This is a genomic window from Mesorhizobium sp. AA23 (assembly GCF_001672435.1).
Classification (GTDB): domain Bacteria; phylum Pseudomonadota; class Alphaproteobacteria; order Rhizobiales; family Rhizobiaceae; genus Mesorhizobium.
In genome coordinates this window covers 169,491-215,349 of the sequence record NZ_LYTP01000033.1, presented here as the reverse complement: position 1 = coordinate 215,349, position 45,859 = coordinate 169,491, and the positions used below count along the sequence as shown (strand labels likewise).

Below are 45,859 nucleotides of genomic sequence, written 5' to 3'. Positions count from 1 at the left end.
CCCGCCGAGTTCCTGAGCCACAAGCCAGCCGGACTGAAGCGCCATCGATATCCCCTCGGCGATAATCGGATGCGACTCGCCAGCGACATTGCCGACGCGGAAGATGTCTGCTTCGTAGCCTGCGCGAATGCCCGGCCGGATCGGACCGGCGGCGAGCCACGGACCATCGAGACGGGCATCCGCCAGCGCGTCCCGCGCGCCCCGGCATGTCGCCATGATGTGACGCTCAACGGCTTCGGCCGCCGGGACATGGCCGCCGCGTTCGCGGGCAAGGCTGCCGCGCAGCCGGGCAAGCACGTCGCGCCTAATGCAGCACGAGATCGATAGGCGGCCACGGTCGGCGAGCACCATGCCGCCGTAGCCGCCGGGAAAAGTGAGCAGCGGCATCAGATCGGGCGGCAGCGCCGACCCGGTGAAATGTGCCTTGAACCCGAGCAGGTCCGAGGAGCGGCTTTGCTTCCCGAGCTGGCTCGGCAGCGGCCCCGGCTCCCACGAACCGTGTGCAGCGACGATTACCGATGCCCGCAGGGTCATCCCCTCCTCGCCGGGACTGCCGCTTGTAGCCTGGATCCGCACCGCCTGGCGGTCGCCATCCCTTTCGATGGCGACGGCACGGCAGGGCTGGAACACTTCCACGCCAGCCGAGCGGGCCGCGTCGAGCAGCAGCGTGTCCAGTATGTCGCGGCCAAGCGCGCGGCCGAAGCCGTTTCTTGCCGCGGGTCCGGATCGCGCGCCCGGCATCGGCGCCTCGATGCTGGCATTGCCGGAAAAGAGGCCGACCCGGCGTATTTCCGGACCGGCCTCGCCGCGCCAAGCATCGCCGATACCCAGCCGGTCAAGGAGCGCGAGGTTGCTTGCCGAGATGTATTCGCCGCATACCTTGCGGCGCGGAAACGCGCTCTTCTCCACGATCGCGACAGCCCATCCGCGCCGGGCGAGCGCCAGCGCCGCCGACGTGCCCGCCGGGCCGGCGCCGATGATGATCGCATCGTGGGTGGATGCGCGCTTCACGGCTTATCCCTGGGCGCATCCCCGACCTGGATCGCCGAGGCCCCGACAAAGACATGCGAGAAAGGCCCTGCGCGCCGTTCCTCGAGCGGGTTGCCGCCGGCGGCAGCCCAAAGATCGGAAAGCTCGTGGCCGCGAAAGCCGGCGCGGACGCTTTCAACCGCATCATGTCGCGTGACGTCGTTGACGCCAATTGCCGGCAGAATCCGGGCCGCGACCAGTGCAAAGCCCGCCCGCAGCGGTTCCGTCGCCAGGATGAGCGGCGCCTTGGGCCGCAATAGCGAGAACAGGCGAAGCAGTGCAGCATCGTTGAAATGATGCAGGAACAGGTTGACCGTGATCGCGTCGAAGGCCCTGCCATCCGCCCTCTCCGCCCAATCGAAGACATCTGCGGTGATGGTTTCGATCGTCCATCCCAGCCCGGCGAAATCCGCCGCGAGCTTCGGCGTGGCGAGGCCGATGCGATCGAGCATCGTCAGCTCCACCTGGCGCCAATCGCGTGCCATGCGCCTCGCCACCTTGAGCATGAAGGTGCCGTCACCGGCGCCGATCTCCAGGATGCGGCCCGGCGGCCTCGCCAAAAATTTCCGCATGAGCGAGGCCATGATCGGCGCCTGGAACATCAGCGCGTTGATGCGGGCGAGATCGCGGCGCGAGCGGATTGCCCGCGCATCGTCGGCCGCGAGCCCGTCCAGGATTTCCGGAACGAGGCTGCGTTCAGCGAGCGCACTCATGAAACGGTCCTGAACAGCATGGTCTCGGCCGTCAGCCCGGGCCCGAACGACATGCCGCAGCCGAGCAGCCCGCCCGGCTTCTTCAGCATCTTCTCCATCACGAACATGACGGTTGGCGACGACATGTTGCCATATTGGCGAAGCACCTCGCGCGAGGGCTCGAGCGCGGCGGGCTCGAGTTCAAACGCCCTTTCGACGGCGTCGACAATGCTGCGGCCGCCGGGATGCACAGCCCAGAGGTCGATCGCTTCCGGCGCCCGGCCTGCGAGGATCGCGTCCCGGTTGCTGCGCAGGGCTTCCTGGACAGCGGTCGGCACCTTGCCGGAAAGAACCATGTCGAAACCTTGGTCACGGATATCCCAGGTCATCAGCTCGCGCTGCTCGTTCGCGACGGCGCAGCGGAAGGAGTCGAGCTCGATGCCGGGCGGCTCGGCGGTGACGATGCTCGCCGCGCAGCCGTCGCCCCAGAGGCAGAAGCAGAGCAGCTTTTCCAGTTCGGTGGTTTCCCTGATGTGCAGTGTGCAGATCTCGATGTTGACCAGCAGTACCCTTGCCCCCGGATCGGAGCGTACGATGTGGCGTGCAAGCTTGAGGCCGTTGACCGCAGCGTAGCAGCCCATGAAACCGATCATCGTGCGTTCGACGCCGTCCGCAAGGCCGCAGCGCTGAACCAGGTCGAGGTCGATGCCGGGCGCGGAGAAACCCGTGCAGGTGGTGACGATGAGGTGTGTGATGCGCGAAGCCTCGTTGCCGAGATGCAGCCCGTCGACGCCCTTTTGTGCCAGCGTGGGTGCGGTCTCTGCGAACATAGCCATTCTGGCGGCCGTCCCGGGAAATGCCCCCCGCTTGAAGATCCCGCCGAGATCGACCGACGGCCCTTCGGGGTCGAGAGCCGGGGCAAAGCAGGAGAAGCGGTGGTCAATGCCGGCAAGCCCGGCCATGCGTTCGAATAGTTTCCTGCGGTCGCTGCAGAGCATGGAGGCCGCGTAGCGCAGGTAGAACTGGTGGACTTCATGCTCCGGAACCGCCGTCGCGATCCGGTTGATGTAGGCGTTAGCGGACATGTACTGTCTCCCTGGGCCTCGGCGCGGTGCGCGCTGTTGCCGGAGGGGTTCCTTGCTCATGAGCGCGCTTTGGCAGGCGCCAAGCGCTGACCGTTGCCTGTTCGATAAACGTTTCGGAAAACCTGATTCTTCCCCTGGCGTATGATCCCGAAACTAAAAGATTTGAAGGGGATGATAGGCAAATCAAAGTGTTACAGCCTTTTCCGTGCCCTAGCAGCAGGCAAGGATTTCGGGTCGATCACTTGCTGCCCTGCACCGTTCCGGGCACGATCAAGGCTCCCTGATCGCGCTCTGAATATCTGAAGCCGATAAAGAACAAGGCGATGATGATGAGGCCGACCGCCAGCACGATGGCGAGGGTCCTTCCCGGGTTTTCGGCAGGGGGCCTATCTAGCATGGTGGTTCGCCTCGCATATCAACCTGGCGAGGGCGGGAAGGGTTCCCAGGCGGGTAGAACGCTCGCCCGGTCCGACATTGACGGTATCGGCAAGGAAGCGGGAAGCGCACCCCCGGGCGAAGAGCGACTACTGGCGATAGCTGCAAATTGCATCAATCGAATTGTGAGAAAATTAATCAGCGCTTTCTAATATTGTTGGTCACCCGGCAACGAATTCCGGTAACGGACCCATGACCAAGAACCTCGGCAACGCCAAGCCCAACGCCCCTGCGGGCGAGATAAGATCCTCGCCATTCGGCAGGATAGCGCCGGCGCTGTTCCCGCTGGCAGTCGTGGCGCTGGGCTACCTCGTGGGCAAGCAGTTCTTCGGTTTCTGATGCTGGGCAAATGTTCTGTGGAGGCGGGCCGGAGCCTCGCGCGGGCCTGTGGTCGTATTCGGCCGTTTGCGCCCCTCCCACTGCTTTGGTCCTAGGGCCTAGGTCGTTCTTGCCCTTGCATTAGTACAAGCGCATGTTCGAAGTAGCCGGCAGGCTCGCAAACTCCGGTCAGGCCCGGCCGCCGAACCCAAAACACCCCCCCAGGCTGCCGGGCCGCCGGCGCGCCTTGCAAGCAAGCCCTCCACACCACCGATCGGTCCGCAACCAGCGCTGCTGCCGCGGTGGACCTGCACGCGCTCACAATCGCTCCAAAGCGCTCGAGAGGCGTATCGTTGCGCGGATCGGGCGCCGCTTCGAAGTCGAATTCTACCTAGGGTGTCCTTCAAGCTTTCAGTGTCTGGATTTTATCCATTTTGAACGGCCCTTACCGGAAATCTGTATTTTCGACATCAAGTGTGCTCGTGCCTTGCAACTATTCTGCTGCTGAGGATAATAAGCGGTTGCTTGCGGCGACCCTTCGTGCGTTAAATCGTATTGCTGTTCGAGGATGCAATTCTTAGGGCGACGAGCTGGAGCTGCACATGGTGGCAGGCGAACCAGACAGTGTCCGCGTAAAATTCATCAACGGCCAATGGCTGGTGCGCGTCGTCGAAGGCGGCCGGCTGGCCCATCAGCTGTTCAACATCCACGCGGAAGCCGAAGCCTTCGCCGAGGAGGAACGCCACCGGCTGGGCCTGCCGGGCGAGCCGCCGGCCGCGGAGCCGGCCGAGCCAAAGCGGCGCGGCGGGCGCAGACGCTGAGCGCCCGATATCCTCAATTTCGTGTGGCTTGCCATCGCCTCACCGGCAACCAGTTTGCGCTCCGCGGAAAATGCGGGAACAATCGGCGGGACGGGGAAGTGCTGCCGATGTGCAATCTTTACAACATCACCACCAGCCAGGAAGCGATCCGCCAGTGGACGCGAGCGCTGCGCGACATTTCGGGCAATCTCGAACCTTCGGTCGACATCTATCCGAACCAGCCGGCGCCGGTGGTGCGCAATGCCGCCGACGGCAGCCGCGAGCTCGCCCGGCTGCGCTGGGGCATGCCGACGCCGCAAGAACGCGTGCGCGGCAATGCCGATCCCGGCACGACCAACATCCGCAACCCGCAATATGCCCACTGGCTGCCTTATCTCGGCGTCGAGAACCGCTGCCTGGTGCCGGTGACGAGCTTTGCCGAACCCTCGCCAAAGCCCGGCGACAAGGATCCTGAAACCGGCGTGCAGAAGAATTTCTGGTTCGCGCTCGGCGAGGACCGCCCGCTGTTCTTCTTCGCCGGGATGTGGACGCCCTGGCATGGCGTGCGCAAGGTGAAGGAAGGTCCGGGCGACCACGAGCTCTACGGCTTCCTGACGACCAGGCCGAACGCGTTGATCGCGCCGATCCACGAGAAGGCGATGCCGGTGATCCTGACCACCGAGGCGGAAACCGAGCTGTGGCTGACAGCGCCGTGGTCGGAGGCGAAGACGCTGCAGCGGCCGGCGCCGGACGACGCGCTGGTGATCGTGGACAAGCCGGCGACGCAGATCAAGTTTCCGGCGGAACCGCCGGCGCAGGGGTCGTTGTTTTAGCTCCTCGCCTTCTGCAGCACCCAGATATAACCCCTGGGCGGGTGATCCTGGTCGATGAACTGGGTCTTGACCTCAGTGTCCTTGCCGCCGCAGCGCTTGCAGCGGAAGCGGATGGTTTCGAGCGGCTTGTTCCAGCCGACCACCTTGGCCACGTCGTTCGCCTTGAAGCGGCCGGCGTGGTAGCAGTGGCGGCATTCGACTATGAGCAGCATGTTGGCCTTGACCGCCCGGCCGACGAAGCCGGCGGAAACGGATGCCGGATGTGAAGTGAGCTGTGGTGGCGGCTAGTTCACGCGCCAGAGGAAATAAGGCCAGTCCGGCGTGTCGAAGGGCAAGGGGGTCCAGCGCGGCGACTGCATCGCCCGGTCGCTGACCACTAGGCCACCCGGTGCCATCAACGCATCGATGAGCGCCGCCAGCCAGCCGGCCTGGGCGGTGTCGCGGGCGCGGTCCTCACTGCCGAAATCGGCATGGGCCAAGGCTGCGGGCGCGCAGCCGGACAAGGCGGACAGCGTTTCGCGGAAATCGCCCAGCACAAGGTCGGCGCCGGCCGGCGCCGCATCAGCCGGGGCGTGCAGGTCGCGGTCGAAGGCGATGATCCGGCGGTCCGGGAACAGCTTGCGCAGATGGCTGTAGGTGCGGCCCTTGCCCAGGCCGATCTCCAGCACCGGGCCGGGCAAGTCCCGGGTCTCCTCCGCCGCCCGCTCCAGCGCCCGGCGCTGGGTGGTGAGGCGGGCGATCATGCGGTCGAGGCGGCTGTCCATGGGCGCTCCGGGCAGGCTCGATGGTGTCGAGGGCCGCCACTGTAGCTTCGGCCAGGGACACCGTCGATCCCGAACGCGGTAAAACCAGGTCTCAGAAATAGCTCGCGTGTTGAGTGACAGCTGCTACCCCCTCGCCTTCTGCAGCACCCAGATATAACCCTTGGGCGGGTGATCCTGGTCGATGAACTGGGTCTTGACCTCAGTGTCCTTGCGGCCGCAGCGCTTGCAGCGGAAGCGGATGGTTTCGAGCGGCTTGTTCCAGCCGACCACCTTGGCCACGTCGTTCGCCTTGAAGCGGCCGGCGTGGTAGCAGTGGCGGCATTCGACTATGAGCAGCATGTTGGCCTTGGCCGCCCGGCCGACGCTGTCCATGGGTCCGGCCATTTCTCATGTCCGGTCTGAATAATCCTCAGGCAGCGGCAGCAGGCCGAGCCAGGCGGCGCGGAAATCGAGGTCCCTGCCCGCCACCGCGCCCATCATCTCATGCAGCCTCTCCACCAACCCGTTGAGCCGCCAGTACATTTCGCCGTTGGTCTTGAGATTGAGCTGCGCCGCCAGCACGGTCTGGCGCAGTTCCAACGCATCGCGAATGATCGCCTCCGCGTCCGACCGGAACAATCTGTCATAGCGGCTTCTCCGTCTGCCCAACGCGGCTCTCCGTGATCCTGAGCAACCGCCCCATCTGCTGACAAAATAGGAACCCGTTCCTCGCTGAGTCAATTCGTCGTTGACAATTTTGTTCCCTTTTTGTTCACATGCTAGTGGGAACCTGCGGAGCACCCGAGATGGATCACATCGTCAGGCTCGACAGCCGCGCGGAAGCGGCGCTTCAGGCAATCGCCGAGCGGTTCATCGCCCGCCACAAGGGCGACCCGGTGAAGGCGCTGAAGGAGATGATCGTGTTCAACGGCCATCTCCAGCAACGGCTCGACGCGCTCCAGGCTTCAAGGCTTCGTCAACGAGACGCGTCGGGACGGCGCGGCTGAGGCATGCTGCCCCGTCAGGCGGCCCGCAGTCCTTCCTTCGGACGCAGGTTCTGGTTCATGCGGAACAGGTTCTGCGGATCGTAGCGCTGCTTGATCTCGAGCAACCGGCGATAATTGCCGCCATAGGCCGCTTCGACACGGTCGATCTCATCCTCCGGCATGAAGTTCACATAGGCCGTTCCGGCAGCATGAGGCTTTGATGCTTCATAGATGTCTCGAGCCCATTCGATGCAGGCCTTGTCCATGGCCGGTTCGCGCCAGCGGGCGTGAACGTTCATGACGAAATGCGAGCTCCGCTGCGGAAACGCCGTCGCATCCGCCGGGACGCGGCCAGCGACGCCGCCGACATGGCCGAAGAATATCTCGCATTCGGGACCCGGAAGCCTGGATATCGCGGTCGTGGTGATCTCGATCGCGCTGTCGGAAAGCTCGGTGAAGTCATGGCTCTTCCAATAGTTGCGGGCGCCAGGCGCGAGCAGCGGATCGAAGGCCTGCTGCCAGCCCGTGAACGGATTGGGACCGACGACGTCGGCGATCGGCGTGCCGATGGCGCGGAGCTTTTGCGTCGCCTTTTCGCCAGCCTCGATATCGCCGCAATAGCACATGGCCAGCACCAGCACTTCCTTGCCGTGCCATTCGGCCGGCAGGAAGGGCAGCGGCGGCGCCTGCCGCATGACCACCCAGCAGGTCAGTTCGTCGGGAGCGGTTTCGAGCGCGGCGCGGTATTCCCGAAGCACCTTCCCGGCATCGGCGAAGGGATGGACCACAAGGCCCGACAGCACTTGCGGCCCGAACCGGTGAAGTTTGAACTCGAACCCCGTGACGACGCCGAAATTGCCGCCGCCGCCGCGCAGCGCCCAGAACAGGTCCGCGTTCTCGGTCTCGCTGGCGCGCAGCAGCTTGCCGTGCGCGGTCACCACGTCGGCCGAAACGAGATTGTCGATGGTCAGCCCGTATTTACGGGTGATCCAGCCGAAGCCGCCGCCCAGCGTCAGGCCGGCAATACCGGTGGTCGAGTTGATGCCGGTCGGCAGCGCCAGTCCGAAGGCCTGTGTTTCCCGGTCGACATCGACAAGCGTGGCGCCGGGTCCGACCCAGGCGCGCCGCGCCGCGACATCGACCCGCACAGACTTCATCATGGAGAGATCGATGACGAGGCCGCCCTCGCAGATGGCGCTGCCGGCAATGTTGTGACCGCCGCCGCGCACGGAGACGAGAAGTCCGTTCTCACGGGCGAAATTCACCGCGGCAACGACATCGGAGGCGCCGACGCAGCACGCGATCAGCCCGGGCCGCCGGTCGATCATGTCATTCCAGATGCTGCGCGCGCCGTCGTAGCCGGCGTCACCCTCCCGCAGCACCGTGCCGCGTATTTGCGTCGAAAGCGTTTCCAGGGCGGCGGCATCGACTGTGGTCTTGCCGCCCTCAAGGGCAGTGAAGCTCATGGCATTCATGAATTCCTCCCGTTCTTGTTGATGAGCCCCCTCCGCCCGAATTTTAGTGTGCGCTCATGTTCGGCATCCCGCAAGTTATCGCGGGCAGCGAGCCGGCCGTGCGGGCCTTGCTCAACAAACGATTGGCAAGAACGGCACGCGCGTTGCCAGCAATCTTGACGGGCAGGAATAACAGGCTCTCAATCAAGAGAGATTATCGCTGCGGATATAGGGGAACGCCGCATGAAACGCATGTTGTTTGCCTGTTCGATATCGTCTGTGCTGCTATTGTCAGCGAACCGGGCGTTTGCGTTCAATTTCGGTTTCGTCAGAGTGCCGGACTGGATGGATCCTTATATCGGCGTGCTCGTTGCCGTCACCCTCTTCTTCTGGCTCGGACTGGCGGCGACAAAGCCGAGCGGCGTGCCGTTCAAGCAGGTGCGGTATGTGAAGATTTCGCCCATAGCGAATTTCTTCTACCTCGGCATCGCCTTCTTCTTCACCATCATGATGATTATGCTGTTCGCCGGCATGGGCCTGAGGCGATACGCTGAGTGGACCGGCGCAGCGTAGAGAGAGAGAGCGAAACGGGACAGATCGAAGCTCTTTCGCGCCCCCTTCTGTCCTGCTGGAGATCTCCCCCTCAAGGGCCCTCAAGGGGGAGATTGGCAGCTTCGGCGCCGTGCTCCTATGCCTTCACCCGCTTCAGCGCCTGCGCCATGCAGTGAATGCCGCCGCCGGTCTTGGAGATCTCGCTCATGTCGACGGCCGCCACCTCGAAGCCGCGTGCCTTCAGCTTTTCGATCAGCGTCTTGCTCGAGGTCGGGGCGATCACCCTGTCCTTGCCTAGCGACATGAAGTTGCAGCCGAGCGCCATCGTATCCTGGAAGGGCACGTCGATGATCTCGTGGCCCTTGCCCTTCAGCCAGTCGACGATGCCGGGCTCGGTGCAGGCAAGGCAGACGGCGGTGAGCTTTTCGGCGATCGGCACCACCATCAGGTCTATGTGCACGTAGTATTCGTCGATGAAGGCGATGCGCGTCTCCCAGCCTTCCTTGTCGAACCAGGCCTGCACCTGGCGCGCTCCCTCCTCCTGCGTGCGGGCGCCGCCGCAGCCGATCAGCACCACGCCTTCCTCGATGACGTTGAAGTCGCCGCCCTCGAAGGTGCCGGCGGTCACCATGTCGTAGATCGGGATGCCGAGCTTCTCATAGGTGCGGATGGCGGCGTAGTTCTCGCCGCGCCGCCACCAGTTGGCCATTGCGGTGATGAACGCGCCGTAGGGCGTCATGACGCTGGAGTCGCGCGAATAGACCTGCATCGGCAGTTCCGGCGTCGGCTCGTGCCAGTGGATGGTGACGCCGAAATGCTCGTAAGCGGCGACGAGGTCCTTGTGCTGCGCCTGGGCGATCTGGATGTTGCAGGGCGCCTCGCGCAGATGCTTTCTGGACAGCGAACTGGTCGAAAGATGGCGAAGGAAATTGGGCGAGCCGAGCAGCACGTCGGTCAGAACGTCGGTCTCGTTGGCGAAGCCCCAGGCAGTAAGCGGCTTGGTGCCGCCATTGGGATTGCGGCGCTGCAGCGAGAACGGCTCGGCGACGATGCGGTCATGGACGGTCATGGTGTTCTCCTCGTGGGTCGGTCTGCCTGAGATGATTGGCTGCTCGGTATCCACGAGTCGCGCCCGCGCGCGGTGTGGACATATTCCGGCCAGCGGAAGTTTATCGGCGGCTCGTAGTCACAAAGCGGCGCGATCCAGTTCGAGCCGCCGGCGCCGCCGCCGGTTCGCCTGACGAATTCGTCCATGGCCGCATCGCGCGCTGCCTTGTCTTCCAGTAGGCGAAGCGCGGTGAGCGCGACGGTCTTGGAGGCGCAGGTGACCATCGGGTCGATGGTGGCCGCAATGCCGCCCAACGCATTCATCACCCAAGCGGGATAGGCGTGGCCGTTGGCCGAACGCAGCGCCGGGCGGGCGACGTAGAAGCGCGATGTCGGCGCGTGCCAGCTCATGTCGGTATAGTCGTCCGAGGTCGAGTTCACCTGCGAGGGCGGCAGGTCGCGCCGCAGGACCGCCTCGGCCTCCAGCGGCGTGATAAGGCGCTCCAGCTCGTCGATGAACGGATTCTCGGTCGCCTCGCCGCCAGCATTGACCTGGACCTCGCGGGCGATCGCCCGAGCCTCTTCGTTCCACTGTGGCGGACCGACGGTAGAGAGCGCTTCATAGGTCATGCGGGCCATGGCGTGGTTGGCCAGTCCCGGGCGCGACTTCGACACCCAGTGGCGTTCGTAGCGGCAGCCGCTCATCTTCGCCGCCGCTTCCGCGTTTCGGTCGAGCACGGCGGTCACCTGCTCGGCCATGGCGATGGTCGGCACGCGGATCATGTACTGGATCTCGGCAAGGCCGGCCGGCAGATTGTCGGCGGTCGCCTGGCCCGCGGTCAGGATCGCCTCGCTAATCGACCAGCCGCCCTGGTGCGTCAGCATGGAATCGCGCAGCGCCTTGGAAGCCATGTACATCATCATCAGCGCGTCGTTGGCACCTGGCGCCCTGACCGCGGAATGCGCCTGCGGGATCGGGGCGCCGTCGCTTGCGCGGCCCCAATTCTGAGGCTCGTCGCAAATGAAGCGGTAGATCATCGAATAGGCCGCGCCGCAATGCGTGTCCCAGCGCGCGGTGTTGCAGAGCGGCAGCATGTAGAAGGGATGAAAGGAGATCATGCCCGCAAGGCCGTCATAATAGCCCTTGGCGGCATGGATCGGCTTCGAGCCCCTCACCTTCTCTGCCGGCTCGCCAGTGAAGCGCAGCGTGCCTTGAATGCCATGCTGCTGCATCGCGGCCTTGGCGGCGAGCAGCCCGCCGAGGCTGCCAATGCCGAGGCCCGAGTGCGGATCGGTATGGCCACCCGCCTCGACGCTGAGCCCCGCCCGCGGTTGCTTGACCGTCGCGGCATCCTGGCAGTTGCCGGGCACGGCGTCGTATTCGGCATACATGCCGATCGTCGGTCCGTCGCCATTCGTCCAATGCGCGCAGAAGGCGGTCGGCATGCCGCCCGAGCCCTCTTCCACCGAAAAGCCTTCACGCTTCAGCCGGTCGACATACCAGGCTGCGGACTGGTACTCGCGCCAGGCGGTCTCGCCGAGGTCGAAGATGGTGCGCGTCCAGGCCGACAAGAGCGGCTGGATGCCGTCGATGCAGGCCAGTGCCGTTTCCTGCGCTGATGTCGTCACCGGTTTCTCCATGCCGCAAAGAAAGCAGTGAAGCGGCTCTTCAAAAAGTGATATGTTTTCCCGGCTCGTGCAAATTCGGTTCACCTGAGGCCTCTTGCGCATACCTTCCACGCAGGCGCTTCGCGCCCTCGACAGTTTTGCTCGTCACGGCAGCGTGTGGCGCGCGGCCGATGAACTCCACCTCACCCGCAGCGCCGTCTCGCATCAGCTGAGGCTGCTCGAACGCGACCTCGGCTTCGATCTCTTGCAGCGCATCGGCAAGGGCGTGGCGCTGACGCCGCGCGGCCAGCGCTACGCCGCCGATGTCAGGAAGGCGCTGACCGTGCTCGGCGACGCGGGGACGCAGAACAGCGGCGCCGGCGTCGGCGGCTCCTTCGGCATCTCCTGTCCGCCGGGCTTCGCCTCGATGTTCCTGTGCACCCATATCGGCGAGTTCCAGCAGATGTATCCGGACGTCGCGCTGTCGGTGCTGACGCCGCGGCGGCTCGACGACGTCAGCAATCCGGAGGCGGACGCCTTCATCGCCTTCGGCGTCGGCAACTGGCCGAACCGCGCGGTGGAGCTGCTTTGCGAGGTCTCCTTCACCCCGCTCTGCAGCCCGACGTTGCTCAACAAGGTGGGCGGCTTTTCCAAGCCCGCCGACGTGCTGCGCGCCAACCTGCTGCATCTCAGCGATACCGAGGACTGGGCGCGCTGGCTGGCGCTGTCGAAGGTGGAGAATCCCGACACCGAAGGCGGCATCTTCTTTTCCGACATGAACCTTGTCTTCTCGGCGGCAATCGCCGGCCAGGGCATCGCCATGGGAGACGAGCTGACCGGCCGCCGGGCGCTGAGCGAGGGCCGGCTGGTCAAGCCGTTCGAAGCGACGGTACCCTCGCCGCGCTCCTACTATCTGGTCTTCGAGCATGCCAAGGCGGGCCACCCGGTACTCAATGCCTTCAGCGACTGGCTGCGGGCGAAGCTTTTGGAAAGCAGGCTGGCGAAGTATTGAAGGCGGGGACGCCGGCACGCCTTAGGATGTCCCTCGGAGCGCCAACCGTCCGGTCGTCATCCCCGGGCTTGACCCGAGGATCCATTCCGTGGCGATCGCGAAAGGCACGCTTGATCAGAATTTTGCACCGTTGCAGCTCCCAGAGGTCACAGCATGGCAACCAGGGTCTGCGCGCGTCGCTTCGCTCCTTGCTCCGCCCTGAAATGACGACGGCATGAACGCTTTCGCCAATCGCGAAGGTTGGCGAGCCCGCCGAACGCCCAAGTTTGGGAGACGCTCCCGCCACCTGCCCATCCGTGAATCAAATTTGCCGAACAGACGAAAACTATTCGGTTGCGGTGAACGCGCGCCATGCCTACGATTTGAAACAAGCGTGAGGACGAAGGCAGGATGCAGCAACCCGGCCGGGCCGCAGAGATCAAGGCGAACGGGATAGGCAAGAGCTTCGGCTCGTTCCGGGCGCTGGACAATCTCACGCTCGATATCGGCCGCGGCGAGTTCCTGACGCTGCTTGGGCCATCCGGTTCCGGCAAGACCACCTTCCTGATGATCTTGGCCGGCTTCGTGCAGCCGAGCGAGGGCAAGCTTTTCAGCGACGGCACCGACATTACCGACCGGCCGGCCGAACAGCGCGCCGCCGGCATGGTATTCCAGGGCTATGCTTTGTTCCCGCATATGAGCGTGGAACAGAACATCGCCTTTCCGCTCAAGGTGCGCAAGAAGTCCGCTTCCGAGATCAAAAGCCGTGTCGGCGAGATGATCGAGCGCGTCGGTCTCAAAGGCCACGAGAAGAAATTGCCGGCGCAGCTTTCCGGCGGCCAGCAGCAGCGCGTGGCGCTCGCCCGCGCCCTGGTGTTCGAGCCGGGCGTGCTGCTTCTCGACGAGCCGTTCTCGGCGCTGGACAAGAGCCTGCGCGGCCAGATGCAGGCCGAGATGAAGCGGCTGCACCAGGAGACCGGCACCACCTTTGTCTTCGTCACTCACGACCAGAGCGAGGCGCTGGCGCTTTCCTCGCGCGTCGCCATCTTCAATCACGGCAAGCTCTTGCAGGTCGGCAGGCCGGACGAGGTCTACGACCGGCCGGCCAGCCGCTTCGTCGCCGAGTTCCTGGGCGAGATCAACATGCTGCCGGTGAAGGGCGTCAAGCCCGCCGATAATGGCGCCACCGGTGTCTGCGAGGACCGGGCGGTCAACATGCGCTGCAAAGCAGAAAAGGTCCGCGGCGACGCTATCCTGGCAATCCGGCCGGAACACATGTCGATCGCGCCGGAGGCAGCGGCCGGCGAAAACGGCATCGCCGCCACTGCTGTCGCTTCGACCTATCTGGGTGCGGCGACCAAGCTCGACCTGACCACGCGCCAGGGTGCGAAGGTCACCGTCTCGGTGCCGAACGAGGTGGCGGCGGCAGCGTTGAGCAAGGGCAATTCCGTCTGGCTGACCTGGCCGGCGGAAAAGGGCTTCCTCCTGCCGGACGGAGGACAATGAGCGCCGAAGCGGCGTGAATTCGCCGCGTCGGTTTCCGGATCAGATCAATTAAAACAAGGGGAACTGACATGAACGAGACCAAGAAACAGACCATCGACTCCCTCGCAGAGAGGGCAAAACGCGGCGAGATCTCGCGCCGGCAATTCGCGCAGCTTGCAGGCCTCGTGCTCGCCGGCACGCCGATGCTGCTGCGCTCGACCCATGCTCAAGCCGAGACCAAGGGGCTGGTCCTGGTGAATTGGGGCGGCGACGCCATCACCGCTTACGACGCCGCCTACGGCCAGGCCTTCACCAAGGATACCGGCATCCCGGTGAAGATGGACGGCTCGGGCCCGACCGAGGGCGCGATCGCCGCGCAGTTCAAGAGCGGCGCGCCGACCTGGGACCTGGTCGACGTCGATCCGTTCTCGGCCATTACGCTGGGCGGCCAGGGCATGCTCGAGCCGATCGACTACAAGATCGTCGATAAGAGCAAGATGCGGCCGGGCTTCGGCTGGGAATTTGCCGCGTCGACCTATTTCTTCTCCTACGTGATCGCCTACGACTCGCAGAAGTTCGGCTCCAATGCACCGACCGGCATGGCCGACTTTTTCGACGTGAAGAAATTCCCCGGCAAGCGCTCGCTCTACAAATGGGGTGTGTCGAGCTGGGAAGCCGCCCTGCTCGCCGACGGCGTGGCACCCGCCTCGCTCTATCCGCTCGACCTCAAGCGAGCGCATGACAAGATCGCCGCCTTCAAGGAAAACGTCGTCTCCTATTGGGGCGGCGGCGCCGAAAGCCAGAGCGTGCTGCTCAACGGCGAGGCTTCCATGGCGATCGTCTGGTCGACGCGCGCCTCGCTGATCGAGCAGGACTCGGGCGGCCAGATCAAGTTCATCTGGGACCAGGGCCTGATCTCGCCCGGCGCGCTCGCGGTTCTGAAGAACAACCCCGGCGGCAAGGAAGCTGCGATGAAGTTCATCGCCAGCACGCAGGATCCGCAGAAGGAACTGGTGATGTTCGAGAAGCTCGGCCAGGGCCCGGCCAACCCGGCGGCCGACGCGCTGATCCCGGCCGACAAGAAGCGCATCAACCCGGTCGATCCGGAAAACATGAAGAAGCAGATCCCGCTCGACATGGAGTGGTACGCCAAGAACTACGGCGCGGCGCTCGACGAATACACCAAGATCATCTCGGCTTGAGCGGGCGGAGATGCTGAACTGACATGAGGGGCACCCTCTCCGACAGGACGGGCGCGGCGCTGTTGATGGCGCCGCTGCTCCTGTTCCTGGTCCTTGCTTATGCCTGGCCTTTCCTCGGCGTGGTGAAGTGGAGCTTCACCTTGCCGACGCCGGGACTCGGCCAATATGGCGCGCTGGTCAGCGATCCGCTGGTGCAGTCGGTATTCGTCCGCACGTTGCGCATCGCGGCGATCGTCACCATCGTTTCCGTCACCGCCGCCTATGCGATCACGGTCGTCTGGGTGCGCGGCAGCCCGGTGCAGCGCGTGCTTGCGGAATTCTGCATCCTGGTGCCGTTCTGGATCTCGGTGCTGACGCGCGCCTTCGGCTGGGTGGCGCTGTTGTCCAACCGCGGGCTCATCAACACCTGGCTGCAATCGATCGGCTTCATCTCCGAGCCGCTGACGCTCGTGCGCAACGAGTTCGGCGTCATCGTCGGCATGTCGCATTTCCTCATCCCCTTCGCGGTGTTTCCGCTGGCTTCGGCCATGCGCAGCCTCGACGAGCGCGTGCTGCTCGCGGCGCGCGGGCTTGGCTCCAGCCGCATGCGCACCTTCTGGACGGTGTTCGTGCCGATGACGCGCTCGGGCATTATCGGCTCGGCGATGATCACTTTCGTCTTCTCGCTGGGCTTCTTCGTCACGCCGGCGATCCTCGGCGGCGGCCGCAGCGTGATGATCGCCGAACTCATCTATCTTCGCATCTTCCAGAGCCCGGACTGGGGGCTGGGCGCGGCAATAAGCGTCGTGCTGGTGGTGTTCGTCGGCGCGCTGATGGCGCTCTTGTTCCGCTACGTCAAACCGAAGCAATTGGTGTAGCAAGATGCCCACCTACCGCCCCGGTCCCGTCTCGCTCATCCTCGCCGTCCTGGTGGCGCTGTTTCTGCTTATGCCATTGCTCGCCGTCATCCCGGTGTCGCTGACGCCGAGCCGCATGTTGACCATGCCGACCGGCGAACTGTCGCTGCGCCACTACCGTTCGCTGATCGAGGATCCGCGCTGGCTGGAGTCCATCCTGCTCTCGATCCGCATCGGTGTGGTCAGCAGCGCGATTTCCACGGCGCTCGCGCTCACCTTCAGTCTCGGCGTGTGGATGTTCCAGCCGCGCTTCACCGCCGCCCTGGTCGGCTTCGTGCTTTTGCCGATGGTGGTGCCGCCGGTGGTTTCGGCGGTGACGCTGTATTTCCTGCTCACCTCGGTCTCCGGCATCTCATCCTTCTTCGGTTACGACACCTGGCTGGGTGTCGCGATGGCGCACGCGGTGATGACGGTGCCCTTCGCCACCGTTCTGATCCTGGTCTCGCTCAGCCAGCTCGATCGGCGCATCGACCTCGCGGCACGAGGCCTGGGCGCCAGCGTGTGGGAGCGCGCGACGCGCGTCATCATGCCCAACATCAAGTTCGGCATCGTCACCGCGGCGCTCCTCTCCTTCGTGCTCTCCTGGGAAGAGATCGGCGTGACGCTGTTCATCACCTCGGTGAACGCCATCACGCTGCCGCGCCTGATGTGGATGGGACTGCGCGACAACATCGATCCGGCGATCGCAGCCCTTTCGGTGATCCTGATCATCATCACCGTGCTGGTGCTCGCCGTGCGCAGCATGATTGCGCGCCGGCAAGCCGCACCGTAAATCCGCGGCTTTGTCCCCAAAACGAAAGAGGCCCGCCGGGAGCGGCGAGCCTCTGACGGTGCCAAAGTGGAAGTCTGGCCCGTGGTGATCCGGGGGTGTGGATCGCGTAAAGTCTAGCCACCCGAAGTCCGGCGCGCGATTTACAAATCCGTAAACTTCGCCCCACCTGAGCGAGCGGCGGAGGCAGAAAAGAGACGTAATATCATCGCCTTGCGAGCATCCGCGACCGCGCCGGCGCAGCATCCTTCAATCAAAAGTGATGGGAAGAGCGCGAGAAGTCGAGCCCGATCGGCGACGACGGCCAGCCCGTGACGACATGACGAAATCCGGCCGCTACCGGTTTCCCCGGCAGCAGCATTCTGGCCAGGATCGCGTCCCGGCGAATGAAGTGATCATAAAGTGCCGCCAGGGCAGGTATGCCGGCCGGCGCATTGCCATCCTGTTTGCATCGCGCCTTCAGAGGGCGCGCCGCGCAGGCGAAGCAGGCGAAGGCTGCTCGCCCTCGCCTGCGGTCGGAGCCGTTCAAGCGGCCTGCGGCGGCCGCATTCTTTCGACAAGAGCCTGCCGGGCCGGGCCGGCGAGCGGCCTGTCCATGGTCAGCAGCCCGTCGAGCAGAACGAGGAGCTCACGCGCCGCGGACGACTTGCAGGAATAATAGACCATCTGGCGGTCGCGGCGGGTGTCGACCAGGCCAAACCTGCGCAGTTTGGCCAGATGCTGGGAGAGTGCGGACTGGCTGAGTTCAACCTTGTCGGCGAGCGCGCCGACAGACAATTCGCCCTCGGCCAGGTAATTCATGATGAGCAAACGCTTCTCGTTGCCCATTACCGCAAGAAAGGCTGCCGCGCTTTCTGCGTTGGCGGTAAGTTTCTTGGTCACCATCGGTTTCCCCATGTTCATGCTCTTCCGAGGCCACGGGGGCAATGGCTTCGGAATTCCAGAGCATTTGATGGGCCTGCTCCGACACGCAGTCGGAACCTGCCCTGCTTCTTTGTTCGACCAAAACCCTCCGTAACCCGGTTGCCACCACGTCGGGATCTTGGTCTCGGACAGCCTGCGCCGCGTTGTTGCGCGACGCAAGTTGGCGCAGACTCGGAATAATTCCGCGCCGCTAATGAGTATCAGCGCTTCGTACTTTCAGCAAGATAGCGAAGCTGGCCCCATCTCCGGCATGCCGTCGAGCAGACAACGAGACGAAAACCTGACCGGCCGGGCGCCGCGAAAGACGCATGTTGTCGCCGTTTCCTTGAGGACTCACCCCGTTTCCGAACCCGTGCTAATGTTTAGCCGGGGAGCAAGGGGGACATGAGCTGGAGGAAGAAGCCCGTGTCCAACATGTCGCGAAACACATTCACGCCCGCCGAGACGGCGCTGTTGGGGCGTGTCTTCGAGAGCGGCCGCATCGATGGAGAAACCGAAGAGCAGAAGGAGGCGCGCGCCTCCCGCATCATCGCCAATTACATGGCCGGCATCACCGATGAGACGGAACTCATCGAACTGTCCCGCAAGCCGCTCGGAAGATAGCCGGCAGCCACGCCCGTTACCGGCGCGCTGCTCACATCCTGTTGAAATATCGGGATGAAACTTGCCGCGCGGTGGCGCGTTTATCATCCGCTCACAACGCATTAGGGGTTTCGCGATGATCCAGGGATGGTTTTCCAGGCCGGTCGAAGTCGCCGTCGGCGTGGCAGGCTCGATCCGACACATTTCCAACGCCCAGCAGGCTGTGGAGCTGCTGACGGGCCAATGGCGCGACGCCGGCAGCGCGCAGCATGGCGCGGCGCTGCGCGCCTGCCGCCGGGCAATGAGCGGCGACGTTCCGGCCGACAATGCCAGGGAAGTCTTCATCAGCGCAGCGCGCGAAGCGCATGTGCTGGTCGAATAGTGCCAAGGCGGCATCCTGTCTTCTGTAGAAGAGCGACACGACGCGCGAATTGACCGGACGCTTCCGCGCCGGCCGAAACCGCTGCCTGACGCGTTCATCCGCCTGTCGGCTCCGATCTCGCCGCGGACGACAGCGCGGCCAGTGACGTTGTCACATGTTTTTGCGCGGCGCGCCGGCGCAATGAATCCGCTACGTGAGCAACTCCGGCCGGCCCATCGCTAATCTCTAAAATTTTCCGGAACATTATCGGCAGTGTTTGGTTAATGCGCGGGTCCGCCGATCATCCGGGGCCCGCATCCCAACAGGCGCCTGCCGGCGCCGTTGCTTATCAAAAGACCAACATATGAACGGAGCATGTGATGAACGACGTCTGGTTTTCCGAGCCGGTCGTGATCGATTTCGAACCAAGCGGACATCGCAAGGTCTCAAGCTGCTTCGAGGCAGTCGAATGCCTCGACCTGCGCTGGCCAAGGCGGGCGCGCGACCGCGCCTGGCGGTCGGCAAGCCGCGTCTGCCGCGACGCGCTCGACGGCTTGAGAAGTCCTACCGAAGCCCGCAAAACCCTGCGCAAGGCAGCGAAGGCCGCCGGCCTGCTGGCCCGAAGCGTGTCGCGATCCCGTGCGGAAAAATCCGCCACCCGGATCGTCTCGAATTACCGCTAAGGACTTGCTCCCGGCGGCCCGTAAGCCAGAAACTTCGGAACATTGCAGCCGCCGACCTGTTACTTCTCCGTAGTCTCCTGACTACACGGGTTCCAGACCCAAGCCGAGCCCGTTCCGGCTTCCCATCGCCGGGGCGGGCTTGATTTTGTGCGGTATTGGTTGCGCGGCATCCCAGCGAGTGAGGGGCAGCGACCGACGCATACTTTTCAGCACGCCCTTGCGGACATCCTGACGGGGATACATGAAAACGCCGGCCGCTGGACTTTCGGGGCGCCTGTTGTTCAGGCCGTATCATTTCAACGAGCCGGCCGCCGGCGCTCAATGCGAAGCGAGAGGCATGGTGAACGGGCGGCTAATATCCACAGGATGCGGCCGATTTGGAAAGAAGATCAGCCAAACCCGCCGAGCACCTCCGGGAATTGTACGGCCATCGCGCCCTCTTCCGCTTGCCTTGCGTAGATCTGGTGCATTTTCGCCGCGTCGTAACGCGCGCGGCGGCGATGCACGTCGTTACCGAAGAGACCGCCGACGGCATCGAAGCGGCGGAGGAAGCGTTTCGTTATCCCGCGCTCGAACGGCAGCCGCTGCCGGAAGGGCTTATTCCAAGGCGTATCCTCTGCCAGATCGCGCCAGATCTTGAGGGCTTCAAGCTCGACTCCAATCTGGCTGCCCCAAGGCTTGCCGCCCGCGAAATGCCGTGCATAGGCCTGAGAAAACCGATAATCCCGGGCGCCGTTCGACATCAGATTCCAGTTCGGGTGCATCGTCTGCCATTTGCCCTCGAAGGCGACATTAAGCGCGTTCTGGTCGTTCATTTGTCGATGGATCGCGGTCCGGCGCGTCCGTTCCAGGAGGCCTTCCACGCGCACCGCATCCATGTCGAAGACCACCACGCCGGAATTGAAGTATGGCGCGCCCGGCTGCATCCTGAAGGTTCTGCGATACGACGGCCGGAAGTACATGTAGTCGTCGTGCGCCGCCAGCAGCGGCGCTTCGAGCTCCTGGCAGGCCAGGTCGTTGATGTCACGATTGAACAGGACATCACAATCGGTGTAGGCGATCCGACCATAACCGTCGAATTGCGGTAGCAGGTCCGCGAACAGGCGGACATAGGCGGCGATGCTGTAGGTACCGAAGCGGAAGCCAACGCGTTCCATGAAGTCGGACACGTCGAGCAACGCTACTCTGTCGCCAAGCAACCGCCTCGCGACTTGGATATCGCTCTCATCAGCCTTCACGTGGAGAATGAAGCCATCGATTGGCGCGGAAACATCCAGTATCCGGCGCGCTGCCAGGCATGCATAGGGAAAATACTTGCTATCCGCGGCCAAGAAGTAGCATGGGCGCTGCAAGCCTACCTCCGTAATATCGAGCTTCGTACCAAGGGCCTTTCAAGATCGACCGTGAATATCCGGCTGAGCCGCCGAATGTTTATCCCAGCCGCACTACACTGAGGCGATGCCTGCCACAAAATGCCTGCCGATGAAAGCCTCGATGGGACCGGTGAGCGCGCCGGCTTCCTTTTTGATCTTTTCGTCGTCCCATTCCCACCACCGGATTGCCAGCAACTTCGAAATTACATCCTCAGAGAAACGATATCTGATCAGTCGGGCCGGAGAGCCCCCAACGATCGCATAAGGCGCCACGTCCTTGGTGACCACGGCCCCGGTGCCGACCACTGCGCCGTCGCCGATCGTCACACCTGGCAATATTATGGCGCCGTGACCAATCCAAACATCATTGCCAATCGTGACGCCGCTCGGTCTGCCGCCATTTCGGACGGGATCTGATTGCTTCAGCATCCGGCTGTGGATCGGAAATGTCGTGGCGCGATCGGTCAAATGCTGGCCGGAGCACATGAAAAGCACGTCACCCGCGATCGAGCAGAAAGCCCCGACCGTCAGCGGGGCCTCCTTCGAGGGAAAAAAGACCTTCCGTCGTGACAAGCCATAAGTGTGGCGTCCCACGGTCACGTGTTCCGGCAGCTTCGACCGAGCGTTCCTCAACCAGGTGGACAATACGGACATTCTGAAGCCCCGCCTCCAGCACCATAGCGACATAGCCGCAGATGGGCCCAATCCACAAGCTCAGGAATTTCCCAAAGTCGGGCGAGTGGTCTTCAGTTTGAGACTAGATTGCCGAAGACTTTGATCGCCGCATTTTTCCTCTGTTGGTGTTGTGTTTGCGGTGGATTGGGGCCGCGAGTGTTGCTAGTGGAGCGAACCGCCCCTTCGACTTAACAGAATGACGACTTGACTGAATGAATGACGTCTTTGGTTATATCGCCTATGGCGATAACGAGCTTTATCACCTCGGTGCGCTACTCAGCGCACTCAAGCTTTTGCACCATAGCCCGAAAGCCAGGATTATCGTGGCAACTGACAAGCCGGCATTCTTCCGCGGATACCCGCTTGAGACTATCCTAGTGAGCGCCGAGAAGAAGAAGGAGCTATCCTTCGATTGGCGCTATCATTTCGGGATCAAGGCTGGGGGCCTTATCGAGCTTTTGAAGCGCGCTGACCGATTGCTTTTCATGGACACGGATATGTACCCGGTCGGAGACCTGTCCCGAGCCTTCGGGGCTATTAGGCCCGGCCATTCAATCATGCGTCTTTGCGAGGGGCCGCATGCGTGGTGCCCGCGGCTGGAGGGCAAAGGTGTTCGGGTCGGCGACCATGTTGTGACCGGCCATGAACCGATGTGGAATAGTGGCGTCCTTGGCGTGCACCGCGACAACCTTCCTGCCTTGCTCGATGCCTATCTTCCGATGCTCGCCGTTCATGAGATCGCCAAGATAGATGCTGCTGAGCAGTTCTGCATTGGCATCGCCTTATCCCAAGATGGCCGAACCGTCAGTCCGCATCGCCTGAAAATCAGGAACTACAACACGCGGGGCAAAAAGCTGTTCGCCGGGCAGCGTGTTCGTCAATTCTTCAGTCTCTACGGCGACGCTACAATTGCCCAGCAAATCGCAAAAGCCGCTCGATATCGTCTTTGGCGAACTCCCGTAGACCTATGGCACCAGCGACGCATGTGGTCCGCTTGATCTTGGTTCCCACGCAGGGTGCGATCAAGCACGTGCCCGCCGCCTCTGCCATCCGTGAGAACGACCAAGATGAAAAGTTGGAACTCGCCTTGTTGGCGAGTTGGAGCTTTTCAAAGCAATAGCAGCTAAGTGGTTGAAATTAATGGCGATCCCGGCAGGATTCGAACCTGCGACCATCGGCTTAGAAGGCCGGTGCTCTATCCAGCTGAGCTACGGGACCGCTGGCCGGCCGGAGCCGGCTGATGCGAGTACGCGGATCGATCTAAAAGGATGATCCGCTCCGATTTTGTTACGCAATTCCGGACGGAAAACCGCTGTGCACTTTTGCTCGGATTGCTCAATGGGTCCAGGGCGTCCTGCGGTCATAGCGGAAATTGTCCGAATAGGAAATCTGCCGGCGCTTCGGCTCCTTCGGCTCCTCGACACGATAGGCAATGCCCTGCTTCTCGGCATAGGCGACCGCCTCTTCTCTGGTATCGAAGGTGAGCCGCACCTGGCTCAGCATATCGCCGGACGAGGTGTAACCCATCAGCGGATCGATCTTCTTGCGCTGGGCTGGATCGAATTCCAGCACCCAGTGGCCGGTCTTGGCCTTGCCGGACTGCATCGCGGTTTTGGCTGGGCTGAAAATGCGCGCGGACATGGCCACCTCTTTGCCGCCCGAAGACCGGGCAATCATTTAGCGCGCGCCAAAAGGCCGAATGGAGCCTTAGGCCACGCGCCAGCCCGTCAATACTGTGCAACGGCGCCGGCGGCAAGGCCATACGCAGCCACGGCTTGGCCAGCGGAGGTCGGAACCTCGCGCCAGCCCGGACATTAACCGAAAAGAGAGGCGACCAGCACAGCCGCTCCGGCCAAAGGTCCAAGGTTGCGGGGACTTCGTTATGTCCGCCTCGCGTCGCCATGCCCTCAACAAGCCTGGACAGTCCGCCATGACCATGACAACCGAACATCCCGTCCTGCAGCTGGCCGTGCTTGTCGGCAGTCTGCGGGCCCAATCCTACAGCCGCAAGATCGCCAAGGCGCTGGCGGCCCGCGCACCGGATTCGCTGCGCTGCCGCTTCATCGAGATCGGCGAGCTGCCTTTGTATAATCAGGATCTCGAGGGCGAGACGCCGCCTGCCGCCTGGTCGGCGTTCCGCGCCGCCATCGGGGAATGCGACGCGGTGCTGTTCGTCACGCCGGAATACAACCGTTCGATCCCGGGCTGCCTGAAGAACGCCCTCGACGTCGGCTCACGCCCCTCTGGCAAGAGCGTCTTCAAAGGCCTGCCCGCCGGCGTCGTCAGCGTGAGCCCGGGCAAGATCGGCGCCTTCGGTTCCAACCAGGCGCTCAGGCAGAGCTTTGTCTTCCTCGACATGCCGGTGATGCAGCAGCCGGAGGCCTATATCGGAAATGTCGCCGAGCTGCTCGACGACAGCGGCGCGGTTAAGAACAGCGACACGGCCGCCCTCCTGAAAGATTTCATCGAGGCGCTGGAGACGTGGATCAGAACCGTGCGGCCGGGCGGCTCGTCCTTCGACGCCTTCATGAAGCAGCGTGAGAAGATCGCCGAGGATTATGTCAACGGCAATGCTACGTCGTTGAAGGCCATCGTGACGCATAGCGAGCCGGCCACCTTCTTTTCGCCGCGCGGCGACCATCTCGAAGGCGCCGATGCCGTTGCCGGCCGATACGAGCGCGACGCCGCCAGCTTCCACGAAGGCGGCAGCACCGACATCGAGGTGCTGCAGGCCTCCGCGAGCGGCGATCTCGCCTTCTGGACCGGGCTGCAGCATGCGAAGGCGCGCATGGGCAAGAACGGACAGCCGGCCGAGATGACCTTGCGGGTGACGGAAGTGTTCCGGCTGGAGGACGGCGCCTTCAAGCTTGTGCATCGCCACGCCGACCCCGCCAACGGATAATCTCCCTATCCGCGACACAATGCCGGGCTCTTTGCAACCACGGCCTATTCCCATTGCGTCGTCAGCGGCATATGTCGGATACATGGCCGTGGCACGTGAGAGCCATGACGACGACAAAGACAAGAATGGGCATGGAAGCGGAAATCTCGTCGGATTGGACCGGCGAGCCGGCGATCCTCGAAGGCGCGATCGTGATCGGCGCCGGCGCGGCCGGATTGGCGGCGGCCTACGCCCTGATCGAGGCCGGGATCGCCACCGAGATCCTCGAGCGCGAGGGGCGGCTGGCCGAGCCCTGGCACCACCGCCATGAGAACCTGCATCTCAACACGCATCGCGACCTCTCAACGCTGCCCGGCGTTTCATTTCCGCAAGGCACGCCCGCCTTTCCGCACCGCAGCGCGGTGATCCGCCTGTTCAACGACTTCGCCCAGACGCACCGGCTGCCGATCGCCTTCGGCGTCATCGTCGAGGAAATCGATTTCCGCGGCGATCACTGGCTGCTGAAGACCAGCACGGGACCGCGAGCGGCGCGCCACGTGGTGATCGCCACCGGGCGCGACCGACAACCCTTCATCCCGGCCTGGAAAGGCATGAAGGATTTTTCGGGCAAGATCGTCCATTCGGCGCATTTCGGCCGGGCGAGCGACTATGCCGGGAAAAAAGTGCTGGTGGTCGGCGCCGGCAATTCCGGCTTCGACGCGCTCAACCATCTTTCCGGCGTCGAGACCGGGCAGATGTGGCTCTCGGCGCGGAACGGGCCGTCACTGCTGCCCAAGCGCATCGGCAAGATCGCCGTGCATCGTTTCTCGCCCGTCATGGCGAGACTGCCTGCCCGGCTCGCCGATGCGGTGTTGGCGGCGACGCAGCGGCTGGTCTTCGGCGATCTCGGGAAATACGGCCTGCCCCCCGCCCCGTCGGGCGGCGCCAGCCGCCTCGGCTCGGACTATACGGCGATCGCCGCCGATGACGGCGCGGTCGACGCGATCAAGGCCGGCCGCATCGTCGTCGTGCCGCAGGTCAAGGAATTCAGGCACGACGGCGTCGTTCTCGAAAGCGGCCAGTCGATCGCGCCTGACATCGTCATTGCCGCCACCGGTTACCGCACCGGGCTGGAGGCGATGGTGGGCAGGCTCGGCGTGCTCGATGCCAAGAGGGTGCCGCTGTTCAACGGCCCGGCGAACGACCCGAAACTGCCCGGCCTCTGGTTCACCGGCATGCGGCCGAGCATTCGCGGCTGCTTCGCCAATGCGCGCATCCAGGGCGCGGCGATCGCCGGCAGGATTGCCAAGCAAAGGCGCTGAGGCGCCAGTCTGCGCGCGAGGCTTCCGTTTGGGCCGGCCGCGGAAGCTTTATATGCCGCGAGCGTCGGAGTACGGCGCGGCCTGGTAGGCACCTGATTTGGGATCGCGAATTGCCATTTGGCTCAAGCCGCTAGACGGGCGCCGCTCGCGGCTCGTCGGCGACACCAGCCGCCGCGCCGCAACGTGACAAGTCCTATTGCGAAACCGCGCAAAGCGCATATTGTCGAGCATGGTCGGGGATCGTACCCGGCGGTCGAAGGGGGCGATCGACGCGGTGCTGCGTTAGGCGGTTGGGTCAAGGACTCGATGCAGCAAGGGGCTATGAGTGTTACGGCCACAGGGCGCGGCCAGCGTGAGCAAGCCGACGGCGATATTGCCCGCGAGCAAACCGTCCTCTTTCGCCTCACCGACCGACTTTACCGCGCCCATGGGCTCGTCGAGATCTACGATGCGGCCCTGGATGCCATATGCGACGCCCTCGGTTCGTCGCGCGCCTCGATCCTGAGATTTGACAACCACGGCGTCATGAGCTTCGTCGCGTGGCGCTCACTGTCTGAAGAATACCGCAAGGCTGTCAACGGCCACACGCCGTGGACAACCGATCAGCGCGACGCCGAGCCCATCTTTGTCGAGGATATTCGTTTCAGCGGTGAATCTCAGCAACTCATCGACACGGTCCTCGGCGAAGGCATCGAAGCGCTGGCCTTTATCCCGCTTGCCAGCTCCCGCGAGCTCATCGGCAAGTTCATGGTCTACTACCCAGCCCCCCATAGCTTCACCGATCGTGAACGCGAACTTGCGTTGACCATTGCCCGCCAGCTCGGGTTTGCGATCGAACGGGGCCACGCGGAAACCACTGCGGCGCGGCTGAGCGCGCTTGTCGAATCCTCGGATGATGCGATCATCGCGACGGATCCCGACGGCATCGTCACGGACTGGAACCGTGGCGCCGAGCGGCTCTACGGCTACCCCCGCGCGGAAATTGTCGGTCGTTCGCTCATGTTGCTGATACCGCCCGATCGCCGGAACGAGGACAGGGAGATCCTGGCGCGCATTCGGGATGGAGAGCATGTCGAGCATTTCGAGACCGTTCGCCTGCGCAAGGACGGCAGTATCGTTCCCATCTCTTTGACCGTTTCCCCCATCGCGGACGCGTCGGGCGCAATTGTCGGTGCCTCCAAGATCGCCCGCGGCATCTCCGAGCGGCTGCGCGCGCAAGAGCAGCGGGAGATACTGCTCCGCGAGATGGACCACCGTGTGAAGAACCTCTTCGCCATCGCAAGCTCGATCGTCAAGCTGAGCGCTTCGGCCGCCGAAACGCCGGCGGCGCTCGCCTCGATCGTGTCTGACCGCCTCGGCGCCTTGGCGCGGGCGCATGCGCTGACGATGCTCACGTCTGGTGGCCGCTCTGCTCAGGTCTCCACGAGCCTGCATACATTGGTCAACGCGATCCTCGCGCCATACCGCCATGCGGCCGATGAGCATCCCCGCTTCGCGATCACCGGCATCGATATTCCCGTGCCCGCGGCAATGATCACGCCACTTTCCCTCCTGCTGCACGAATTCGCCACCAACGCCGCCAAACATGGCAGCCTCTCGGCGGCCGCCGGCTCAATAGAGATCGCTTGCGCCAATCGGGACGGCAAGGTGCTTATTCAATGGCGAGAGGTTGGAGGACCACCTCCCGTCGCAACCGAAGAAGAAGGTTTCGGGAGCCGCCTGGTCCGCGTCGCCGCGAGCCAGTTGGGCCGAGTCGAGCGAAACTGGGACCCGGCCGGCGTCACTATCGAGATCACGCTTGACGGTGAAAGATTTTCTGCCTGACGACCAGAAGGCCGAGCTGAGGTGGGGATCTCCTCGGCCGGGTCGACCAATCGAGCATGACAGTCGGGCTAGCTCATGTCCCTAGCGGCGTCTTCGATCAGCTTGACAACCAAATTGCGAAACCTCTCGCCGGACCTGTTCCCTATATTTCCAACATCCTCGGCGACCATACCGGGTGACGAAACCGACACCTCCCCACTGACGTGAACGTTGACGGTGAATACCCTTCCGGCGGTGTTTTTCACTTCCGGCTTTCGGTAGATTCGAAACCGAACAGAGGGCGTCAGCGCTTTGTCACGGCCCCGCGGAACGGTGTCTATGTCGATGGTCATCTCGCCCGACACCTCTGCCTTGGCCGCTACCAACGACGCAACAACGACATCGTCCAGCCAGGCCCTGGCTTGGGTGCCGAAATCCGGCACCGTGGCGTTCGCATCCTCCTTTTGCTGGCGAGGAGCTTTCTTGCCGCGCTCAAGGGCTTCTTTGAACTTAGCCACCTAATCGCCTCCGACTTGTCAGCCTATGAAGCGGCGCTCACATTGGTCACCGCCCTGCCAATCAATAAAACGCGCGCCATCCCAGTGCGTTGCAATGAACAGCCCTTCGGCGCGCGGTTGATCGGTCGACGGGCCGACGCGCGAAGGTTTGCTGGCAACGGAGCGTTCCTGGGCTCCGCCGTCAAAAGGCAACGTTGCGATGCTGCTGCATAGAGGCATCCGGGCCTACGCTTATTCAATTAAATCAATAGGTTATATAAAACCATCACATGGCACCGTCAGTAGGGCAAGACGGCGACGATCGGACGTCCAGGGTTCGGACCGAGGTTGTGCGCGCGTGGCCGCTTGCGCCCCCGCCCGGCAGCCAGGTGGTACCTCTTTATCAATGCTTCACCATAGGAACAGCGGTCCCGGAACCTTTCTGATTGCTGCGAACTTCTGGAATTCCATGAATCCCAAAATGAAGGACTTCGGCATGAAAGTCACTGCAGCAGGCATCGACCGCATCAAGATCGGCAACGCCGACGCGAGTGGCCAGGGCGCGCATTTCGTCGTTTGGCTTTATCTTCAGGTCGACGAAGGCGGCACACAAACCGGTCAGGAACTGGTGGTGTCAGTCCCGTACGACGCGCAGATGACCTTTGATGAAATCGCTACCCAGGCTTTCGAGAAGGCGCACGCCCTGCTTGTCGCCTGCTGCGAGATAGATAAGTCCATGTGGTGGAAACAGTTCAACCACAGCCTTGCGCCGCTGCCTGAGTGGACGCCCGGCGCGCAGTAGTCGGGCGCGACCGATGCCGGTGCTAAGCCTTGGCAGTGAATGCCTCAGCCGGCCAATTCGGAAAGTTCGTCGGCCGCTTCCTCAAGACCTTGCGCCGCCGCTCGCTCGAGCCAAAGGCGGCCGACTGCCGGGTAGTGCTCTCCGGCTAGGCCCTTCGAGAAATATCGGCCGAGCATCAGTTGGGCCTGCCCGTGCCCACGCTCGGCCGCGGCCGCAAACCATTTCTGCGCCGCCACGTGATCGACCGGCAGTCCCTCGCCGGAGCTCTGCAGCGCGCCGAGAGCAAACATTGCGCCGGCATGTCCGTCGGCAGCAGCCCGTCGGAACAGCTGTATTGCGGCTTCGGGAGAGCGTTTGCCTCCGCTGCCATTGAGCAGCATCTCAGCAAGTGCCACTTGCGCATCGAGCATGCCGCCTTCGGCCGCTTGGGCAAACCAGGCACGAGCCTGTTGCGCGTCGGCAGCCACGCCGCGCCCGTCCCTGAGAATGCGCGCATACATGTACTGAGCCTCAGCCACGCCTTCAGCCGCGCGCCTCAGCCATTGCGCGGCGCGAGTTTCATCCTGGTGCACGCCGACGCCTTTGGCGAAACACAGCCCGAGATTGAAGGCGGCGATAAGGTCGCCCGATAATGCGGCCGCCTCGAACCACCCCGCTACGCTCGTGATATCGTCCGGCTCGCCGGCTCCCTGAAGAACAAGATTGGCCAGATCGACTTGCGCTGCCCGGTTCCCGCTGCTTGCGGCGGTGCGCAGCCAATGCGCCCCCTCTTGCTCGTCCCTGGCGACACCGTTTCCCGTCAGGTAGAGAGAGGCCAGCGCGCGAGCGGCGGCCTGGTGACCCCCCTCGGCCGCACGACGATACCAAATTGCCGCCTCTGAAAAGTCCGGCGGCCGGCTCTTCACGTTACGATCGCCGAGAAGATTCGCCGCCTCGAAATTGCCCGCCAATGCCGCACGCCGTATCCAGGCCTCTCCGGTCACAGGATCCTGATCGCCGAGGCTCCCGTCGACAAGCGCCAGACCCAATCGGAATTGGGCCGCAGGAAGCCCTTTCTCCGCAGCTGACTGGTATAATCGCGCCGCACCCGCAATGTCGCCTGCGACGCCGCGGCCGTGTTCGGTCAGGATCGCGAGAAGATAGATTGCCGTCGGCAAGCCAGCGTCCGCCGCCCGCCGGACCTCATCGGCAATCCTGGACCGGTCTGCCGACAGACCCCGCCGTGCCAGCGCCAGGGCAAAACCAAGGCTTCCTTCGGCGCAGCCGGCCGCGGCCGACCGCTCGTACCACTTACAGGCAGCATCCGCGTCGCGCATCGGTTCGGGACCGCTGGTCAGGATGTAGCCGAGGAGTGCCTGGCCGGTGGCGGAGCCGGCCTCGGCCGCCTTCGTGGCAAGGTCGAGCGCTGACGCAAAGTCTGGCTCGCTCGTCGTGTCCTCCACGAACAGGCGTTCCGACTCGGAGCCCTTGTCAGCCTCGGCTGTCGCCATCCCGGTCACGTAAAGTGCGGCGAGAAGCGCCTGCGCATCAGCGCTCCCGTGATCCGCTGCTCGCCGCAGCCAGCGCGTCCCCTCTGCCCGGCTGGGCGGCACGCCGGAACCTTCGAGATAGCAACGCGCGACCCGATACTCGGCCTGGCCTATGCCCGCACGCGCAGCCGTGGCGAAGAGCGGAAAGGCCTCGGTGGGCTTGCCATTTTCAGCAAGCTGGGTCGCCCTGCGCAATGCTACGGATGGGCTAGCCAAACCAGTCAGGCGATCCAGAATTGTCATCGATGCCAGCCTCTGGCTGCTCCGGTTCCTCTTGAGCTGCAGACTACGGCTCGCGCATCGCTTCCTGACCGATCGGGAGCATCACCCCAAGCATGTATTTGAGCACCGTGCGCCGGCCGACCTGAACGTCGGCGGTCACCGGCATGCCGGGGGTGAGGGCAAACCCGGCGGGTACGTCATGCAGCGCGACCTGATCGATGGAAATGCGCGTCCGATAGAACGGTTCTGTGTTCGAGGGCAGCATTGCCAGCGAACTGTCTGGATCGCGGGCTTGCTCCTGAGCGGAGAAGGAATCCGGACTGAGCGTGCGCACGGTGCCGTGAGCGAGGCCGTATTGCGAATAGGGGAAGGTATCGAACTTGATGACGACAGGATCGCCGACATGGACGAAGCCACTGCTTCGGCCGACGACATTTGTCTCGATCTCGAGCGGCGCCTTGGCGGGCACCAGCGTGATCAGGCGCTCGCCCGACTGCAGGACCGAGCCGACCGACACCTTTGCCACGGACTGGACAATGGCATCTCCTTCGCTTTTCAGCTCGACCAGTTGCTTGCGCAGCTTTGCCTTGTTGAAGAGCTCGCGCGCGTCGGACATGCGAGAGCTCGCCTCCGACAAACCTTGCGAGACTTCCGCGCGCCAGCCTTGAATGTAGCCGGCGCGGTCGGCGGCTACCGCAGCCTGCTGGCGCCTGGCAGCTTCCGCCGTCTGCACGGCGTTGCCGAGCGCGCGCGACATTTCGGCCGAATTGTCCTCGGCCAGCAGGGTATTGAGGCGGCTCCCGACTTGCCTTTCTTCCAGCTGCTTGCGCATCTGTTCTATCGATGCCGCGACGGAGAGCCGCTGCCGGTAGCCAGCGGCATCAGATTGCGCGCGCGAGATCACGGAAGTGAGTTCATCGCTTTGCCGATCGAAATTCTCCAGCTTAGCCTCGTAGACCGCCTTGCGGCGCTCGAAGATCGAGGCCTGCAGGGTCCAGCTGGGGTCGAGGCCGTCATAGTTGAACTCCTTGCCGTCGGCCTCCGCCTTCAACCGTGCCACTTCAGCCTCAAGCGTAGAGACCTGCATGGCCAAGGCCTGCAGGTCTGCCGAGGCGAAGGTCGAATCGAGGCGCGCAAGCAATTGGCCGGCCTGCACATGCTGTCCTTCGCGCACTTCGATCGAGCGGACAATCGCCGTCTCCAGCGGCTGCACGATGATGTTGGGCGATTGTGAAACCACGAGCCCCCTCGTCGTCACGACCTGGTCGACCGGTATCAGTCCGGCCACGGTGATCAAGACGATCACGAGGCTCGAAATCATCCATACGATGCCGCGCGCCGACCGAGGAATCGGCGCATTGGAGACGGCAGTCGACGGCCATTGGAACTCGAGTATGGCCGGCGTCGTCGGATCGTTCGCTTTCGCTCGGCGCCAGCGAGCCTGGCGGACGGTGAGCGAGGTGCTACTCATGGCTTACCAGTCCTCGTGTCGAAGTCATGCTTGGCGAGACGACCATTTCAATCTCGATCCCGCTGCGGCACGACATCGTCAAACCAATCGCGGCGGTACGGCCGCCGGCCGACCGCCGCGATTGTCCAAATGTCGGTTCTGCTGCGACCACAGCTGGCGATAGAGCCCGCATCGTTCGAGCAGGACGGTGTGCGAAGCGACGTCGAGAACCTTGCCCTGCTCCATGACCAGGATCTGGTCGCAGTCGGTGAGCGAGGACAGCCGATGCGAGACGATGATCATGGTGCGCCCGCTGGCGATACGCATGAGATTGGCACTGACGACCGCTTCGCTTTCCGGGTCGAGAGCACTGGTGGCCTCGTCGAGAATGAGGATGGTCGGATCGTGGATGAGGGCGCGCGCGATCGCCAGCCGTTGCTTTTGCCCGCCCGACAGGTTGGGCGAACCTTCCTCGATGTAGGTATCGTATCCGTTCGGCATGCGTTCGATAAATTCTTCCGCGCCGGCGAGATGCGCGGCACGCATGGCATCGGACAGCGTCAAGCCTGCGCGGCCGGCGATGATGTTGTCGCGGATCGACCCGCGGAACAGGAAATTGTCCTGGAGGACCACGCCGAGCCCCTGGCGAAGATGACGCAGGTTGATTTCCTTGAGGTCGACGCCGTCCAGCTTCAGGAACCCGCTGTAATCCCGGTTGATCCCCTGCAGCAGCCGCGCGATGGTCGATTTTCCCGACCCGCTCCGCCCGACAATGCCGAACATGGTCCCAGCCGGAATGTGGAAGCTGACCCGGTCGAGGGCGGGCGTCTTGGTACCGATGTAGCTGAACGTCAGATCGCTGAACGTAACTTCGCCGAGGAGCCTTGGCCGCAGACCGAGGGAGTTCGAACTCGTCTCCAACGGCCGGTTAAGGACGGATGCCGCCTCGCCGATCGCCGCTCCCACCTCCTCGTAGTCTTCGATCAGCCGCACCAATCCGACCAGCGGTTGCGCGACGCGTTGGGAGATCATCATGAAGGCGAACAGACCGCCGACCATATAGCCGGAACTGTCGTTCATCGCGAGATAGGCGCCGATCAGCATGGTGCCGAGCACCATTACGCGTTCAATGGGCGTAACCAGGGTCTGCGGCCAGCTGGCGAACTGCCCGAAGGAGAGGCGCGCGCTTCCCGCCTCCGCCACCTGCTCGTCCCAAAGCGCCTTGCGTTGCGGCTCGAGACCAAGCGCCTTCACGGTCTTTATGCCGACAACGGTTTCGCCCAGCGCCGCCGACTTCCAGGTCTCGGCCTCGATCACCCGCTGGTACCTTCGGCGCAGCGGCTTCAGGAAGGCAAGGATGATCAGCATGATCACCACTGCGCACGCAACGACGATCCAGGCAAGCGTCACGTTGATATAGAACATCACCGGCAGCAGCACGCACAGGGTGATCAGGTCCAGGAACGTGCTGAGCAGTTTGCCTGTCAGAAACTCGCGGATTCGATAGACCTGCGCGAGGTGGTACATTGTCTCGCCGGCGGGGTGGCGCTCGAAATAGTCGAGCGGCAGACGCAAGAGGCGGCTGAAAACGTGCAGCTGCAGCTTGGTGTCGAGGCGGGCTCCGACGACGTTGATGATCAGTCGCCGCGCGTGGCCCAGGAGCGTCTCGTATGCGAAGACGACAGCGACTATGGCCGACAAGAGTAACAGCGTCGAGACACTGTTGAACTGCAATACCTTGTTGACCACCGTCATGACGATGAGCGGCGGCAAAATCGTCAGAACGCTGAGTGTGAAGGAGGCGATGGCCACGTCGCGAAGCGGCCGGCTTTCGTGCCGCACCAGTTCGGCGATCCAGCGAAGGGTGAAAGGCGCATCCGCGGCAACATAGGATCGCGCGTTTCGCAGCAGCACCGCCTCGCCCGTCCACACCTGCGACAGGCGCAACTCGTCGACAGCGGTGGATGGACCATCGTCGGGCGCTTCCGGACTTTTGAGGAAGACCACGTTGCGCTCGGCACTCGCCCCGGTGAGGAGACCGGCGCCGCCATCGCTGAACAAGAGAACGACTGGTCCGGTATCTTGAAAGCGCAACAGGTGTGACCAGCGAACACGCACTGCCCGGGACCACATGCCGCCGTTCTGCGCCCATTCCGACAGGTCGGTAGCGCTTGGAAACGGGCCTGCGCTCGCTGCCCTGAATTCGTTCGGATCGAGCTCGATACCGTGATAGCGGGCGACCCGGAGCATCGCCTTGAGGCGCGGCCCGACCTGGTCGAACTCGGCGGGGCCACCGGGGCTCTGCCCCGTTTCGCTGGTGCCGCCGGGCATGCCGGTCGGGTCGGCCGCGGTCCCGGCACGCAGCTCCACAGGCTGGACTTCAGCACTCCCAGGAACGTTCACCATGGACTCCCCTTCGGGTAGGCAGGCGGTGGTTCGACATTGCCCGGGGCGGACCATTTCCGCCGGAATCTCTGGGGGCGCTGATGATACTCCACGGCGGTCGGTCGCGCGAGCCCCTTAACCACTCGGAAAGGCCGAACGCGCGGGCCCTGCCCTTCGGCAAAGCCCGCGCGCCCGCTTCTCAGCTTTGGACCGGTTTCTATCGTCGTCTGTCCGGTCGCCATTCCTGCTCACTCATGCTCAGTCATGCGGCTTCAGAATATCCTTCAGCGCCTTCTTCACCGTGTCGTCGCTATTGGCGAAGCCGGCACCCTGCTTGTTCTGATCCGAGGTCAGGTCGGTGCTTGCACCCAACGGCTTGTTCTGGTTCTGACCAAATCCCCTGATCGTGTTGAGAACATTCAGGAGGTCGGTCGTCACCGAACCGGCGGCCTGGCTGACAAGCTGACGGAACGACGCATGGCTGACGGCATCACTGTCGGTCGAGCCGGATTGCAGGAACTGCGTCGTGTCCTTGAGCCCGAGCGAGTTGGCCGTGACCGCGGCGGTGCGATGGCCAGGCGAGCCATCGGCATCAGTGCCATCGTTGGAATGTCCCTTCCCAGGATTGCTGCTGTCGTTGTGGTCAGGATCATTGCCATGGCCGTTGTTGCCTTTGTCGCGATCACCGGTCTCGCCGCCGGGGCCGGTCGCTCCGGTCGGGCCCGTTGCGCCGCCCGGCCCGGTGGCACCCGTCGAGCCGGTTGCACCCGTTGCGCCGGTCGCTCCGGTCGCTCCGGTTGAGCCGGTGGCGCCGGTCGCACCCGTTGCTCCAGTCGCCCCAGTCGAGCCAGTTGCTCCGGTAGCTCCAGTCGAGCCGGTAGTTCCGGTCGCACCGGTCGAGCCGGTAGTTCCGGTCGCACCGGTCGAGCCCGTGGCACCCGTAGCGCCGGTCGCTCCAGTCGCGCCAGTTGCTCCGGTAGCTCCAGTCGCACCGGTGGCTCCGGTCGCACCGGTTGCTCCGGTCGAGCCCGTTGCTCCAGTCGCACCGGTGGCTCCGGTCGCACCTGTCGAGCCGGTTGCTCCGGTTGCACCCGTAGCGCCGGTCGAGCCGGTTGCTCCGGTCGAGCCCGTTGCTCCGGTCGCGCCGGTTGCACCGGTAGCGCCGGTCGCCCCAGTCGAGCCGGTGGCACCCGTGGCGCCGGTCGAGCCGGTCGCACCCGTGGCGCCGGTCGCACCTGTCGCACCCGTTGCTCCAGTCGCACCCGTTGCTCCGGTCGAGCCCGTGGCACCCGTAGCGCCGGTCGCACCTGTCGCACCCGTTGCTCCAGTCGCGCCGGTAGCACCCGTTGCTCCGGTCGAGCCGGTGGCTCCGGTCGCACCCGTCGAGCCCGTGGCACCTGTGGCTCCGGTCGCACCGGTAGCGCCGGTCGCTCCGGTCGCGCCAGTTGCTCCAGTTGAGCCGGTAGCGCCAGTGGCACCCGTGGCGCCGGTCGCACCTGTAGCTCCGGTAGCGCCGGTCGCCCCAGTCGAGCCGGTGGCACCCGTGGCGCCGGTCGAGCCGGTCGCACCCGTGGCGCCGGTCGCACCTGTCGCACCCGTTGCTCCAGTCGCACCCGTTGCTCCAGTCGCGCCGGTAGCACCCGTTGCTCCGGTCGAGCCGGTGGCTCCGGTCGCACCCGTCGAGCCCGTGGCACCTGTGGCTCCGGTCGCACCGGTAGCGCCGGTCGCTCCGGTCGCGCCAGTTGCTCCAGTTGAGCCGGTAGCGCCAGTGGCACCCGTGGCGCCGGTCGCACCTGTAGCTCCGGTAGCGCCGGTCGCCCCAGTCGAGCCGGTGGCACCCGTGGCGCCGGTCGCACCTGTCGCACCCGTTGCTCCAGTCGCACCGGTTGCTCCGGTCGAGCCCGTGGCACCCGTAGCGCCGGTCGCTCCAGTTGCTCCGGTAGCTCCAGTCGCACCCGTGGCTCCGGTCGCACCGGTTGCTCCGGTCGAGCCCGTTGCTCCAGTGGCTCCGGTCGCACCTGTCGAGCCGGTAGCTCCAGTCGCACCCGTGGCGCCGGTTGCACCAGTCGCACCCGTTGCTCCAGTCGCACCGGTTGCTCCGGTCGAGCCCGTGGCACCCGTAGCGCCAGTCGCTCCAGTCGCACCAGTTGCACCAGTTGCACCCGTGGCTCCGGTTGCTCCGGTCGAGCCAGTCGCTCCGGTAGCGCCTGTGGCACCCGTAGCGCCGGTCGCCCCAGTAGAGCCAGTAGCTCCGGTGGCTCCAGTGGCACCCGTGGCGCCGGTTGCACCGGTCGCACCAGTTGAGCCAGTCGAGCCGGTTGCACCCGTTGCTCCAGTCGCACCGGTCGCACCGGTCGAGCCGGTCGCACCCGTTGCTCCAGTTGAGCCGGTAGCTCCAGTCGCACCCGTGGCTCCGGTCGCACCGGTTGCGCCGGTCGAGCCCGTTGCTCCAGTCGCACCGGTTGCTCCGGTTGCACCCGTCGAGCCGGTAGCTCCGGTAGCTCCAGTCGCACCGGTGGCGCCGGTCGCACCTGTCGAGCCAGTAGCTCCGGTAGCTCCAGTCGCACCCGTGGCGCCGGTTGCTCCGGTCGAGCCCGTTGCTCCAGTCGCGCCGGTCGCACCGGTTGCGCCGGTCGAGCCCGTTGCTCCAGTCGCACCGGTGGCTCCGGTCGCACCTGTCGAGCCGGTAGCGCCTGTGGCACCCGTAGCGCCGGTCGCTCCAGTCGCGCCAGTTGCTCCAGTCGCACCGGTGGCTCCGGTCGCACCCGTCGAGCCGGTAGCTCCGGTAGCTCCAGTCGCACCCGTTGCTCCAGTGGCACCGGTAGTTCCAGTCGCACCTGTTGCTCCGGTCGAACCTGTCGAGCCAGTTGCTCCTGTTGCACCCGTCGCGCCGGTGGCGCCTGTAGCTCCGGTATCGCCGGTGGCGCCGGTCGCACCTGTTGCTCCGGTCGCACCTGTCGAGCCCGTTGCTCCGGTATCACCCGTAGCGCCAGTCGCACCTGTGGCGCCGGTTGCTCCAGTCGAGCCGGTATCGCCCGTGGCGCCAGTCGCACCCGTAGCGCCGGTCGAGCCGGTATCGCCCGTAGCACCAGTGGCGCCGGTTGCTCCAGTCGCCCCAGTGGCCCCGGTCGAACCCGTTGCTCCGGTATCACCCGTTGCTCCAGTCGAGCCGGTCGCACCCGTTGCACCCGTAGCGCCGGTCGCACCTGTTGCACCCGTCGAGCCCGTTGCTCCGGTATCGCCGGTCGCGCCTGTGGCGCCGGTTGCTCCGGTCGCACCCGTCGAGCCCGTTGCTCCGGTATCACCCGTAGCGCCGGTCGTACCGGTAGCGCCAGTCGCACCGGTTGCTCCGGTAGCGCCCGTGGCCCCGGTCGCACCTGTCGCACCCGTTGCTCCAGTCGAGCCGGTCGCACCCGTTGCACCCGTAGCGCCGGTCGCACCTGTGGCGCCGGTTGCTCCAGTCGCCCCGGTAGCTCCAGTAGCTCCAGTCGCGCCGGTTGCGCCTGTCGAGCCGGTCGCACCCGTTGCACCCGTAGCGCCGGTCGCACCTGTTGCACCCGTCGAGCCCGTTGCTCCGGTATCACCGGTGGCGCCGGTCGCACCTGTGGCGCCGTTTGCTCCGGTCGCACCCGTTGCTCCGGTATCGCCCGTGGCGCCGGTGGCACCTGTTGCTCCGGTTGCTCCCGTTGCTCCGGTATCGCCGGTAGCGCCAGTCGCACCTGTTGCTCCGGTCGCACCGGTCGAGCCGGTTGCTCCGGTGTCACCGGTGGCGCCGGTCGCACCGGTTGCTCCGGTTGCTCCCGTTGCTCCGGTATCGCCCGTGGCGCCGGTGGCACCTGTTGCCCCGGTATCGCCGGTGGCGCCAGTCGCACCTGTGGCGCCGGTTGCTCCGGTCGCACCGGTCGAGCCGGTTGCGCCCGTTGCTCCGGTATGGCCCGTGGCGCCAGTCGCACCTGTGGCGCCGGTTGCTCCGGTCGCACCCGTCGAGCCGGTTGCGCCCGTTGCTCCGGTATCGCCGGTGGCGCCGGTCGCACCTGTGGCGCCGGTTGCTCCGGTATCGCCGGTGGCGCCGGTTGCGCCGGTTGCTCCGGTCGCGCCCGTTGCGCCCGTTGCTCCGGTATCACCGGTGGCGCCGGTCGCACCTGTGGCGCCGGTTGCTCCGGTCGCACCGGTCGAGCCGGTTGCTCCGGTTGCTCCGGTATCGCCCGTGGCGCCGGTCGCGCCTGTGGCGCCCGTTGCTCCGGTATCGCCGGTGGCGCCAGTCGCACCCGTGGCTCCGGTCGCACCTGTGGCGCCGGTTGCTCCGGTTGCGCCCGTTGCTCCGGTATCGCCCGTGGCGCCGGTCGCACCTGTGGCGCCGGTTGCTCCGGTCGAGCCGGTTGCGCCCGTTGCTCCGGTATCGCCGGTGGCGCCAGTCGCACCCGTGGCTCCGGTCGCACCTGTGGCACCGGTTGCTCCGGTCGCGCCGGTCGAGCCGGTGGCGCCTGTAGCTCCGGTCGCGCCCGTCGAGCCCGTTGCTCCGGTATCGCCCGTTGCGCCTGTTGCTCCAGTCGAGCCTGTATCACCCGTGGCGCCGGTCGCACCAGTAGCGCCGGTCGCACCTGTGGCGCCGGTGGCACCTGTGGCGCCGGTTGCTCCAGTATCGCCGGTGGCGCCGGTCGCACCTGTGGCACCGGTTGCTCCAGTATCGCCGGTGGCGCCGGTCGCACCTGTGGCACCGGTTGCTCCGGTCGCACCCGTCGAGCCGGTTGCTCCGGTATCACCCGTGGCGCCAGTCGCACCTGTGGCGCCGGTTGCTCCGGTCGCACCTGTCGAGCCGGTCGCGCCTGTTGCTCCGGTATCGCCGGTAGCGCCTGTCGCTCCAGTTGCACCTGTCGAGCCGGTGGCGCCCGTTGCTCCGGTATCACCCGTGGCGCCAGTCGCGCCTGTGGCGCCTGTAGCTCCGGTCGCGCCCGTCGAGCCCGTTGCTCCGGTATCACCCGTGGCGCCAGTCGCACCTGTGGCGCCGGTTGCTCCGGTATCACCCGTGGCGCCAGTCGCGCCTGTAGCGCCGGTCGCACCGGTTGCCCCGGTATCGCCCGTGGCTCCGGTCGCACCTGTGGCGCCGGTTGCTCCGGTCGCGCCTGTCGAGCCCGTTGCTCCGGTAGCGCCCGTAGCGCCGGTCGTACCGGTAGCGCCAGTCGCACCGGTTGCTCCGGTAGCGCCCGTGGCCCCGGTCGCACCTGTCGCGCCGGTCGCACCTGCGGCACCTGTAGCTCCAGTCGGACCCGCGGGTCCGGTCGCGCCTTGACCTGTGGTGGCGATGAAGGCAGCGGTATCAAAGTGATTGCCATTATCGCCATTATTATTATCTACAGGCGTAAAACTATAACCTCCGGGAACTGGAGAAAGCGTACCGTAGAGTTTGAAAGTACTGTCGTAGACAAAATAAATATCAGTAGTGTTTGGGATCGTTATTGTTGTAGAAAAGTCTGTGATTAAACCGTTTTGGTTTGCAGACGGAAGCTGAAAACTACCAACAACTGTATCATCGGCAGTATTAAGCGACGGATTGGTCGGAGGAATCGCGTGAGTGTCCACTATATAGTATGTGTTAACAGCCGAAGAGCTGCCGCCAGCAGTTATGTCCCCGGTGAGTGTGAGATCGGCCGCTGCAAGCACCCCGATGTAACTTGCTACGCCAACTGGAGTCAGCGGCGGCAGGGGCGCCGACGCGCCCGCACGTGCGGGTAGTTCCCACGCACCGCCCAGGACTGCCGCACCGACAAGCGAACTGGACGCGCAGACATCCACGCCGACGGCCGCTTCCAAAGCGTCGACGAACGCATCGCCTGCGTTTCCTCGAGCCGTCTCGCAGCTCCATAGCCGCAGTTCGCCGTCCGCAGCGAGCGCCCTGCCGATCGCGGCGAATTCCTCAGCCGCCCCCTTCAACGTCCCGACCGACCATTCTCCTGAAGCGAAAACAACCCGACCAGGTGCGCCGTGCGCGATGATGTGGACCGCGTGCAGTTCTTCGTGCCCTCTCAGCGCCGCAGCCATCTGCGCCGCCGGCGCTTGACGGCCATCGACCAGGATGGCCTCGATCCCCGGCCGGACGTTGCTCAGAACAGTCTCGAGATCGGAGATCGAAGGATCCACAAAGAGAATTTCAGAGGCACGGGCCATGACTGGCTCCTGTTCGCGTCCAATTCATTTCAAAAGGGAAACCGCCCACCGGCTTAGTCGGCGAGCGGCGCGGAAATTGCGCTTGGCCGCGGTCATCTTCCGGACGGCCCGACGGCGCCGCTTGGGCGGCCAACGAGGGGGGCCTCCACGCGGAGGAAACCGGAGGCTTGGAAATTCCCGCCATCGTCAAATGTCCCGATCGCGAGAGAGCCGGCGGTGCTCGGAACCTTCACGGTTATTGCGACAGCGTGGCTTCGCTTGACGGCGGCGGGAAGAATGACCTGGCCGACGATCGCGTTCTTGGCGGCATCCAGAATGAAATAGGTTATATGCTCGGTCGCGTCGCCGATGGGCAAAACGCCCCTAACGGTCACGTCCATTGCAGTAGACGAAGTTGCGTAGGTCATCATGCACTCCCCGATTAGCGGCGGCTGGTGCCGCGGCTTCTCCTGCTTGACACTTGATTTTCAATCACCGCAGTACCGCCCCCGATCCGACGGGCTTGGCCGCAAACTCGCGCGAAAGCTCGCGCGCGAAGACGTGATGGGCTGCAGCCTTTGCTCCAGACGACTCCCGGTCCGATCGGCGGGCAGGAAGTCGCAGACGGCGCCGTTTTCCGACGGCACTCGGTTTGAACAGCTCTGTTGAGATTTGGTTTGGATGCGGGGCACGGGAGCAATCCGCCGCACCTTGCAGCAACAAATTTCCCGCCGGCGCATAGATGGGCACGGCCTGCGGCGCTCAGTTGCGGATAGGTTTGAAGTTTGTCGAAGCGGCGGGCTTCAAACTCCCTGGGAAACGCACGTGATATCACGTGATACACGATCCACTCCCGTCACAGCCGACGCCGATCTCTTGGCGAAAACTCGCGAGAGAGCTCCGGAGTGGAAAAACCTGTTCGACCCGAACAAAAAAGACAAACGCTCACTCGGCCGCGCGCTCACTAACGCACGTGCCTTAGTCGTCCGCGACTTTGGCCTTGCTACTCCGGAACCCTCTGGCTTGACTCCCCTACGACTTCCGCAGAATGCCAGCTACCCACGACCTGTGGGCCCCCCCTCACAGCAGCAAATTAGTAAATTTGAAAATTAGCGATCTGTAAACTATGGAAGCGACTAAACCGGCCTACCTCTAAAGTATTAGGTCAGGAAATATTACAGACCGCAACTCTAGAAAATATTTTGGAAATCCATAACTTAACCTCACCCGGCAACTTGCGTCAAACCCAGAAACGTGATCGGGATCGAGCTCCCGCTATCCCGTTTCGGCGTGGCGATGGGTCGACGCCAACCACCGCTTCGTCGATCTTGACGTCGCTCGGCAAATGGCGGTGAAGTGGGCGGAGATCGTCTGAGGACCTTAGCCGCTCCGGTGGCGGGACAAGTAGACAATAGGAGCTTCGAGACGGCTCCGCGAATTAATCCGCGGCACGAAGAATGGCATTGCTGAACGTCGCGCAACGTCAGAGCGAGAGATGGCAATTTCACGGATGACCACGGGCAAGCGACTTTGCCTGAACATGATCGTCAAGAACGAGATGGCGAACCTGCAGCGCTGTCTGGGGGCGGTTGTCGACCACATCGACTGCTGGGTCATCGGCGACACCGGGTCGACCGACGGGACCCAGGATTACATCAGGGCTTTCTTCGCCGATCGCGACCTGCCCGGGGAGTTGCATCAGTTCCCCTTCGAAAATTTCGAGCAGGCCCGCAACGCCGCGCTCGATCATGCATATGCTTCGTCGCTCGTCTATGATTATCTGCTTTTCGACGACGCCGACATGGAGTTGGTCGTCGAGGACGCGGGCTTCCGAGCGCAGCTCGACTGTCCCGGCTATCGGCTGCTCCAGCGATCCGGTTCCGACCTCGCCTATTGGAACACCCGCATCGTCAGGCGCGATGCCGGCGCCCGCTACCGTGGCGTGACGCATGAATATCTCGACGTTCCCGGCGACGTGAAGGAACTGCAGGGCGTTTGGTACAAGGACCACGCCACCGGATCGAACCGCGTCGACAAGTTCGAGCGCGACATCAAGCTCCTGCTGGAGGCGCTGGAGAAAGACCCGGAGAACCACCGATACTGGTTTTACCTGGCACAGTCCTACCGCGACGCCGGACGCACGGCCGAGGCGGCGGTGGCCTACGCCAAACGCGCGGCGATGGGCGGCTGGGACGAGGAAGCATGGAACGCCCGGCTGCAGGAGGCGCGCTGCCTAAGAAAGCTCGGGGACGACGCAGGCTTCATTCGCCAGGCGCTTGCTGCCTTCAATCAGCGCCCGCAACGTACCGAACCCCTCTACGACCTCGCGCGGTTCCATCGCGAGAAGGGGATGAATGACGCCAGCGTGCTGTTTTCGGAAGCCGGTCTGGCGATCAGGAAACCGGAGCAAGACATCCTGTTTCTCGAGGATTTCATCTACACGACGGGCCTTCGCGAGGAATACGCGATCGCGGCAAACTACGCCAGCGATCCATTGCGCAAGGACCGCGGGTTCGCAGTGTGCAATTGGCTGGCGCTGAGCCGCAGCATCGCCGACGGTTCCCGCGATCTGGCGCGCTCCAACCTGTTCTTCTACATCGAGCCCGCCAAGACGATGATGCCATCGTTCACTGCGCAACCGGTCGCCTTCGTGCCGCCCGAGGGCTATCGGCTCTCAAACCCGTCCGTGGCTCGCTGGGACAACCAGATCGTAGTGTTGCAGGGGGCCATCACCTTGGCGGCGGCGGAAGAGGACCTCCGGGCTCGAGCGCCGGATCGAGCGGCGGTGCACACACGCAATTTCTTGCTGCGCATCGACAGCGAATTCGGGATCGCGTCGGCCGACGAGATTTCACAGCCGACCGACTTGCCGCGACCTGCTTACGGCTGCGGCCTCGAGGCCATGCGTCCGTTTGCCTGGGAGGGGCAATTGTGGAGCAGCGCCTATATGCGCGCGTCGGCCGCAGAAGGCGAACCGGTCATCGCGCGCATCGACCATGGCGGGCCTGCACCATACCGGATGACTGACTGGCGAGTGCTCCGGCCGATCGGTGCGAAGATGAACGGCAACAACTGGCTCCCCCTCGTCAAGCCGGCTGGCATCGGCACCGACCGGGAGCGGCTGCAGTTCCTTTCTGTGGGTGATTCCATCCGCATTGTCGGCGATCAAGGGCAGACGATATCGGAAAAGCCGTCTTCCGTCGCTGCCGACGAGCTCAAGGGAGGCACCCAGGCGATTGCCTTCGAAGGCGGATGGCTGACACTCGCGCACGAGACGCGGGCAAGGCCGGACGGGGCTCAGCCATACTGCCAGCACCGCTTCGTCTGGTTGGACGAAACAGGTTGCTTGGCAAAGATCAGCCGGCCGTTCTTCTTCAATGAAAAGGGGGGTGAATTTGCCGCCGGCCTAGCCTGGCACCCAAAAGACGAGCGCCTGCTGATTTCGTACGGCGTCGCCGAGAGCGAAGCGTGGATCGCCGCCGTCGATGCCTCGGAGGTAAGCTCGCTGCTGGAGAGGACCGACTATTTGTTCGCAAGCGAGGCATATTGGAGCTCACTTGCGACGACGTCGGCGGACGGTGCGACCATACAAATTGTGGCGGCTCAGCAGCGCAAAGAACCCGGCGACCTCCATCAACAAACCCGGCCTGACAGCGGACTCCCGAAGGAGGCGAGCAGGATTGTCCTCTCCGGCAATGCGAAGGGCACAGAGGAGGTCCTGCTCGAGCTGGCGCCGTTCCTTCGCTTCGCAGACTCGCCGCATGAGCGTCGCGATCAATCCTGGGCGTTCGATAGCCGGATAGCCCCCTTCCTGGACAGGGGAGATGCCGCGCTGCCTCAGATCCACTGCTTTTACGAGGTGCTTTCCGACACTGCGAAGCATCTGACCTTGATTGCCGCCACCACGTCGATGCGCGCCGCAGGCCATCCCGTGAGGGTCTGGAGCTACTCGCCGAACAAGCTTCAATTCCTCGTGCCGCTCGGCGTCGAGGTACGCGCCGCGGATGACGTGATGCCGCGCAGCTTGTTCGAGCGAATGGTCGCCGGCTCCGAGATCCGCTATTTCAGCGACGCCTTTCGCTACGCCGTGCTTTACGAACATGGCGGGTTGTGGATGGATTGCGACGTGGTCATGCTGCGACCGTTTCCGTTCCGCGGCGATTACTTTTTCAATCTGCAATGGCGCGGCGGGCACCAAGGCCACTTCGTCTGCGGCAACGTCATCTATGCCGAAGCCTTCAGCCCCCATTTGAGAGCGCTCTACGAGATGTCAATCGAGCGGTTCTTCGGTGAGAGCGGCAAGGGATTTGGCGAAATCGGCCCGAAACTGCTCTCCGACTACATTGCTTCGGATCAAGGCGCCGAGCTGCGCGATTGGGTCTTCGGGCCGATGTTCTTTAACGCGATCGATTGGACCGAGATAGGCGAGTTCGAAAAGCCGCTCGCCGATTTGGCTGTCTATCTGAATGATGAGCGTGTCTTCGGAACACACCTGTGGACGGCACGAAATGAGGCTCGCTCGGGCGAGGAAGGAGCGCCGCTCATCTCCTTGCTGGTCGAGCCGCTGCGGAGCTTTCCCACACTCATCGATCTTGCTGATCGCTTCAACACCGACAAGAACCGCCATACCGGCAACCGGCATGCTTACGCACGCGTCTACGAGCGGCTGCTGTCCAGCCGGAGACTTTGCATGCGGAGGCTATTGGAGATCGGCCTTTGTCGCATCGCCGCGGAAGGCGACCAGTCCGAGACGCCCTCGGTCGCGCTCTGGCAATCCTATTTTCCTTACGCCGAGGTGATCGGTGTCGACCTGACGGATTTTTCTCAGTTCAACAATGAGAGGTTCAAGTCTTTCGTCTGCGATCAATCCAAGCTGGAGGATCTGCGCTCGGTCGCGGCGAAGCTGGAACCGGGCTCGCTTGACGTGATTATCGACGACGGCAGCCACGCCTCGTTCGACGAGCAACTGACGCTGCGCGAATTCTTCCCGCTGCTCGCAGAGGGTGGATGGTATTTCATCGAAGACCTCGACTGGCAGCCAACAAGCGAAAATGCCGTTGAAATCACACTCACCAAGCATCTCTTGCGAGAAATCCAACAGCACGGCACGGCCCGATCAATCGACCCGGTCGGTATCAGCGACCTTGCCGATCAGTTCGCCGAAATCCGGTTCTTCGACAGCCATTTCGAGCTTAGCCAGGCAAAATTGCTCGGAGGGCTAGTGGCGATCCGCAAGCGCGGAGGCGTCGGCCTTGTTCGATGAGCGTCACAGGGCGGTGCGGTCGGGTTCGGGCGAGTCCA

The 45,859-nt window shown here is 64.0% G+C and carries 42 protein-coding genes and 1 tRNA gene; 19 read left to right on the top strand and 24 right to left on the bottom strand.

The annotated features are described in order from the left end of the window. The 4 genes from A9K66_RS28910 to A9K66_RS30620 form a co-directional block, all read right to left on the bottom strand. Nucleotides 1-1,011, bottom strand: a 1,011-nt coding sequence (locus A9K66_RS28910) for an NAD(P)/FAD-dependent oxidoreductase (protein WP_067330716.1), incomplete at its 3' end; no start/stop codon positions are given. Then, nucleotides 1,008-1,742, bottom strand: coding sequence for a methyltransferase domain-containing protein (locus A9K66_RS28905; protein ID WP_067330713.1), 735 nt, complete (start codon nucleotides 1,740-1,742; stop codon nucleotides 1,008-1,010). The genes A9K66_RS28905 and A9K66_RS28910, both read right to left, overlap by 4 nt. Further along, nucleotides 1,739-2,806 (bottom strand): type III polyketide synthase, encoded by a 1,068-nt coding sequence (locus A9K66_RS28900; protein WP_067330710.1) that lies wholly within the window; start codon nucleotides 2,804-2,806, stop codon nucleotides 1,739-1,741. The genes A9K66_RS28905 and A9K66_RS28900 overlap by 4 nt, the downstream gene beginning before the upstream one ends. 238 nt (nucleotides 2,807-3,044) lie before the next feature. Beyond that, the gene (locus A9K66_RS30620) at nucleotides 3,045-3,203 is read right to left on the bottom strand and encodes a hypothetical protein (protein WP_156751168.1); all 159 of its coding nucleotides are present in this window, start codon (nucleotides 3,201-3,203) and stop codon (nucleotides 3,045-3,047) included. 230 nt (nucleotides 3,204-3,433) lie between these two features. Between A9K66_RS30620 and A9K66_RS30910 the strand changes: the two genes are divergently transcribed. The 3 genes from A9K66_RS30910 to A9K66_RS28890 all read left to right on the top strand — a co-directional run bounded on the left by A9K66_RS30910 (nucleotide 3,434) and on the right by A9K66_RS28890 (nucleotide 5,192). Then, nucleotides 3,434-3,580, top strand: coding sequence for a hypothetical protein (locus A9K66_RS30910; protein WP_082954140.1), 147 nt, complete (start codon nucleotides 3,434-3,436; stop codon nucleotides 3,578-3,580). 581 nt (nucleotides 3,581-4,161) lie between these two features. Then, entirely contained in the window at nucleotides 4,162-4,380 is a 219-nt protein-coding gene (locus tag A9K66_RS28895) for a hypothetical protein (protein WP_066999287.1), read from the top strand. A gap of 107 nt (nucleotides 4,381-4,487) precedes the next feature. Beyond that, nucleotides 4,488-5,192: an SOS response-associated peptidase gene (locus A9K66_RS28890; RefSeq protein ID WP_067330790.1), complete on the top strand. Its 705-nt coding sequence runs from the start codon at nucleotides 4,488-4,490 to the stop codon at nucleotides 5,190-5,192. Here A9K66_RS28890 and A9K66_RS28885 read toward each other — a convergent pair. The 4 genes from A9K66_RS28885 to A9K66_RS28870 all read right to left on the bottom strand — a co-directional run bounded on the left by A9K66_RS28885 (nucleotide 5,189) and on the right by A9K66_RS28870 (nucleotide 6,604). Beyond that, a complete protein-coding gene (locus A9K66_RS28885; protein ID WP_067330707.1) occupies nucleotides 5,189-5,404 on the bottom strand; it encodes a hypothetical protein in 216 nt (71 codons plus the stop codon). The genes A9K66_RS28890 and A9K66_RS28885 overlap by 4 nt on opposite strands. A gap of 72 nt (nucleotides 5,405-5,476) precedes the next feature. Then, nucleotides 5,477-5,956: a class I SAM-dependent methyltransferase gene (locus tag A9K66_RS28880; protein WP_067330704.1), complete on the bottom strand. Its 480-nt coding sequence runs from the start codon at nucleotides 5,954-5,956 to the stop codon at nucleotides 5,477-5,479. A 123-nt stretch (nucleotides 5,957-6,079) separates the two neighbouring features. Continuing rightward, entirely contained in the window at nucleotides 6,080-6,340 is a 261-nt protein-coding gene (locus tag A9K66_RS28875) for a hypothetical protein (protein WP_127334995.1), read from the bottom strand. 3 nt (nucleotides 6,341-6,343) lie between these two features. Further along, nucleotides 6,344-6,604, bottom strand: coding sequence for a hypothetical protein (locus A9K66_RS28870; RefSeq protein WP_127246657.1), 261 nt, complete (start codon nucleotides 6,602-6,604; stop codon nucleotides 6,344-6,346). Between the two features lie 137 nt (nucleotides 6,605-6,741). On the opposite strand from A9K66_RS28870, the gene A9K66_RS28865 reads away from it, so the two are divergent. After that, the gene (locus A9K66_RS28865) at nucleotides 6,742-6,942 is read left to right on the top strand and encodes a hypothetical protein (RefSeq protein ID WP_067330694.1); all 201 of its coding nucleotides are present in this window, start codon (nucleotides 6,742-6,744) and stop codon (nucleotides 6,940-6,942) included. Nucleotides 6,943-6,956: 14 nt separating this feature from the next. Here the strand turns inward: A9K66_RS28865 and A9K66_RS28860 are convergent, their stop codons facing one another. Beyond that, nucleotides 6,957-8,396 carry an FAD-binding oxidoreductase gene (locus tag A9K66_RS28860; protein WP_067330690.1) on the bottom strand — a complete coding sequence of 480 codons (1,440 nt, stop codon included), beginning with the start codon at nucleotides 8,394-8,396 and terminating at the stop codon, nucleotides 6,957-6,959. 222 nt (nucleotides 8,397-8,618) lie between these two features. Here A9K66_RS28860 and A9K66_RS28855 point away from each other — a divergent pair, with 222 nt between their 5' ends. Then, nucleotides 8,619-8,948, top strand: a complete 330-nt coding sequence (locus A9K66_RS28855; protein ID WP_127246655.1) for a hypothetical protein — start codon at nucleotides 8,619-8,621, stop codon at nucleotides 8,946-8,948. Between the two features lie 115 nt (nucleotides 8,949-9,063). Here the strand turns inward: A9K66_RS28855 and A9K66_RS28850 are convergent, their stop codons facing one another. Both A9K66_RS28850 and A9K66_RS28845 read right to left on the bottom strand, forming a co-directional pair. Further along, a complete protein-coding gene (locus A9K66_RS28850; protein WP_067330684.1) occupies nucleotides 9,064-9,996 on the bottom strand; it encodes a dimethylarginine dimethylaminohydrolase family protein in 933 nt (310 codons plus the stop codon). Further along, nucleotides 9,993-11,615 carry a peptidase M20 gene (locus A9K66_RS28845; RefSeq protein ID WP_067330681.1) on the bottom strand — a complete coding sequence of 541 codons (1,623 nt, stop codon included), beginning with the start codon at nucleotides 11,613-11,615 and terminating at the stop codon, nucleotides 9,993-9,995. Before A9K66_RS28845 ends, A9K66_RS28850 begins: the two co-directional genes overlap by 4 nt. An 82-nt stretch (nucleotides 11,616-11,697) precedes the next feature. On the opposite strand from A9K66_RS28845, the gene A9K66_RS28840 reads away from it, so the two are divergent. From A9K66_RS28840 to A9K66_RS28820, 5 genes are all read left to right on the top strand, one after another. After that, nucleotides 11,698-12,594 carry a LysR substrate-binding domain-containing protein gene (locus A9K66_RS28840; RefSeq protein ID WP_066999260.1) on the top strand — a complete coding sequence of 299 codons (897 nt, stop codon included), beginning with the start codon at nucleotides 11,698-11,700 and terminating at the stop codon, nucleotides 12,592-12,594. A 390-nt stretch (nucleotides 12,595-12,984) separates the two neighbouring features. After that, complete coding sequence (locus A9K66_RS28835; RefSeq protein WP_067330678.1) at nucleotides 12,985-14,079, top strand: ABC transporter ATP-binding protein; 1,095 nt, start codon at nucleotides 12,985-12,987, stop codon at nucleotides 14,077-14,079. A gap of 68 nt (nucleotides 14,080-14,147) precedes the next feature. Further along, on the top strand, nucleotides 14,148-15,260 hold the full coding sequence (locus tag A9K66_RS28830; RefSeq protein ID WP_066999254.1) for an ABC transporter substrate-binding protein: 1,113 nt from the start codon (nucleotides 14,148-14,150) through the stop codon (nucleotides 15,258-15,260). Nucleotides 15,261-15,283: 23 nt separating this feature from the next. Continuing rightward, the gene (locus A9K66_RS28825) at nucleotides 15,284-16,117 is read left to right on the top strand and encodes an ABC transporter permease (protein WP_067330676.1); all 834 of its coding nucleotides are present in this window, start codon (nucleotides 15,284-15,286) and stop codon (nucleotides 16,115-16,117) included. A 4-nt stretch (nucleotides 16,118-16,121) separates the two neighbouring features. Continuing rightward, the gene (locus A9K66_RS28820; protein WP_067330673.1) at nucleotides 16,122-16,928 is read left to right on the top strand and encodes an ABC transporter permease; all 807 of its coding nucleotides are present in this window, start codon (nucleotides 16,122-16,124) and stop codon (nucleotides 16,926-16,928) included. Between the two features lie 250 nt (nucleotides 16,929-17,178). On the opposite strand, the gene A9K66_RS28815 is transcribed toward A9K66_RS28820, so the two are convergent. Next, entirely contained in the window at nucleotides 17,179-17,454 is a 276-nt protein-coding gene (locus A9K66_RS28815; protein WP_067330670.1) for a hypothetical protein, read from the bottom strand. Next, nucleotides 17,451-17,810 (bottom strand): metalloregulator ArsR/SmtB family transcription factor, encoded by a 360-nt coding sequence (locus tag A9K66_RS28810; protein ID WP_066999308.1) that lies wholly within the window; start codon nucleotides 17,808-17,810, stop codon nucleotides 17,451-17,453. The genes A9K66_RS28815 and A9K66_RS28810 overlap by 4 nt, the downstream gene beginning before the upstream one ends. Before the next feature lie 423 nt (nucleotides 17,811-18,233). Between A9K66_RS28810 and A9K66_RS28805 the strand changes: the two genes are divergently transcribed. From A9K66_RS28805 to A9K66_RS28795, 3 genes are all read left to right on the top strand, one after another. Beyond that, nucleotides 18,234-18,452 (top strand): hypothetical protein, encoded by a 219-nt coding sequence (locus tag A9K66_RS28805; protein WP_245299680.1) that lies wholly within the window; start codon nucleotides 18,234-18,236, stop codon nucleotides 18,450-18,452. Nucleotides 18,453-18,567: 115 nt separating this feature from the next. Beyond that, nucleotides 18,568-18,813 (top strand): DUF982 domain-containing protein, encoded by a 246-nt coding sequence (locus A9K66_RS28800; RefSeq protein ID WP_067330667.1) that lies wholly within the window; start codon nucleotides 18,568-18,570, stop codon nucleotides 18,811-18,813. A 359-nt stretch (nucleotides 18,814-19,172) separates the two neighbouring features. Then, complete coding sequence (locus A9K66_RS28795) at nucleotides 19,173-19,475, top strand: DUF982 domain-containing protein (RefSeq protein WP_067330665.1); 303 nt, start codon at nucleotides 19,173-19,175, stop codon at nucleotides 19,473-19,475. 389 nt (nucleotides 19,476-19,864) lie between these two features. On the opposite strand, the gene A9K66_RS28790 is transcribed toward A9K66_RS28795, so the two are convergent. Then, nucleotides 19,865-20,827 carry a glycosyltransferase gene (locus tag A9K66_RS28790; RefSeq protein WP_156751167.1) on the bottom strand — a complete coding sequence of 321 codons (963 nt, stop codon included), beginning with the start codon at nucleotides 20,825-20,827 and terminating at the stop codon, nucleotides 19,865-19,867. Between the two features lie 93 nt (nucleotides 20,828-20,920). After that, nucleotides 20,921-21,502 carry a CatB-related O-acetyltransferase gene (locus A9K66_RS31665; protein WP_067330659.1) on the bottom strand — a complete coding sequence of 194 codons (582 nt, stop codon included), beginning with the start codon at nucleotides 21,500-21,502 and terminating at the stop codon, nucleotides 20,921-20,923. Nucleotides 21,503-21,735: 233 nt separating this feature from the next. Here A9K66_RS31665 and A9K66_RS28780 point away from each other — a divergent pair, with 233 nt between their 5' ends. Continuing rightward, nucleotides 21,736-22,521: a hypothetical protein gene (locus tag A9K66_RS28780; RefSeq protein ID WP_067330655.1), complete on the top strand. Its 786-nt coding sequence runs from the start codon at nucleotides 21,736-21,738 to the stop codon at nucleotides 22,519-22,521. 143 nt (nucleotides 22,522-22,664) lie between these two features. On the opposite strand, the gene A9K66_RS28775 is transcribed toward A9K66_RS28780, so the two are convergent. Together A9K66_RS28775 and A9K66_RS28770 are read right to left on the bottom strand one after the other, a co-directional pair. Further along, nucleotides 22,665-22,741: transfer RNA gene (locus A9K66_RS28775), tRNA-Arg, on the bottom strand. A 117-nt stretch (nucleotides 22,742-22,858) separates the two neighbouring features. Beyond that, nucleotides 22,859-23,164: an ETC complex I subunit gene (locus A9K66_RS28770; RefSeq protein ID WP_066999298.1), complete on the bottom strand. Its 306-nt coding sequence runs from the start codon at nucleotides 23,162-23,164 to the stop codon at nucleotides 22,859-22,861. A 289-nt stretch (nucleotides 23,165-23,453) separates the two neighbouring features. On the opposite strand from A9K66_RS28770, the gene A9K66_RS31555 reads away from it, so the two are divergent. The 3 genes from A9K66_RS31555 to A9K66_RS28755 all read left to right on the top strand — a co-directional run bounded on the left by A9K66_RS31555 (nucleotide 23,454) and on the right by A9K66_RS28755 (nucleotide 27,550). Then, nucleotides 23,454-24,425, top strand: a complete 972-nt coding sequence (locus A9K66_RS31555; protein WP_127324474.1) for an NAD(P)H-dependent oxidoreductase — start codon at nucleotides 23,454-23,456, stop codon at nucleotides 24,423-24,425. Nucleotides 24,426-24,529: 104 nt separating this feature from the next. Beyond that, complete coding sequence (locus A9K66_RS28760) at nucleotides 24,530-25,726, top strand: NAD(P)/FAD-dependent oxidoreductase (protein ID WP_067330649.1); 1,197 nt, start codon at nucleotides 24,530-24,532, stop codon at nucleotides 25,724-25,726. Between the two features lie 321 nt (nucleotides 25,727-26,047). Beyond that, a complete protein-coding gene (locus A9K66_RS28755; RefSeq protein WP_067330646.1) occupies nucleotides 26,048-27,550 on the top strand; it encodes a PAS domain S-box protein in 1,503 nt (500 codons plus the stop codon). A gap of 68 nt (nucleotides 27,551-27,618) precedes the next feature. On the opposite strand, the gene A9K66_RS28750 is transcribed toward A9K66_RS28755, so the two are convergent. After that, entirely contained in the window at nucleotides 27,619-28,047 is a 429-nt protein-coding gene (locus A9K66_RS28750) for a hypothetical protein (protein WP_067330644.1), read from the bottom strand. Between the two features lie 460 nt (nucleotides 28,048-28,507). Here A9K66_RS28750 and A9K66_RS28745 point away from each other — a divergent pair, with 460 nt between their 5' ends. Further along, entirely contained in the window at nucleotides 28,508-28,828 is a 321-nt protein-coding gene (locus A9K66_RS28745) for a hypothetical protein (RefSeq protein ID WP_127246644.1), read from the top strand. Between the two features lie 44 nt (nucleotides 28,829-28,872). Here A9K66_RS28745 and A9K66_RS28740 read toward each other — a convergent pair whose 3' ends face one another. From A9K66_RS28740 to A9K66_RS30615, 6 genes are all read right to left on the bottom strand, one after another. Beyond that, the gene (locus A9K66_RS28740) at nucleotides 28,873-30,600 is read right to left on the bottom strand and encodes an SEL1-like repeat protein (protein ID WP_067330637.1); all 1,728 of its coding nucleotides are present in this window, start codon (nucleotides 30,598-30,600) and stop codon (nucleotides 28,873-28,875) included. Between the two features lie 43 nt (nucleotides 30,601-30,643). Then, entirely contained in the window at nucleotides 30,644-32,050 is a 1,407-nt protein-coding gene (locus tag A9K66_RS28735; protein ID WP_067330634.1) for an HlyD family type I secretion periplasmic adaptor subunit, read from the bottom strand. A gap of 78 nt (nucleotides 32,051-32,128) precedes the next feature. Then, nucleotides 32,129-34,435, bottom strand: coding sequence for a peptidase domain-containing ABC transporter (locus A9K66_RS28730; RefSeq protein WP_067330632.1), 2,307 nt, complete (start codon nucleotides 34,433-34,435; stop codon nucleotides 32,129-32,131). Between the two features lie 237 nt (nucleotides 34,436-34,672). Then, nucleotides 34,673-40,579, bottom strand: a complete 5,907-nt coding sequence (locus A9K66_RS28725; RefSeq protein ID WP_082954148.1) for a DUF4347 domain-containing protein — start codon at nucleotides 40,577-40,579, stop codon at nucleotides 34,673-34,675. 92 nt (nucleotides 40,580-40,671) lie between these two features. Next, the gene (locus tag A9K66_RS28720) at nucleotides 40,672-40,989 is read right to left on the bottom strand and encodes a hypothetical protein (protein ID WP_095826372.1); all 318 of its coding nucleotides are present in this window, start codon (nucleotides 40,987-40,989) and stop codon (nucleotides 40,672-40,674) included. Nucleotides 40,990-42,062: 1,073 nt separating this feature from the next. Beyond that, nucleotides 42,063-42,509 carry a hypothetical protein gene (locus A9K66_RS30615; protein WP_128292735.1) on the bottom strand — a complete coding sequence of 149 codons (447 nt, stop codon included), beginning with the start codon at nucleotides 42,507-42,509 and terminating at the stop codon, nucleotides 42,063-42,065. Between the two features lie 24 nt (nucleotides 42,510-42,533). On the opposite strand from A9K66_RS30615, the gene A9K66_RS28715 reads away from it, so the two are divergent. Beyond that, a complete protein-coding gene (locus tag A9K66_RS28715) occupies nucleotides 42,534-45,821 on the top strand; it encodes a glycosyltransferase (protein ID WP_156751166.1) in 3,288 nt (1,095 codons plus the stop codon). Nucleotides 45,822-45,859 lie beyond the last annotated feature (38 nt).

Bases quoted from the DNA above. Each gene is read 5' to 3' on its own strand.
- A9K66_RS30620 (WP_156751168.1), bottom strand. From the start codon at position 3,203: ATGCTAGATAGGCCCCCTGCCGAAAACCCGGGAAGGACCCTCGCCATC.
- A9K66_RS28845 (WP_067330681.1), bottom strand. From the start codon at position 11,615: ATGGAGAAACCGGTGACGACATCAGCGCAGGAAACGGCACTGGCCTGC.
- A9K66_RS28880 (WP_067330704.1), bottom strand. From the start codon at position 5,956: ATGGACAGCCGCCTCGACCGCATGATCGCCCGCCTCACCACCCAGCGC.
- A9K66_RS28780 (WP_067330655.1), top strand. From the start codon at position 21,736: ATGAATGACGTCTTTGGTTATATCGCCTATGGCGATAACGAGCTTTAT.
- A9K66_RS31555 (WP_127324474.1), top strand. From the start codon at position 23,454: ATGACCATGACAACCGAACATCCCGTCCTGCAGCTGGCCGTGCTTGTC.
- A9K66_RS28720 (WP_095826372.1), bottom strand. From the start codon at position 40,989: ATGATGACCTACGCAACTTCGTCTACTGCAATGGACGTGACCGTTAGG.
- A9K66_RS28730 (WP_067330632.1), bottom strand. From the start codon at position 34,435: ATGGTGAACGTTCCTGGGAGTGCTGAAGTCCAGCCTGTGGAGCTGCGT.
- A9K66_RS28800 (WP_067330667.1), top strand. From the start codon at position 18,568: ATGATCCAGGGATGGTTTTCCAGGCCGGTCGAAGTCGCCGTCGGCGTG.
- A9K66_RS28805 (WP_245299680.1), top strand. From the start codon at position 18,234: ATGAGCTGGAGGAAGAAGCCCGTGTCCAACATGTCGCGAAACACATTC.
- A9K66_RS28890 (WP_067330790.1), top strand. From the start codon at position 4,488: ATGTGCAATCTTTACAACATCACCACCAGCCAGGAAGCGATCCGCCAG.
- A9K66_RS30615 (WP_128292735.1), bottom strand. From the start codon at position 42,509: ATGCGTCACGCCACGGTAGCGGGCGCCGGCATCGCGCCTGACGATGCG.
- A9K66_RS28855 (WP_127246655.1), top strand. From the start codon at position 8,619: ATGAAACGCATGTTGTTTGCCTGTTCGATATCGTCTGTGCTGCTATTG.
- A9K66_RS28895 (WP_066999287.1), top strand. From the start codon at position 4,162: ATGGTGGCAGGCGAACCAGACAGTGTCCGCGTAAAATTCATCAACGGC.
- A9K66_RS28860 (WP_067330690.1), bottom strand. From the start codon at position 8,396: ATGAATGCCATGAGCTTCACTGCCCTTGAGGGCGGCAAGACCACAGTC.
- A9K66_RS28755 (WP_067330646.1), top strand. From the start codon at position 26,048: ATGAGTGTTACGGCCACAGGGCGCGGCCAGCGTGAGCAAGCCGACGGC.
- A9K66_RS28825 (WP_067330676.1), top strand. From the start codon at position 15,284: ATGAGGGGCACCCTCTCCGACAGGACGGGCGCGGCGCTGTTGATGGCG.
- A9K66_RS28770 (WP_066999298.1), bottom strand. From the start codon at position 23,164: ATGTCCGCGCGCATTTTCAGCCCAGCCAAAACCGCGATGCAGTCCGGC.
- A9K66_RS31665 (WP_067330659.1), bottom strand. From the start codon at position 21,502: ATGTCCGTATTGTCCACCTGGTTGAGGAACGCTCGGTCGAAGCTGCCG.
- A9K66_RS28900 (WP_067330710.1), bottom strand. From the start codon at position 2,806: ATGTCCGCTAACGCCTACATCAACCGGATCGCGACGGCGGTTCCGGAG.
- A9K66_RS30910 (WP_082954140.1), top strand. From the start codon at position 3,434: ATGACCAAGAACCTCGGCAACGCCAAGCCCAACGCCCCTGCGGGCGAG.
- A9K66_RS28830 (WP_066999254.1), top strand. From the start codon at position 14,148: ATGAACGAGACCAAGAAACAGACCATCGACTCCCTCGCAGAGAGGGCA.
- A9K66_RS28810 (WP_066999308.1), bottom strand. From the start codon at position 17,810: ATGGTGACCAAGAAACTTACCGCCAACGCAGAAAGCGCGGCAGCCTTT.
- A9K66_RS28885 (WP_067330707.1), bottom strand. From the start codon at position 5,404: ATGCTGCTCATAGTCGAATGCCGCCACTGCTACCACGCCGGCCGCTTC.
- A9K66_RS28875 (WP_127334995.1), bottom strand. From the start codon at position 6,340: ATGGCCGGACCCATGGACAGCGTCGGCCGGGCGGCCAAGGCCAACATG.
- A9K66_RS28905 (WP_067330713.1), bottom strand. From the start codon at position 1,742: ATGAGTGCGCTCGCTGAACGCAGCCTCGTTCCGGAAATCCTGGACGGG.
- A9K66_RS28760 (WP_067330649.1), top strand. From the start codon at position 24,530: ATGACGACGACAAAGACAAGAATGGGCATGGAAGCGGAAATCTCGTCG.
- A9K66_RS28725 (WP_082954148.1), bottom strand. From the start codon at position 40,579: ATGGCCCGTGCCTCTGAAATTCTCTTTGTGGATCCTTCGATCTCCGAT.
- A9K66_RS28735 (WP_067330634.1), bottom strand. From the start codon at position 32,050: ATGAGTAGCACCTCGCTCACCGTCCGCCAGGCTCGCTGGCGCCGAGCG.
- A9K66_RS28835 (WP_067330678.1), top strand. From the start codon at position 12,985: ATGCAGCAACCCGGCCGGGCCGCAGAGATCAAGGCGAACGGGATAGGC.
- A9K66_RS28795 (WP_067330665.1), top strand. From the start codon at position 19,173: ATGAACGACGTCTGGTTTTCCGAGCCGGTCGTGATCGATTTCGAACCA.
- A9K66_RS28745 (WP_127246644.1), top strand. From the start codon at position 28,508: ATGAAGGACTTCGGCATGAAAGTCACTGCAGCAGGCATCGACCGCATC.
- A9K66_RS28740 (WP_067330637.1), bottom strand. From the start codon at position 30,600: ATGACAATTCTGGATCGCCTGACTGGTTTGGCTAGCCCATCCGTAGCA.
- A9K66_RS28820 (WP_067330673.1), top strand. From the start codon at position 16,122: ATGCCCACCTACCGCCCCGGTCCCGTCTCGCTCATCCTCGCCGTCCTG.
- A9K66_RS28850 (WP_067330684.1), bottom strand. From the start codon at position 9,996: ATGACCGTCCATGACCGCATCGTCGCCGAGCCGTTCTCGCTGCAGCGC.
- A9K66_RS28865 (WP_067330694.1), top strand. From the start codon at position 6,742: ATGGATCACATCGTCAGGCTCGACAGCCGCGCGGAAGCGGCGCTTCAG.